Origin of the sequence: Azospirillum fermentarium, from assembly GCF_025961205.1 — a bacterium.
GTDB classification, from domain to species: domain Bacteria; phylum Pseudomonadota; class Alphaproteobacteria; order Azospirillales; family Azospirillaceae; genus Azospirillum; species Azospirillum fermentarium.
In genome coordinates, this window is record NZ_JAOQNH010000001.1 from 690,776 (window position 1) to 747,213 (window position 56,438).

The 56,438-nt window shown below is 69.1% G+C and carries 50 protein-coding genes and 1 CRISPR repeat array (1 of these 51 cut by a window edge); of the genes, 27 read left to right on the forward strand and 23 right to left on the reverse strand.

What is annotated here, in order from left to right; translation table 11 throughout:
• On the forward strand, window positions 1-6 hold the end of the coding sequence (locus M2352_RS03335; RefSeq protein ID WP_264663088.1) for a GGDEF domain-containing protein. The gene continues 1,122 nt to the left of window position 1, outside the view; 6 of the gene's 1,128 nt are visible here — the last part of the coding sequence; the start codon falls outside the window, past its left edge; the stop codon is at window positions 4-6.
• A gap of 91 nt (window positions 7-97) precedes the next feature.
• Here M2352_RS03335 and rho read toward each other — a convergent pair whose 3' ends face one another.
• Window positions 98-1,354, reverse strand: coding sequence for a transcription termination factor Rho (rho, locus tag M2352_RS03340; RefSeq protein ID WP_264663089.1), 1,257 nt, complete (start codon window positions 1,352-1,354; stop codon window positions 98-100).
• A gap of 370 nt (window positions 1,355-1,724) precedes the next feature.
• On the opposite strand from rho, the gene M2352_RS03345 reads away from it, so the two are divergent.
• Entirely contained in the window at window positions 1,725-4,382 is a 2,658-nt protein-coding gene (locus M2352_RS03345; protein WP_264663090.1) for a cation-translocating P-type ATPase, read from the forward strand.
• Here the strand turns inward: M2352_RS03345 and hemJ are convergent.
• The 3 genes from hemJ to hemE all read right to left on the reverse strand — a co-directional run bounded on the left by hemJ (window position 4,369) and on the right by hemE (window position 6,997).
• Window positions 4,369-4,797: a protoporphyrinogen oxidase HemJ gene (gene hemJ / locus M2352_RS03350; RefSeq protein ID WP_264663091.1), complete on the reverse strand. Its 429-nt coding sequence runs from the start codon at window positions 4,795-4,797 to the stop codon at window positions 4,369-4,371. The genes M2352_RS03345 and hemJ overlap by 14 nt on opposite strands.
• 26 nt (window positions 4,798-4,823) lie before the next feature.
• Window positions 4,824-5,852 (reverse strand): ferrochelatase, encoded by a 1,029-nt coding sequence (gene hemH / locus M2352_RS03355; protein WP_264663092.1) that lies wholly within the window; start codon window positions 5,850-5,852, stop codon window positions 4,824-4,826.
• Between the two features lie 92 nt (window positions 5,853-5,944).
• Window positions 5,945-6,997 carry a uroporphyrinogen decarboxylase gene (gene hemE, locus M2352_RS03360; protein WP_264665295.1) on the reverse strand — a complete coding sequence of 351 codons (1,053 nt, stop codon included), beginning with the start codon at window positions 6,995-6,997 and terminating at the stop codon, window positions 5,945-5,947.
• 417 nt (window positions 6,998-7,414) lie between these two features.
• On the opposite strand from hemE, the gene M2352_RS03365 reads away from it, so the two are divergent.
• The 5 genes from M2352_RS03365 to dnaQ are packed head-to-tail and all read left to right on the forward strand — an operon-like array spanning window position 7,415 to window position 11,056.
• Entirely contained in the window at window positions 7,415-8,290 is an 876-nt protein-coding gene (locus tag M2352_RS03365) for a pyruvate, water dikinase regulatory protein (protein WP_264663093.1), read from the forward strand.
• Window positions 8,287-8,883, forward strand: a complete 597-nt coding sequence (locus tag M2352_RS03370) for a Maf family protein (protein ID WP_264663094.1) — start codon at window positions 8,287-8,289, stop codon at window positions 8,881-8,883. The genes M2352_RS03365 and M2352_RS03370 overlap by 4 nt, the downstream gene beginning before the upstream one ends.
• Complete coding sequence (locus M2352_RS03375) at window positions 8,880-9,719, forward strand: shikimate dehydrogenase (RefSeq protein ID WP_264663095.1); 840 nt, start codon at window positions 8,880-8,882, stop codon at window positions 9,717-9,719. Before M2352_RS03370 ends, M2352_RS03375 begins: the two co-directional genes overlap by 4 nt.
• Window positions 9,720-9,727: 8 nt before the next feature.
• Complete coding sequence (gene coaE / locus M2352_RS03380; RefSeq protein ID WP_264663096.1) at window positions 9,728-10,348, forward strand: dephospho-CoA kinase; 621 nt, start codon at window positions 9,728-9,730, stop codon at window positions 10,346-10,348.
• 27 nt (window positions 10,349-10,375) lie between these two features.
• Window positions 10,376-11,056, forward strand: a complete 681-nt coding sequence (gene dnaQ, locus M2352_RS03385) for a DNA polymerase III subunit epsilon (protein ID WP_264663097.1) — start codon at window positions 10,376-10,378, stop codon at window positions 11,054-11,056.
• A gap of 101 nt (window positions 11,057-11,157) precedes the next feature.
• Here the strand turns inward: dnaQ and M2352_RS03390 are convergent, their stop codons facing one another.
• Genes M2352_RS03390 through M2352_RS03400 form a run of 3 tightly spaced genes read right to left on the reverse strand, consistent with a single transcriptional unit; the run spans window position 11,158 to window position 14,680 of the window.
• Window positions 11,158-12,129: a quinone oxidoreductase family protein gene (locus tag M2352_RS03390; protein ID WP_264663098.1), complete on the reverse strand. Its 972-nt coding sequence runs from the start codon at window positions 12,127-12,129 to the stop codon at window positions 11,158-11,160.
• Between the two features lie 29 nt (window positions 12,130-12,158).
• Window positions 12,159-12,632: a methylated-DNA--[protein]-cysteine S-methyltransferase gene (locus M2352_RS03395; protein WP_264663099.1), complete on the reverse strand. Its 474-nt coding sequence runs from the start codon at window positions 12,630-12,632 to the stop codon at window positions 12,159-12,161.
• The gene (locus M2352_RS03400) at window positions 12,629-14,680 is read right to left on the reverse strand and encodes a thioredoxin domain-containing protein (RefSeq protein WP_406567226.1); all 2,052 of its coding nucleotides are present in this window, start codon (window positions 14,678-14,680) and stop codon (window positions 12,629-12,631) included. Before M2352_RS03400 ends, M2352_RS03395 begins: the two co-directional genes overlap by 4 nt.
• Window positions 14,681-14,860: 180 nt before the next feature.
• Between M2352_RS03400 and M2352_RS03405 the strand changes: the two genes are divergently transcribed.
• The 7 genes from M2352_RS03405 (at window position 14,861) to M2352_RS03435 (ending at window position 21,224) form a co-directional block, all read left to right on the forward strand.
• A complete protein-coding gene (locus tag M2352_RS03405) occupies window positions 14,861-15,121 on the forward strand; it encodes a DUF6489 family protein (protein WP_264663101.1) in 261 nt (86 codons plus the stop codon).
• Window positions 15,118-15,477: a (2Fe-2S) ferredoxin domain-containing protein gene (locus tag M2352_RS03410; protein WP_264663102.1), complete on the forward strand. Its 360-nt coding sequence runs from the start codon at window positions 15,118-15,120 to the stop codon at window positions 15,475-15,477. The genes M2352_RS03405 and M2352_RS03410 overlap by 4 nt, the downstream gene beginning before the upstream one ends.
• Window positions 15,478-15,512: 35 nt before the next feature.
• Entirely contained in the window at window positions 15,513-16,862 is a 1,350-nt protein-coding gene (gene mnmE, locus M2352_RS03415; RefSeq protein ID WP_264663103.1) for a tRNA uridine-5-carboxymethylaminomethyl(34) synthesis GTPase MnmE, read from the forward strand.
• A gap of 121 nt (window positions 16,863-16,983) precedes the next feature.
• On the forward strand, window positions 16,984-18,861 hold the full coding sequence (mnmG, locus tag M2352_RS03420) for a tRNA uridine-5-carboxymethylaminomethyl(34) synthesis enzyme MnmG (RefSeq protein WP_264663104.1): 1,878 nt from the start codon (window positions 16,984-16,986) through the stop codon (window positions 18,859-18,861).
• A complete protein-coding gene (gene rsmG / locus M2352_RS03425; RefSeq protein ID WP_264663105.1) occupies window positions 18,842-19,465 on the forward strand; it encodes a 16S rRNA (guanine(527)-N(7))-methyltransferase RsmG in 624 nt (207 codons plus the stop codon). Before mnmG ends, rsmG begins: the two co-directional genes overlap by 20 nt.
• Window positions 19,466-19,506: 41 nt before the next feature.
• Window positions 19,507-20,331, forward strand: coding sequence for a ParA family protein (locus M2352_RS03430; protein ID WP_264665296.1), 825 nt, complete (start codon window positions 19,507-19,509; stop codon window positions 20,329-20,331).
• Entirely contained in the window at window positions 20,328-21,224 is an 897-nt protein-coding gene (locus tag M2352_RS03435; RefSeq protein ID WP_264663106.1) for a ParB/RepB/Spo0J family partition protein, read from the forward strand. Before M2352_RS03430 ends, M2352_RS03435 begins: the two co-directional genes overlap by 4 nt.
• A gap of 49 nt (window positions 21,225-21,273) precedes the next feature.
• Here the strand turns inward: M2352_RS03435 and M2352_RS03440 are convergent, their stop codons facing one another.
• Entirely contained in the window at window positions 21,274-22,035 is a 762-nt protein-coding gene (locus M2352_RS03440) for an SDR family NAD(P)-dependent oxidoreductase (RefSeq protein ID WP_264663107.1), read from the reverse strand.
• A gap of 97 nt (window positions 22,036-22,132) precedes the next feature.
• Here M2352_RS03440 and M2352_RS03445 point away from each other — a divergent pair, with 97 nt between their 5' ends.
• On the forward strand, window positions 22,133-22,540 hold the full coding sequence (locus M2352_RS03445; RefSeq protein WP_264663108.1) for a YkvA family protein: 408 nt from the start codon (window positions 22,133-22,135) through the stop codon (window positions 22,538-22,540).
• On the opposite strand, the gene M2352_RS03450 is transcribed toward M2352_RS03445, so the two are convergent.
• Window positions 22,525-23,412 carry a bifunctional transcriptional activator/DNA repair enzyme AdaA gene (locus tag M2352_RS03450; RefSeq protein ID WP_264663109.1) on the reverse strand — a complete coding sequence of 296 codons (888 nt, stop codon included), beginning with the start codon at window positions 23,410-23,412 and terminating at the stop codon, window positions 22,525-22,527. The genes M2352_RS03445 and M2352_RS03450 overlap by 16 nt on opposite strands.
• A gap of 250 nt (window positions 23,413-23,662) precedes the next feature.
• On the opposite strand from M2352_RS03450, the gene M2352_RS03455 reads away from it, so the two are divergent.
• The gene (locus M2352_RS03455; protein WP_264663110.1) at window positions 23,663-24,229 is read left to right on the forward strand and encodes a hypothetical protein; all 567 of its coding nucleotides are present in this window, start codon (window positions 23,663-23,665) and stop codon (window positions 24,227-24,229) included.
• A 364-nt stretch (window positions 24,230-24,593) separates the two neighbouring features.
• On the opposite strand, the gene M2352_RS03460 is transcribed toward M2352_RS03455, so the two are convergent.
• Window positions 24,594-25,712 (reverse strand): CaiB/BaiF CoA transferase family protein, encoded by a 1,119-nt coding sequence (locus M2352_RS03460; protein ID WP_264663111.1) that lies wholly within the window; start codon window positions 25,710-25,712, stop codon window positions 24,594-24,596.
• Window positions 25,713-26,102: 390 nt separating this feature from the next.
• Between M2352_RS03460 and M2352_RS03465 the strand changes: the two genes are divergently transcribed.
• The 9 genes from M2352_RS03465 to M2352_RS03505 all read left to right on the forward strand — a co-directional run bounded on the left by M2352_RS03465 (window position 26,103) and on the right by M2352_RS03505 (window position 36,653).
• Window positions 26,103-26,597: a MarR family winged helix-turn-helix transcriptional regulator gene (locus M2352_RS03465; protein WP_264663112.1), complete on the forward strand. Its 495-nt coding sequence runs from the start codon at window positions 26,103-26,105 to the stop codon at window positions 26,595-26,597.
• A gap of 116 nt (window positions 26,598-26,713) precedes the next feature.
• A complete protein-coding gene (locus M2352_RS03470) occupies window positions 26,714-27,478 on the forward strand; it encodes a polysaccharide deacetylase family protein (RefSeq protein WP_264663113.1) in 765 nt (254 codons plus the stop codon).
• Window positions 27,475-28,032: a PH domain-containing protein gene (locus tag M2352_RS03475; protein ID WP_264663114.1), complete on the forward strand. Its 558-nt coding sequence runs from the start codon at window positions 27,475-27,477 to the stop codon at window positions 28,030-28,032. Before M2352_RS03470 ends, M2352_RS03475 begins: the two co-directional genes overlap by 4 nt.
• The gene (locus M2352_RS03480; RefSeq protein ID WP_264663115.1) at window positions 28,029-29,918 is read left to right on the forward strand and encodes an ABC transporter ATP-binding protein; all 1,890 of its coding nucleotides are present in this window, start codon (window positions 28,029-28,031) and stop codon (window positions 29,916-29,918) included. Before M2352_RS03475 ends, M2352_RS03480 begins: the two co-directional genes overlap by 4 nt.
• Window positions 29,918-31,837 carry an ABC transporter substrate-binding protein gene (locus M2352_RS03485; protein ID WP_264663116.1) on the forward strand — a complete coding sequence of 640 codons (1,920 nt, stop codon included), beginning with the start codon at window positions 29,918-29,920 and terminating at the stop codon, window positions 31,835-31,837. Before M2352_RS03480 ends, M2352_RS03485 begins: the two co-directional genes overlap by 1 nt.
• A 176-nt stretch (window positions 31,838-32,013) precedes the next feature.
• Window positions 32,014-33,441, forward strand: coding sequence for a hypothetical protein (locus M2352_RS03490; RefSeq protein WP_264663117.1), 1,428 nt, complete (start codon window positions 32,014-32,016; stop codon window positions 33,439-33,441).
• 134 nt (window positions 33,442-33,575) lie between these two features.
• The gene (locus tag M2352_RS03495; protein ID WP_264663118.1) at window positions 33,576-34,538 is read left to right on the forward strand and encodes a diguanylate cyclase; all 963 of its coding nucleotides are present in this window, start codon (window positions 33,576-33,578) and stop codon (window positions 34,536-34,538) included.
• Window positions 34,539-34,647: 109 nt separating this feature from the next.
• Entirely contained in the window at window positions 34,648-35,493 is an 846-nt protein-coding gene (locus M2352_RS03500; protein WP_264663119.1) for a hypothetical protein, read from the forward strand.
• 269 nt (window positions 35,494-35,762) lie between these two features.
• Window positions 35,763-36,653 carry an RNA polymerase factor sigma-32 gene (locus M2352_RS03505; protein ID WP_264663120.1) on the forward strand — a complete coding sequence of 297 codons (891 nt, stop codon included), beginning with the start codon at window positions 35,763-35,765 and terminating at the stop codon, window positions 36,651-36,653.
• Window positions 36,654-36,731: 78 nt separating this feature from the next.
• Here the strand turns inward: M2352_RS03505 and M2352_RS03510 are convergent, their stop codons facing one another.
• From M2352_RS03510 to M2352_RS03555, 10 genes are all read right to left on the reverse strand, one after another.
• Entirely contained in the window at window positions 36,732-37,094 is a 363-nt protein-coding gene (locus tag M2352_RS03510; RefSeq protein WP_264663121.1) for a hypothetical protein, read from the reverse strand.
• Window positions 37,095-37,212: 118 nt separating this feature from the next.
• Complete coding sequence (locus tag M2352_RS03515) at window positions 37,213-38,904, reverse strand: methyl-accepting chemotaxis protein (RefSeq protein ID WP_264663122.1); 1,692 nt, start codon at window positions 38,902-38,904, stop codon at window positions 37,213-37,215.
• A gap of 296 nt (window positions 38,905-39,200) precedes the next feature.
• Window positions 39,201-40,514, reverse strand: coding sequence for an ATP-dependent protease ATPase subunit HslU (gene hslU, locus M2352_RS03520; protein WP_264665297.1), 1,314 nt, complete (start codon window positions 40,512-40,514; stop codon window positions 39,201-39,203).
• Between the two features lie 5 nt (window positions 40,515-40,519).
• Complete coding sequence (gene hslV / locus M2352_RS03525; protein ID WP_264663123.1) at window positions 40,520-41,080, reverse strand: ATP-dependent protease subunit HslV; 561 nt, start codon at window positions 41,078-41,080, stop codon at window positions 40,520-40,522.
• A 182-nt stretch (window positions 41,081-41,262) separates the two neighbouring features.
• Window positions 41,263-42,438: a hypothetical protein gene (locus tag M2352_RS03530; RefSeq protein ID WP_264663124.1), complete on the reverse strand. Its 1,176-nt coding sequence runs from the start codon at window positions 42,436-42,438 to the stop codon at window positions 41,263-41,265.
• 3 nt (window positions 42,439-42,441) lie between these two features.
• Window positions 42,442-43,083 carry a phosphoribosylanthranilate isomerase gene (locus M2352_RS03535; RefSeq protein ID WP_264663125.1) on the reverse strand — a complete coding sequence of 214 codons (642 nt, stop codon included), beginning with the start codon at window positions 43,081-43,083 and terminating at the stop codon, window positions 42,442-42,444.
• A complete protein-coding gene (gene pyrF / locus M2352_RS03540; RefSeq protein ID WP_264663126.1) occupies window positions 43,080-43,787 on the reverse strand; it encodes an orotidine-5'-phosphate decarboxylase in 708 nt (235 codons plus the stop codon). Before pyrF ends, M2352_RS03535 begins: the two co-directional genes overlap by 4 nt.
• Before the next feature lie 65 nt (window positions 43,788-43,852).
• Window positions 43,853-44,524: an endonuclease III domain-containing protein gene (locus M2352_RS03545; protein WP_264663127.1), complete on the reverse strand. Its 672-nt coding sequence runs from the start codon at window positions 44,522-44,524 to the stop codon at window positions 43,853-43,855.
• A 102-nt stretch (window positions 44,525-44,626) separates the two neighbouring features.
• Window positions 44,627-45,400: a ferredoxin--NADP reductase gene (locus M2352_RS03550; RefSeq protein WP_264663128.1), complete on the reverse strand. Its 774-nt coding sequence runs from the start codon at window positions 45,398-45,400 to the stop codon at window positions 44,627-44,629.
• A gap of 339 nt (window positions 45,401-45,739) precedes the next feature.
• A CRISPR array of direct repeats spans window positions 45,740-46,742; the repeat unit is 37 nt; unit sequence GCTTCAATGAGGCCCAGGCGTTTCCGCCTGGGAAGGC.
• Window positions 46,743-47,017: 275 nt separating this feature from the next.
• Window positions 47,018-48,472: a helix-turn-helix domain-containing protein gene (locus tag M2352_RS03555; RefSeq protein ID WP_264663129.1), complete on the reverse strand. Its 1,455-nt coding sequence runs from the start codon at window positions 48,470-48,472 to the stop codon at window positions 47,018-47,020.
• 220 nt (window positions 48,473-48,692) lie between these two features.
• Between M2352_RS03555 and aceA the strand changes: the two genes are divergently transcribed.
• Both aceA and M2352_RS03565 read left to right on the forward strand, forming a co-directional pair.
• Window positions 48,693-49,970 carry an isocitrate lyase gene (gene aceA, locus M2352_RS03560; RefSeq protein ID WP_264663130.1) on the forward strand — a complete coding sequence of 426 codons (1,278 nt, stop codon included), beginning with the start codon at window positions 48,693-48,695 and terminating at the stop codon, window positions 49,968-49,970.
• A gap of 689 nt (window positions 49,971-50,659) precedes the next feature.
• Complete coding sequence (locus M2352_RS03565; RefSeq protein ID WP_264663131.1) at window positions 50,660-51,223, forward strand: DJ-1/PfpI family protein; 564 nt, start codon at window positions 50,660-50,662, stop codon at window positions 51,221-51,223.
• Between the two features lie 94 nt (window positions 51,224-51,317).
• Here M2352_RS03565 and M2352_RS03570 read toward each other — a convergent pair whose 3' ends face one another.
• The 3 genes from M2352_RS03570 to M2352_RS03580 form a co-directional block, all read right to left on the reverse strand.
• Window positions 51,318-53,060: a ShlB/FhaC/HecB family hemolysin secretion/activation protein gene (locus M2352_RS03570; RefSeq protein WP_264663132.1), complete on the reverse strand. Its 1,743-nt coding sequence runs from the start codon at window positions 53,058-53,060 to the stop codon at window positions 51,318-51,320.
• A 38-nt stretch (window positions 53,061-53,098) separates the two neighbouring features.
• Window positions 53,099-54,622 carry a tetratricopeptide repeat protein gene (locus M2352_RS03575; protein WP_264663133.1) on the reverse strand — a complete coding sequence of 508 codons (1,524 nt, stop codon included), beginning with the start codon at window positions 54,620-54,622 and terminating at the stop codon, window positions 53,099-53,101.
• A 78-nt stretch (window positions 54,623-54,700) separates the two neighbouring features.
• The gene (locus tag M2352_RS03580; RefSeq protein WP_264663134.1) at window positions 54,701-56,209 is read right to left on the reverse strand and encodes a methyl-accepting chemotaxis protein; all 1,509 of its coding nucleotides are present in this window, start codon (window positions 56,207-56,209) and stop codon (window positions 54,701-54,703) included.
• Window positions 56,210-56,438: the final 229 nt, after the last annotated feature.

Consider the following 56,438-nt stretch of genomic DNA (forward strand, 5'->3'; position numbering starts at 1 on the left):
GCCTGATCGGCCTGTTTGTCCCCGGAAAATCCCTCTCCCCGGTGGGGAGAGGGAGGATGGAGCCTTTCTGTTTCCCGTGAAACAGTTTCCCGGCGGGTTACTGGTTCATCGAGTCGAAGAAGTCGTTGTTGGTCTTGGTGTACTTCAGCTTGTCCACCAGGAAGTCCACGGCGTCGGTCACACCCATGGGCATCAGGATGCGGCGCAGGATCCACATCTTGGACATGGTGGCCTTGTCCACCAGCATCTCTTCCTTGCGCGTACCCGACTTGGACACGTCGATGGCCGGGAAGGTGCGCTTGTCGGACAGCTTGCGGTCCAGCACGATTTCCGAGTTGCCGGTGCCCTTGAACTCTTCGAAGATCACTTCGTCCATGCGGCTGCCGGTGTCGATCAGCGCGGTGGCGATGATGGTCAGCGACCCGCCCTCTTCCACGTTGCGCGCCGCACCGAAGAAGCGCTTGGGCCGCTGGAGCGCGTTGGCGTCCACACCACCCGTCAGCACCTTGCCCGAGCTGGGAACCACCGTGTTGTACGCGCGGGCCAGACGGGTGATGGAGTCCAGCAGGATCACCACGTCACGCTTGTGCTCCACCAGCCGCTTGGCCTTTTCGATGACCATCTCGGCCACCTGCACGTGGCGCACCGCCGGTTCGTCGAAGGTGGACGAGATCACCTCGCCCTTCACCGAGCGGGCCATGTCGGTCACTTCTTCCGGCCGCTCGTCGATGAGCAGCACGATCAGATAGACCTCGGGGTGGTTGGTGGCGATGGAGTGGGCGATGTTCTGCAGCATCACGGTCTTGCCGGTGCGCGGCGGGGCGACGATCAGCCCGCGCTGCCCCTTGCCCAGGGGGGCCACCAGATCGACGATGCGTCCGGTGAAGTTCTTCTTGGTGGGGTCTTCCACCTCCATCCGCAGGCGTTCGTCGGGATAGAGGGGGGTCAGGTTGTCGAAGTTGATGCGGTGGCGGACCTTTTCCGGCGCATCGTAGTTGATGGTGTTGACCTTGAGGAGGGCGAAGTACCGTTCCCCATCCTTTGGTGCCCGGATCTGCCCCTCCACCGTGTCGCCGGTCCGCAGGCCGAAGCGGCGAACCTGATTGGGGCTGACGTAGATGTCGTCGGGACCGGGGAGATAATTGGCCTCCGGTGAACGGAGGAAACCGAAACCATCCTGGAGGACTTCAAGAACACCGTCGCCGTAGATCGGAATATCGTTTTCGGCGAGCTGTTTCAGGATGGCGAACATCATATCCTGCTTGCGCAGGGTCGAGGCGTTTTCGATCTGCAGCTCCTCCGCGAACGCCAGAAGTTCGGCGGGGCTTTTGCATTTCAACTCTTGCAGATGCATCGGTGGCCTATGGGGGTGGATCGGTGCGGAGGATGCGGCGGGGAACGGCTGGTCCAGCCTCGGGGAGAGGCCGAACGGGGGCGCGCCAGCGGCGGAAACCGCCGTGCGCCGAGCCTGCCGGGCATAATGCGACCGGAACGCCGGATATAGAGGTGAGGCCCGCCAGGACCGGACGGCCCTGCAGGTAGGGAGATGGTTATCCCAACATCCCTGACAAGTCAAACAAAAGACGGATCATTCGTTCTTCCACGTCATACACATTTGGCACAGGGCGGGGATGCGGGCAGCGCAAAGAGCCGCACCCCCTGTTTCCCCCGCGTCCTTTTGCCTACGTACACCAGGCATCCCGCAACCACCGGAAGGCACGGCCATGGACGATGCCCGCCCCCATTCTGCCCCCCACCCCCACCCATGGCACGCCCGCGATCCCGACGAGACCGCCGGTCATCTGGACAGCCCCCGCCACGGGCTGGACAGTGCCGAGGCCGCGGCCCGGCTGGACCGCCACGGCCCCAACCGGCTGACCCCGCCGCCCAAGCGCCCCGGGTGGAAGCGGCTGCTGAGCCAGTTCGACAACGCGCTGATCTATGTGCTGCTGGCCGCCGGGGCGGTGGCCCTGGCCCTGGGCGAAACGGCGGACGCGGCGGTGATCGCCGGGGTGGTCGTCATCAACGCCGTCATCGGGTACGTGCAGGAGGGCAAGGCGGAACAGGCGCTCGACGCCATCCGCGCCATGCTGTCGCCCCAGGCGGCGGTGCTGCGCGGCGGGCGGCCCTGCACCATCCCGGCGGAAGAGCTGGTGCCCGGCGACCGGGTGCTGCTGGCCTCGGGCGACCGGGTGCCCGCCGACCTGCGGCTGGTCCATGCCAAGGGCCTGCGCGTGCAGGAGGCGGCTTTGACCGGGGAATCCGTGCCGGTGTCCAAGACGGTGGCGCCGGTGGCGCCCGATGCCCCCCTGGGCGACCGCACCAGCATGGCCTTTTCCGGCACGCTGGTGACCGAGGGGCAGGGACAGGGCATCGTGGTGGCCACCGGCGACCACACCGAACTGGGCCGGGTCGGGCGCATGCTGGCCAAGGTGGAAAGCCTGACCACGCCGCTTCTGGCCCAGATGGACCGCTTCGGGCGGCTGCTGACGGTGGCGATCCTCGGCGTGACGGTGGCGGTCTTCGCCTTCGGCGCCCTCGTCCAGGGGGAGCCGTGGGTGGATATGGTGATGGCGGCGGTGGCGCTCGCCGTGGCGGCGATCCCGGAGGGGCTGCCGGCGGTGATGACCATCACGCTGGCCATCGGCGTCACCCGCATGGCCCGGCGCAACGCCATCATCCGCCGCCTGCCGGCGGTGGAAACGCTGGGGTCGGTGGGGGTGATCTGTTCCGACAAGACCGGCACGCTGACCCGCAACGAACTGACGGTGCAGGCCGCCGTGACGCCCGCGGTGTCCTATGAGGTCGAGGGCATCGGCTATGCGCCCGAGGGGCGGGTCTGCAGCGCCGGCCAGCCGGCGGAAAACGACGGCGCCCTGACCGAACTGGCCCGCGCCGCCCTGCTGTGCAACGACGCCGGTCTGAGCCGGGGGGAGGACGGGGCGTGGTGCGTCACCGGCGACCCCACCGACGGGGCGCTGCTGGTCTTCGCCCGCAAGGCGGGGCTGGACCCCGCCCGCGAAACCGCCGCCCTGCCCCGTCACGACACCATCCCGTTCGAGTCCGAACGGGGGTGGATGGCGGTTCTGCAGCGGGTGGTGGCGGACGGCGGCGGCATCCTCTACGTCAAAGGCGCCCCGGAACGCATCCTGCCCCACTGCAGCGGCATCGACCCTGCCGCTTGGGCCGGACGGGTGGAGACCATGGCCGCCCAGGGGCTGCGGGTGCTGGCGCTTGCCCGCCGCACCCACCCCACCTGCCCCGCGGAGGCGGACGGCATCGGCGACGGGCTGGAGTTCCTCGGCCTCTGCGGCCTGATCGACCCGCCGCGGGAGGAGGCCCGGGCCGCGGTGGCCGAGTGCCGCCGGGCCGGCATCGCGGTCAAGATGATCACCGGCGATCACGCCGCCACCGCCGTCGCCATCGCCCGCCGCTTCGGACTGGCCGAGGATGGCCGGGTGCTGACCGGGGCCGATCTCGACCGGCTGGACGACGCGGGTCTGCAGGATGCTGCCCTGGATACCGACGTGTTCGCCCGCACCGCCCCCGAACACAAGCTGCGGCTGGTCACCGCCCTGCAGGCCGGCGGCCTGACGGTGGCGATGACCGGCGACGGGGTGAACGACGCCCCGGCCCTCAAACGCGCCGACGTCGGCGTGTCCATGGGCATCATGGGCACCGAGGCGGCGAAGGAGGCCGCCGACATGGTGCTGGCCGACGACAATTTCGCCAGCATCGCCCACGCGGTGGAAGAGGGGCGCACCGTCTACGCCAACCTGCGCAAGACCATCCTGTTCCTGCTGCCCACCAACGGCGGGCAGGCGCTGGTGATCCTGGCGGCGGTGCTGGCGGGCGGCACCCTGCCCATCACCCCGGTGCAGATCCTGTGGATCAACATGGTGACCGCGGTGACGCTGGGTCTGGCCCTGGCGTTCGAACCGGCGGAGCCGGGCATCATGGCCCAGCCGCCCCGCCCGCCGCGGGAACCGATCCTGCCCCTGCCCTGGGCCGGGTACATGGCGGTGGTGGCCGGGCTGCTGGTCGCAGCCAGCTACGGGCTGTTCCTGTACCACCAGGGCGAAGGGGCCGAGGTCGCCCGCACGGTGGCGGTGAACGCCCTGGTGGCGGGGGAGATCGGGTTTCTGTTCAACGCCCGCACCGGGCTGGGTCCGGTGTGGCGGGGCACCCGCCCCGGACGGGCGGCGTGGATCAGCGCCGGCCTGATCGTCGGGCTGCAGGCGGCCTTCACCCACGCCCCACCGCTGCAGGCCCTGTTCGGCACCACCGGCCTGAGGGCCGATGACTGGCTGACCACCGCCGCCGCGGGGGTGGCGGTGTTCCTGCTGGCCGAAGCCGCCAAGCCCCTGTTCAGAAGGGCTTGACGATGACGAAGATGACGATGGCGATCATCAGGACCGTCGGCACCTCGTTCACCACGCGGTAATAGCGCGGGCTGCGGGTGTTGCGGTCCTCGGCGAACTCCCGGCGGGAGCGGGCCAGCAGCCCGTGCACCGCCAGCAGGCCCAGCACGCAGGTCAGCTTGGCGTGCAGCCACCCCTGCTTCAGCCATTCCGGCGTCATCACCAGCATGGCGATGCCGAAGATCAGGCTGGCGATCATGGCCGGGGTGGTGATGGCCTTCAGCAGCCGCCGTTCCATCACCTTGAACGTCTCCGACGCCTCCGACCCCGGTGCGGCGCTGGCGTGATAGACGTAGAGCCGCGGCAGGTACAGCATCCCCGCCATCCAGGCGATGACGCTGATGACGTGCAGCGCCTTGATCCACAGATAAAGCATCGCGTTTCCCCTGATTGATACCGCCCTTACCGCTGCGGACAGCCCGTGAACCCTGCAGGGCACAGCCGCCCGCCGTTCTGGGAGCACAGACCGGGGCGCTGCAGGCTGGCGTGCACCAGCCCGGCCAGACCGTTGATGAAGGCGGGATCGTCCCCCACCGTCGGCACGACGGCAAAGTACGGCACGCCGCATTCCTGCGCCAGATGGCGGTATTCAATGCCCAGCTCCACCAGCGTTTCCGAATGCTCGGAGACGAAGGCGATGGGGACCACCACCACCGGCACGCCGTCGCGGCCCGCCCGCTCGATCTCGGCATCGGTGGCCGGGCCGATCCATTCCAGCGGCCCCACACGGCTCTGGTAGCTGTTCAGCCAGTCCAGGCCGGGGATCTGCAGCGCCGCGGCCAGCGCCGCCGCGGTGCGCTCGCACTGATGCTGATACGGGTCGCCACGCTCCACCACCTTTTTGGGCAGCCCATGGGCGGAGAACAGCACCCGCGGCGTGCCGTGGGCCGCTGCCGCGTCATAGGCCGGGCGCACCAGCCCCGCCATGGCGGCGATGAACCCCGCCTCGCTGGGGTAGCAGCAAACGGTGTGGGTGGGAACCTGCAGCCCCGCCTGGGCCGCCGCCGCCGTCCACGCCGTGACCGACGAGCCGGTGGTGGTGGTGGAGAACTGCGGGTAGAGCGGCAGCAGCACGATGCGGTCGGGCGCGAACGCCGTCACCTCCGCCACCGCCTGCTCGGTGAAGGGGTGCCAGTAGCGCATGGCGATGAAGCAGCGCACTTCTTCCCCCGGTGCCTGCAGCGCCGCCTGCAGCGCCGCGGCCTGCGCCTGGGTGTTGGGCAGCAGGGGTGAGCGGCCGCCCAGATGGGCGTAGATGGCCTGGGCCGCCTTGTCCCGCCGGCGGGAGATCAGCCGGGCCAGAACCCACCGCACCGGCCCCGGCACCTGCAGGATGGCCGGATCGCTGAACAGGTTCCGGAGAAACGGGCGGACGGCCTGGGGGCTGTCGGGGCCACCCAGGTTGAACAGGACGACGGCGGTGCGGGACATGATGGGCAGGCTTCACGGGGTCAGGCTGTGGCAGGGCCGTTTCCGGCCCGCCTAAGCTGGGGTGGAAGCGCCCGCTTGTCCAGCCCCTTCCCTTACCGCCACTCCGGCCAGGTGCGCAGCAGGCGGGTCAGTTCGGCCACGTTGTCGGGCGGGGTCACCTGGGTGATGCCGTGGCCGAGGTTGAAGACGAACGGCCCGTCGTTCAGCGCCGACAGGATCCCGTGCACCGCGTCCTGCAGCGCTTGCCCGCCGGTCACCAGCAGGATCGGGTCCAGGTTGCCCTGCACCGGCAGACGGGGCTGCAGGGTCTTCGCCGCCCACGACACCGGGATCATGGTGTCCAGCCCCACCGCGTCCACGCCCGTCTCGGCGGCGTAGGCCTCGTACATCAGCCCGGCGGCGCGGGGGAAGCCGATCACCGGCACTGCAGGGTGGCGCGCCTTCAGCCCGGCGACGATGCGGCGGGTCGGCTCGATCACCCAGCGGCGGAAGGCGGTTTCCGGCAGCACGCCGGCCCAGGAGTCGAAAAGCTGGACCACCTCCGCCCCCGCCTGGATCTGGCGGGACAGGTATTCGGTCGTCGATTCCACCAGCAGGTCCATGAGCTTGGCGAAGCCTGCAGGGTCGCCGTAGGCCCACGACTTGATGTGGCTGTATTCCTTGGACCCGCCGCCCTCGACCATGTAGCTCGCCACGGTCCACGGCGCGCCGGCAAAGCCGATCAGCGTCGTCTCCTTCGGCAGTTCACGGGACAGCCGGCCGACCGTCTCGTAGACCGGCGCCAGCGTCTCGTGGAAGCGCTCCATGGACAGGCGCTGCAGCCCCGCCACCGTGCGCACGGGATCGAGCTTCGGCCCCTCGCCCTCCAGATAGGCCAGCGGCTGGCCAAGCGCGTGGGGAACCACCAGAATATCGGAGAACAGGATGGCCGCGTCCATGCCGTACCGGCGGATCGGCTGCAGGGTCACCTCCACCGCCAGATCCGGGTTGTAGCACAGGTCGAGGAAGCCGCCGGCCTTGGCCCGCACCGCCCGGTATTCCGCCAGATAGCGGCCCGCCTGACGCATGAGCCAGAACGGAGGCCGGGTCTGGGTCTGACCGGCAAGGGCGGCGAGCATCGGCTTGGACGTATCAGGCACCGGCAGGCATCCTTCGTTTCAGAAAACGCGACGGGTTTCTACACACCCCTACTCACTATTCTTTTTATAGATAGAAAGGAAGAGGATGAGATGGATGCCTGTGGGAATCGTGAATCCCCTCTAACCCCGGATTCATCCACACTGCGTCTGCAGCTTACGGCCCGATCCGGCCTACCTGTGGATGACTCCGGGCATTTATGCCACAGATGGCGGAAACACAGGGGCTTCAACGGTGGGTGAATCGGGGATAAGCTGCAGCCGCAGCCACCCGGAAACCAGAATCCCCCAGCTTCCGAACAGGCCGGGGATTCTGTCCCACTGGGTGTGGTCCGGGGTGTGGGGAGTCCCGCCGATGGGGATTATTCCACCCCATACCGCTTTTCCACACCTTTGGCCGGTTTTCTCCACAAGATTTGGCGGACCATGAAAGAGTTCCATCTGCATCTGGTTTCGGATGCCACCGGCGAAACCATCAACAGCGTGGCGCGGGCCTGCGTGATCCAGTTCGATCAGGTCCGGCCCACCGAGCATTTCTGGAATCTGGTCCGCACCGACCGCCAGCTCGATCTGGTGCTGGAGGGCATCCGCGAGCACCGCGGGCTGGTGATGTTCACGCTGGTGGATGAGAAGCTGCGCCGCCGGCTGCAGGACTTCTGCCGTGCCGAACAGGTGCCGTGCATCCCGGTGCTGGACCCGCTGATCAACGCGCTGGCTGCCTTCCTGGGCGAGGAATCCCAGCGGCAGCCGGGCCGCCAGCACGCGCTCGACGCCGAATATTTCGGGCGCATGGACGCCATGGACTTCGCCCTGACCCACGACGACGGCCAGTCCTCGTGGGATCTGCACGAGGCCGACGTGGTGCTGCTGGGCGTGTCGCGCACGTCCAAGACCCCCACCTGCATCTACCTTGCCAACCGCGGGGTGAAGGCGGCCAACATCCCGGTGGTGCCCGGCTGCCCCCTGCCGCCGGAGCTGTTCCAGCTCACCCGGCCCCTGATCGTCGGCCTGACCAAGGATCCCGACCGGCTGGTGCAGATCCGCCGCAACCGGCTGAAGCTGTTGAACCAGAGCGAGCAGTCCACCTATGTGGACCCCGAGGATGTGCGGCAGGAGGTGATCGACGCCCGCCGGCTCTACACCCGCAACGGCTGGGCGGTGATCGACGTCAGCCGCCGGTCCATCGAAGAGACGGCGGCGGAAATCATGATGCTGTTGGCCAAACGCCAGAGCGGCGCCTTTGCCGGAGTCAACCCCGGCGGGGTGCTGCCGGGCGGCGGCGGTGGGAGCAAACCGTCGTGACGCCTCTGATCCTCGCCTCGGCCTCGCGGACGCGGGCCGGGATGCTGGAGCGGGCCGGGGTCACCGTCATTTGCGATCCCGCGGACGTGGACGAGGATGCGGTCAAGGCCGCGGGCCGGGCCGGCGGCTGCAGTGTCGAACAGGTGGCCGAACGGCTGGCCGAGGCCAAGGCCAGCACCGTGGCCGTGCGCCATCCCGGCGCCCTGGTGCTGGGCGCCGACCAGATGCTGGATTGTGAAGGACGGTGGTTCGACAAGCCTGCGGGGCGGGCCGGGGCGGCGGACCAGCTCCGCCGCTTGCGCGGCCGCACCCACCGGCTGGTCAGCGCCGCGGCGGTGGTGCAGGACGGCGCGGTGGTGTGGCGGGGCATCGACGACGCCCGCCTGACCATGCGGGCCTTTACCGACGGCTTTCTCGACGGCTATCTGCAGGGCTGCGGCGACGGCGTGCTGTCGTCGGTGGGCGCCTATCATCTGGAAGGGTTGGGGGCGCAGCTTTTCGAGCGGGTGGAGGGGGACTTCTTCACCATCCTCGGCCTGCCGCTGCTGCCGCTCTTGGGTTTCTTGCGCGAACGGGGGATCGTGACACCATGATGTTGAGTGGCAAGGCCAAGGTGGCCGGGGTGATGGGCTGGCCGGTGGGGCATTCACGCTCGCCCCGGCTGCACGGCCATTGGCTGGAGCGTTACCGCATCGACGGCGCCTATGTGCCCCTGTCGGTTTCACCGGACCGGGCGGATGTTGCCATCCGCGCCCTGCCCGCCCTGGGCTTCCGCGGCTGCAACGTCACGGTTCCTCATAAAGAGGTGGCGGCGGCCACCGTGGATGTGATGGACGCCACCGCCCGGCGGGCCGGGGCGGTCAACACCATCGTCGTCGGCGCCGACGGCATGCTGACCGGCAGCAACACCGACGGCTTCGGCTTTCTGGAAAACCTGCGCGACGGGGCTGCAGGGTGGCAGGCGGAAACCGGCCCGGCGGTGGTGATCGGGGCCGGCGGTGCCTCGCGGGCCATCGTCGCCGCCCTGCTGGACGCCGGCGCGCCCGAGGTGCGCCTGACCAACCGCACCCGCGAACGGGCGGAGGTGCTGGCGGCGGAGATCGGCGGTGCCGTCACTGTGGTCGATTGGGTTTCACGTGAAACGGCGCTGGACAGTGCCGCCCTGGTGGTCAACACCACCACGCAAGGCATGCATGGGGAGCCGTCGCTGGACCTGCGTCTCGACGCCCTGCCCCGCACTGCGGTAGTGACCGACATCGTGTACACGCCGCTGATGACGCCGCTGCTGCACGACGCCCACGCCCGCGGCAACCGCATCGTGGACGGTCTGGGGATGCTGCTGCATCAGGCCCGCCCCGGCTTCGCCGCCTGGTTCGGCACCGAGCCGGTGGTGGACGAGGATCTGCGCCGCGCGGTTCTGGCCGGGTAACCCGTACGATGATCGTCCTCGGCCTTACCGGGTCCATCGGCATGGGCAAGAGCACCGCCGCCCGGATGCTGCGGCGGATGGGGGTGCCGGTGTGCGATTCCGACGCCATCGTCCATGGGCTGCTGGCCCGTGGCGGGGATGCCGTGGCCCCCATCGCCGCCGCCTTCCCCGGCGTGGTGCGGGATGGGGTCGTGGACCGGCAGGCGCTGGGGGCGGCGGTGTTCGGCAACCCTGCCGCCCTGGCGCGGCTGGAGGCGATCATCCACCCGCGGGTGCGGGCGGCGCAGCGCCGGTTCCTGCGTATCCAGGCGCGGCGGCGGGTGCCGGTGGCGGTGCTCGACATCCCGCTGCTTTATGAGACGGGGGCGGACAAGCGGGTGGACGCGGTGATGGTGGTCAGCGCCCCCGCCGCCATCCAGCGCGCCCGCGTGCTGGCCCGCCCCGGCATGACGCCGGAGAAGCTGGCCGGCATCCTGGCCCGCCAGATGCCCGATGCCAAGAAACGGCGGCGGGCGGACTTCATCATTCCCAGCGGGCTGGGAAAGGCTTACACCGCAAGGGCTCTGCGGGAAATAATAACGCGGGCGAAACGTCTTTCGCCGCGGGTTTTCCGTAGAACGGGTGCGTAACGATTTTCTCAGATGGGGTTGGCGGCGATGCGTGAGATCGTGCTGGACACGGAAACCACCGGCTTCAAGCCGGAGGAAGGGCACCGGCTGGTGGAAATCGGCTGTCTGGAGCTGGTGAACCATGTGCAGACGGGCAACCGCTTCCACGTCTACATCAACCCCGAACGCCCGGTGCCGCCGGAAGCGGCGGCGGTCCACGGCCTGACCGACGAGTTCCTGGCCGACAAGCCGGTGTTCGAGACGGTGGCGGCGGAGTTCGTGGCCTTCATCGGCGACTCCCCGCTGGTGATCCACAACGCATCCTTCGACATGAAGTTCCTGCGCTGGGAACTGAAGCTGCTGGGCTATCCCGAGCTGAAGAACAACGCCATCGACACGCTGATGATGGCCCGGCAGAAGTTCCCCGGCGCGCCGGCCACCCTGGACGCCCTGTGCAAACGCTTCGGGGTGGACAATTCCGGCCGTACGTTTCACGGGGCGCTGCTCGATGCCCAGCTTCTGGCCGAAGTCTATCTGGAACTGCTGGGCGGGCGTCAGGCCGGCCTGTCCCTGACCGGCGCCCCCGTGGCCCGGCGGTCACAGGAGGCCGGTGGTACGGGCACCCGCACCCGCCGCGAGCCGCGCCCCCACGCCCCGACGGCGGAGGAGCTTGAGGCGCACAAGACCATGCTCGGCCAGTTGAAGAACGCGCTCTGGCTGGCGGAGTAACCGGGGCTACCGCCCCGGCCCCGTTTGGAGGCTGACGCCTCCAAACCTCCCCCTCTTTTTATCGATAAAGACAAAGGGGGTTCGGGCGGTAGCCCAGCCGATCAGGGGACCAGCACCGTCGATCCCGTCGTCCCGCGGGCCTGCAGCACCCGGTGCGCCTCGGCCGCATCCTTCAGCGCGAACCGCTGCCCCACAGTGATGGTCACCCCGCCGGAGTGGACCACCTCGAACAGTTCGGCGGCGGACGCCATCATGTCGTCGCGCTTGGCGATGTAGGTGAACAGGGTGGGCCGGGTGACGTAGAGCGATCCCTTGGCCGCCAGCACCTGCAGGTCCAGCGGATCGGGCGCCCCCGACGCGGCGCCGAACAGCACCATCAGCCCGCGGGGCTGCAGGCAGTCGAAGCCGGGCAGGAAGGTGGTGCGCCCCACCCCGTCATAGACCACCGGCACGCCGGCCCCGCCGGTCAGCCGCTTCACCTCGGCCACGAAGTCGGTCCTGGTGTAGAGGATGGGATGGTCGCAGCCGTGGGCGCGGGCCAGCTCGGCCTTTTCCTCGGTGCTGACGGTGCCGATGACGGTGGCGCCCAGGTGCTTGGCCCATTGGCACAGCAGCAGCCCGACCCCCCCGGCGGCGGCCTGGACCAGGATGGTGTCGCCCGGCTTGACCACATAGGTGGAGCGCAGGAGGAACTGGGCGGTCATGCCCTGCAGCATCATGGCCGCGGCCTGCTCGTCGCCGATCCAGCTCGGCAGCGGGATCATGCGGTCGGCGGGGGCGATGCGGGCTTCGGCATAGGCACCCATGGGACCGGCGTAGGCCACGCGGTCGCCGGGCTTCAGCGACACGCCCTCGCCCACCGCCTCCACCACCCCGGCGGCCTCGACGCCGATGATGCAGGGCAACTGCGGCAGCGTGTAGGCGCCGGAGCGGTGATAGGTGTCGATGTAGTTCAGCCCGACGGCGGTGTGGCGCAGGCGGACCTCGCCGGGGCCGGGGTCGCCGACCGTGACCTCTTCCCACCGCAGGGCTTCGGGGCCGCCGTACTCGTGGATGCGGACCGCATGAACCATGTCTCTCGTCCCTTCTTTTTGAGCGCGTGTCAGGTTGCCGGCTGCAGCGCGTGGCGCCGCTCCAGATCGAGAAGATGGGCCTTGGTGATCAGGCCGCCCTGGCCGGAATAGCCGCCGGGGCTGGTGCCGCCGCCGACCACCCGGTGACAGGGAATGATGATGGGAATGGGGTTGCGCCCGCAGGCACCCCCCACCGCCCGCGCCGCACTGCCCAGATGCCGGGCCATGGTGCCGTAGGTCCAGGTCTGGCCATAGGGGATGGTCAGCATCAGATCCCACACCCGCCGCTGAAAGGCGGTGCCGGCGGGCTGCAGCGGCAGGTCGAAGCGCTGCAGGCGTCCCGTGAAATAGGCGTCCAGTTGCGCCGCCGCCTCGTCCAGCAGCGGGTCGCCGGACACGGTGCCGTCCCCCCCGCCCCAGTCCAGCACGGTCACCGCCCCGTCCCGGGCGGTGATGGTCAGGGGGCCGAGCGGGCTGTCGATGGTGATGCGGCGGGCGGTCATGCCTGCGCCTCCGCGATGGCATCCAGGCTGGAGGCCAGGGCTGCAGGGGTGGTGACCGGCGCGGCGCAGGTCATGCCGCGGCAGACATAGGCGGTGGCCGCGCCGCCGGTCATGGTCTTGCCCGCCGCCGGGTGGCCGGGCGGCAGGGCCTGCCCCGGTGCGGCGATGGTCAGGATGCGGCCCGGCAGCGCCCGGTCCAGCACCGTGCGGGCAAGCGCCCGGGTGTCCGCCCCGTCGGGATCGCCAGCGATGACGATCTGCAGCGGGTCGGTGACCAGTTCCAGCCCGTTGAGGAAGGTGGCCAGGGGGAAGAAGTTCCGCCCCAGCTCCCCGGCGAAGGCGGCGACGAGGGCGTCGGCGCGGGTGCGGTAACGCTCCTCCCCGGTCAGGGCGTACAGGCGGGCCAGCACCTCCACCATGGTGCCGTTGCCGTTGGGGGTGGCGGCGTCGTGGACCGACTTGATGCGGACGATCAGCCCCTCGGCGTCGTCGGCGGTGAAGAAATAGCCGCCGCGCTCCCCGTCCCAGTAATGGCGGTCGAGCACCCCGGTCCAGGCCGCGGCCTGGGCCACATACGCCTGATCCCCGGTGGCCTCGGCCAGGGCCAGGGCGGCGCGGGCCATGGCGGCGTAATCGTCCAGCGTGGCGCTGCCCCGCCCCTGGCCCGCCCGCCAGGCATGGACCAGCCGCCCGCCGGTGCTCATGGTCGTGGTGACGAAGGCGAAGGCATCACGGGCGGCGGCGATCCAGGCGGGCTGGGCGAACACCTGTCCGGCACCGGCCAGGGCGGCGATCATCAGCCCGTTCCAGTCGGCCAGCACCTTGTCGTCCCAGCCGGGGCGCACCCGCGTGGACCGCTCGGCCAGCAGGACGGCGCGGCAGCGGGCCAGCGTGTCCTCCTCCGCCGCGCTCAGCGGGTCGGGGTGGCCGATGCGGTTGGGGATGCTGGCCCCTTCGAAATTGCCCGCGGGCGTGATGTCGTAGACGCGCTTGAACAGGGCCGCGTCCCCGCCCAGCAGGCGGTCGATCTCGTCCACGTTCCAGATGTAGAAGAGGCCCTCCTCCCCCTCGCTGTCGGCATCCAGCGTGCTGGCGAAGCCGCCGCCCTCGGCCACCATCTCCCGCAGCACCCAATCGGCGATCCCGTGGACACGCTCGGCGAACAGCGGCGTGCGGCTGTCCTGCCAGACGAGGGTCAGCAGCTCCATCAGTTGGGCGTTGTCGTAGAGCATCTTTTCGAAGTGCGGCACCAGCCAGCGGTCGTCCACCGAATAGCGGGCGAAGCCGCCGCCCAGATGGTCGTAAATCCCGCCCTGGCTCATGGCGGTCAGGGTGCGGGTCACGGCGTCGTACAGGTCGGGCCGTCCGGTGCGCAGGGCCGCCCGCCACAGCAGGCCGAAGATGGGAACCTGGGGGAACTTCGGCGCCTGTCCGATGCCGCCGTGAACCGGGTCCACCTCCTGCACCAGCCGGGCGGCGATGCGGTTGAGGATGGTGGGGTCGATCCCCGGATCACCGCTGCGGTTCTCCGCCATCTGGGTCAGGGCGTCCTTCAGCGCCTCCACATTGCGGGTCACCTTGGCCGGTTCCCGGTGGTAGGTGTCGGCCACCCCCTGCAGCACCTCCACGAAACCGGGGCGGCCATAGCGGGGGGCCGGCGGGAAATAGGTGCCGCCCCAGAACGGCTCGGCGTCGGGCGTCAGGAACATGGTCAGCGGCCATCCCCCCGGCTGGCCCAGCAGGCCGAGCGCGTTCTGGTAGATGTGGTCCACGTCGGGCCGTTCCTCCCGGTCCACCTTGATGCAGACGAACAGGTCGTTCATCACCGCGGCGATGGCCGGGTTCTCGAAGGATTCGTGCGCCATCACGTGGCACCAGTGGCAGGCGGCATAGCCCACCGACAGCAGCACCGGCTTGTTCTCCGCACGGGCGCGGGCAAAGGCCGCCTCCCCCCATGGCACCCAGTGGACCGGGTTGTCCCGGTGCTGGAGCAGATAGGGGCTGGTCTCAAACCCCAGGAGGTTCCGGCCCTGAGAGGTGTCGGTCATCGGCATAACCCATCCGGTGGTAACGGTGTCGCGCCCGGCGTGGTGGCGCGGGACGTGGATCGCACATATACTGATACGGCAAGGGCGGCGTGGCGCCCCGCCCGTCAGAGATCCGAACCCCTTGAGTATGGGGTTCTTTCCCCCCGCTGGAAACATCCGCGCGCTGAGGAAATTGCCCAGATGAAAATTTCCGTCGATATCGACTGCACCCCGGCGGAGGCTCGGGCCTTCTTCGGCCTCCCCGACGTGAAGCCCATGCAGGACGCGCTGATGCGTGAAATGCAGGACCGGATGATGGCGAACATGAACGCCATGGACCCGGAGACCATGTTCAAGACCTGGCTGCCCGCCGGCATCCAGGGGGTGGAGCAGATTCAGAAAGCCTTCTGGTCCCAGATGGCCTCGGCGCTCGGCAGCAGCAGCAAGGAACCGCGTAAGTGACCGATCCCACACTCTACTTCGACGCCCACGTCTTCATCTGCACCAACCGCCGCCCCGACGGGCACAAGCGGGGAAGCTGTGCGGCCCGCGGGTCGGAGAAGCTGCGCGACTATATGAAGGCCCGCTCCAAGGAGCTGGGGCTGGAGGGGCGCATCCGCGTGAACGCTGCCGGTTGCCTGGACCGCTGCGAGCTGGGGCCGGCCATGGTCATTTACCCCGAGGGGGTGTGGTACACCTTCCACTCGGTGGCGGATGTGGAAGAGATCCTGACCGTTCACCTGACCGAAGGCCGGCGGGTGGACCGGCTGATGCTCCAGCCCGATCAGAAGACCCTGCGCCCCGATCAGATGGGCTGACCTTTCCCTCTCTTCCAAGACGGTCAATCGAGTTCATGGACGCGACCATCTTCGCGCTCGCCACCGCCCCCGGCCGATCCGGTGTGGCGGTGGTTCGCGTTTCGGGCCCCGGCGCCGGTGCGGCGCTGGCGGCCCTGACCACCCGCCCCCCGACCACTCGCCCGCTGCCCGCCCCCCGCATGGCCACCCTGGCCCGCCTGCGCAGCCCCGACGACGGGGCCGTTCTGGACGACGCGCTGGTGCTGTGGTTCCCCGCCCCCCGCAGCTTCACCGGCGAGGATGTGGTGGAACTTCATCTCCACGGCGGCCGCGCCGTGGTGGCGGCGGTGACCCAGGCGCTGGGCGCCCTGCCCGGCCTGCGCGTCGCCGAACCCGGTGAGTTCACCCGCCGCGGGTTCGAGAACGGCAAGTTCGACCTGACCGCGGCGGAAGCCGTCGCCGACCTGATCGACGCCGAAACCGCCGCCCAACGGCGCCAGGCCCTGCGCCAGATGGAGGGGGAACTTGGCCGTCTCTACGACCGCTGGCGGGAGCGGCTGACCCGCGCGCTCGCCCATCTGGAGGCCGACATCGACTTCCCCGACGAGGATCTGCCCGGCGGCGTGTCCGACGCCGTGCGCCCGGTGCTGACCGCGCTGGCCGCCGAGATCGCCGCCCACCTGAACGACGGGGGCCGCGGCGAGCGGCTGCGCGAGGGGTTGCACATCGCCATCATCGGCGCCCCCAACGCCGGCAAGTCCAGCCTGCTGAACGCGCTGGCCCGGCGGGACGCCGCCATCGTCTCCGCCCACGCCGGCACCACCCGCGACGTGGTGGAAGTCCACCTCGACCTCGGCGGCTACCCGGTGATCCTGGCCGACACCGCCGGCCTGCGCGACACCGCCGACGAGGTGGAGGCAGAGGGGGTGCGCCGTGCCCGCCGCCGCGCCGAACAGGCCGACGTCAAGGTGGCGGTGTTCGATGGCACCCTGTGGCCGGACCTGGACGCCGACACCCGCGCGCTGCTGGACGCCGACACGGTGGTGGTTCTGAACAAGGCCGACGTCGCCGCCGCCCTGCCCGCCGGGGCCGCGGTGGACGGTCACCCGGCCCTGCCCCTGTCGGCCCGCTCGGGTGACGGCATCGCAGCACTGGAGGCGCGTTTGACGGCGTTGAGCGCCGACCGTCTAGCGGCCGGCGGCGCCCCGGCCCTGACGCGGGCACGGCACCGCGGGGCGCTGGAGGAATGCACCGCCGCCCTGCAGCGGGCGCTGTCCGCCCCGCTGCCGGAACTGGCGGCGGAGGATGTGCGTCTGGCCAGCCGGGCGCTGGGCCGCATCACCGGGCGGGTGGATGTGGAGGATCTGCTGGACGTGATCTTCCGGGATTTCTGCATCGGCAAATGAGCGGTGCACCCCATGTTTCACGTGAAACATGGGGTGGCACGGCGTTTCCCAAGGGGGCACATGCGCAAACGCAGCATGTGCCCCCTTGGCGTTTTGGGCGATTCCGCCTAGAGTACCGCCTATGCGCACATTCGATATCATCGTGGTTGGCGGCGGTCACGCCGGATGCGAAGCGGCTGCCGCGGCGGCCCGCATGGGTGCCGCCACCCTGCTCCTGACTCACAAGGTTGAGACCATCGGCGAGATGTCCTGCAACCCCGCCATCGGTGGGTTGGGCAAGGGCCATCTGGTCCGTGAGATCGACGCCCTCGACGGGTTGATGGGCCGGGTGATCGACCGCGGCGGCATCCAGTTCCGCATCCTGAACCGCAGCAAGGGACCGGCAGTCCGCGGCCCCCGCGCCCAGGCCGACCGCCGCCTGTACCGCGAAGCCATGCAGGCCGCCCTGGCGGAACAGCCCAACCTGACCATCGACGGCCAGGCGGTGGAAGACCTGCTCACCCACGATGGCCGTATCACCGGCGTGGTCACCGCCGGCGGTGAGGCGATCCGCGCCGCTGCGGTGGTGCTGACCACCGGCACCTTTCTGCGCGGGCTGATCCATCTGGGCGAGGAAAAGACACCGGCGGGCCGCATCGGCGAGCCGCCGTCGCTGGGCCTGTCGGCGGCGCTGTCCCGTCTGGGCTTCCCGCTCGGGCGGCTGAAGACCGGCACCCCGCCGCGGCTGGACGGGCGCACCATCGACTGGGCAGCCCTGGAATCCCAGCCGGGCGACGAGCCGCCGCCGCCCTTCTCCACTCTGACGGAGAAAATCACCACGCCGCAGGTGGCGTGCGCCGTGACCTGGACGACGCCGGAAGCCCACGCGCTGATCCGCGCCAACCTGCACCGGGCGCCCATGTACTCCGGCCAGATCCAGGGCACCGGCCCGCGCTACTGCCCCTCCATCGAGGACAAGGTGGTGCGCTTCGCCGACAAGGACCGGCATCAGATCTTCCTGGAGCCGGAGGGGTTGGACGATCCCACCGTCTACCCCAACGGCATTTCCACCTCCCTGCCGCGCGATGTGCAGTTGGGCATCCTGGCGTCCATGCCGGGTCTGGAAAAGGTGGTGATGCTGCGCCCTGGCTACGCCATCGAATACGACTTCGTGGACCCGCGCGAGCTGAAGGCGACGCTGGAAACCAAGCGGGTGCCGGGCCTGTTCCTCGCCGGGCAGATCAACGGCACCACGGGGTATGAGGAAGCGGCGGCCCAGGGGTTGATGGCCGGCATCAACGCCGCCCTTGCAACCGGTGGGGCGGTGGGTGGCAACGCGGAAGGCTTCGTGCTCGACCGCGCCGACGCCTACATCGGCGTGATGATCGACGACCTCATCACCCGCGGCACCAACGAGCCGTACCGCATGTTCACCTCGCGGGCGGAATACCGGCTGCTGCTGCGCGCCGACAACGCCGACCAGCGGCTGACGCCCAAGGGCATCTCGGTCGGCTGCGTCGGCAGCGTCCGCGCCGATGCCTTCGAGTGTAAGGCGGTGGCGCTGGAGGCCGGGCGCGCCCTGGTCCGGTCGCTCTCGGCCACCCCGTCGGACCTGCAGCGCCAGGGGCTGAACGTCAATCAGGACGGCGTGCGCCGCACCGCCGCCGACCTGCTGCGCTATCCCGATCTCGACGTGGCGGCCCTGTCCCGCGTGTGGCCGGAACTGGCCGTCATCGACGGCGCCGTGGTCGAGCAGTTGGAAATCGACGGCAAGTACGCCGGCTATCTCGAACGCCAGGACGCCGACATCCGCGCCTTCCGCAAGGACGAGGCGCTGGCCCTGCCCGCCGATCTCGACGTGGCCGGCATCGGCAGCCTGTCGGCGGAAATCCGGCAGAAGCTGATCCAGGTCCGCCCGGAAACCCTGGGGGCTGCCGCCCGCATTCCGGGGATGACCCCCGCCGCCCTCGTCGCCCTCCTCCGTCATGTGAAGCGCCGTGATGTCCGTGCTGCCGGTTGATGCCGCCACTTTCCAGGAACGCACCGGTGTTTCACGTGAAACACTGGAGCGTCTGACGGTTTACGAGGGGCTGCTGCGCAAATGGCAGCCGTCCATCAACCTCGTCGGGCCGAAAACCCTGAACGACGCCTGGAACCGCCACCTGTTCGATTCGGCCCAGCTCTGGCCGCACCTGCCTTCCGGCGTCCGCACGCTGGTGGATCTGGGCAGCGGCGCCGGCTTCCCCGGTCTGGTGCTGGCGGTGATGGGCGTGCCCGAGGTTCACCTGATCGAAGCGGATGCCCGCAAATGCGCCTTCCTGCGGGAAGTGGCGCGGGCCACCGGCACCACGGTCACCATCCACACCCGCCGGATTGAGGCGGTGACACCCTTTGCCGCCGACGTGGTGACGGCGCGGGCGCTGGCCCCGCTGCCGCTGCTGCTGTCGTGGGCCGCCCCGTTCCTGAGCCACGGCGGCACCGCCCTGTTCCTCAAGGGACAGACGGCGGACGATGAATTGACCGAGGCCGGCAAAAGCTGGACAATGACCGCCGAGCGGTTCCCCAGCCTGACCGAGCCGTCCGCGGCCATCCTGCGCCTGAGCGCCATCACCTCTATTCAGTGAGCGAAGCCGAGATGAGCGGGACCAACATGACAGGGGCTGAGATGAACGGGTCGCCGAACACAGCGTCCGCCGCACCGCCTGCCACACCACCGGCCCGGGTGATCGCCATCGCCAACCAGAAGGGCGGCGTCGGCAAGACCACCACCACCATCAATCTGGCAACCGCACTGGCCGCCATCGGCAAGCGGGTTCTGGTCATCGATCTGGACCCCCAGGGCAACGCCTCCACGGGTCTGGGCATTCCGCGGACCAAGCGCGCGCTCGGCAGTTACAACGTGCTGTTCGACGGCATGCCGCTGGAAAAGGCCGCGGTGGTCACCGGGGTTCCCAATCTGTCGCTCATCACCGCGTCGGTGGATCTGTCGGGGGCGGAAATCGAGCTGGTCGCCCAGCAGCGCCGCGAATACCGGCTGCGCGAGTCGGTGGCCCGCAGCGCGCTGGAATACGACTATGTGCTGATCGACTGCCCCCCCGCCCTGGGCCTGCTGACGCTGAACGCGCTGGTGGCGGCCCACGCGGTGATGGTGCCGCTGCAGTGCGAGTTCTATGCGCTGGAAGGTCTGAGCCATCTGGTCCGCACCATCGAGCGGGTCAAGCGCACCTTCAACCCCGAACTGGACATCCACGGGGTGGTGTTGACCATGTTCGACAAGCGCAACAACCTGTCCGACATGGTGGCCGCCGACGTCCGCGGCTTCTTCGGCGAAAAGGTCTATGAGACGGTGATCCCCCGCAATGTGAAGGTGTCGGAAGCGCCGTCCCATGGGAAGCCGGTGCTGATCTACGACATGCGCAGCACCGGGGCGCAGGCCTACATCAATCTGGCGGGCGAAGTTCTGCGACGTGAAAAGAGGCTGGTGGCGTGATCGACGAACCAAAGCGCGGGGAAACCGCCCGCCGCACCAACCTGGGCCGGGGCCTGTCGGCGTTGTTCGGGGAGGACACCGACGACTATTCCTCCGCACTCGACCGGGTGCGGCAATCGAAACAGGTGCCCATCGAGTATCTGCAGCCGGGCCGCTTCCAGCCCCGCCGGGTGTTCGACGAGGACGCGCTGAAGGGGCTGGTCGAGTCGATCCGGGAAAACGGCGTGCTCCAGCCGCTGCTGGTCCGCCGCCTGCCCGACTCCCCCAACACCTACGAGATCATCGCCGGCGAACGCCGCTGGCGGGCGTCGCAGCTTGCCGGGCTGTACGAGGTTCCGGTCGTCATCCGCGACCTGACCGACCGGGAAGCGCTGGAAATCGCCCTGGTCGAAAACATCCAGCGCGAAGACCTCACGCCGCTGGAAGAGGCCGAGGGCTACCGCCGCCTGATGGAAGAGTTCAGCCACACCCAGGAAGACCTGTCCCGTGTGGTGGGCAAGAGCCGCAGCCACGTGGCCAACATGATGCGCCTGCTGGCCCTGCCCGATCCGGTCAAGACCATGGTGCAGGACGGCGCCCTGTCCGCCGGCCACGCCCGCGCGCTGCTGTCCATGGACGACCCGGTGTCGGCGGCGCAGGAGGTGGTGAAGCGCGGGCTGAACGTGCGCCAGACCGAAGACCTTGTGCGCAACAGCGACAACGTGCGCACCGCCCGGCGCCGCGACCCGGCGCTGAAGGACGTGGACCTGATGAATCTGGAGGCGGAGATCTCCGCCCGCATCGGGCTGAAGGTGTCGATCACGCCCCAGGGCAAGCGGGGCACCGTGTCGATCCAGTACCAGAACCTGGACCAGCTCGACGATCTGCTGCGCCGTCTGGGCGGCAGCGACTGAACCGGGGCCGGGACGCGTTTCCCTTGGAACGCGTCCCGGCTTTTTCCCCTTACTGCGGTGCCATGCGGATGGCGCCGTCCAGGCGGATGACGTCGCCGTTCAGCATCTCGTTCTCGACGATGTGCTGGACCAGACGGGCGTATTCCTCGGGCTGGCCGAAGCGCTTGGGGAACGGCACCGTGGCGGCCAGGCTGTCCTGAACCTCCTGCGGCATGTTCAGCAGCATGGGCGTGCCGATCAGCCCCGGCGCGATGGTCATCACCCGCACCCCGTGGCGGGCAAGGTCGCGCGCGGCGCAGATGGTCAGGGCCACCACCCCGCCCTTGGACGCGGCATAGGCCGCCTGCCCCACCTGCCCCTCGTAGGCGGCGACGGAGGCGGTGTTGACGATCACCCCGCGCTCGCCGCTGTCCAGCGGGTCGAGCTTCGCCATGCCGTCGGCGGCCAGCCGCAGCAGGTTGAAGGTGCCGATCAGGTTGATGTCGATCACCCGGCGGAAATCGTCCAGCGCCATCGGCCCGTCGCGCCCGACGATGCGCTTGGCCGGGGCCACGCCGGCGCAATTGACCAGGATGCGGGCTGGCCCGTGAGCCGCCGCCGCCGTGGCCACCGCCTCTTCCGCCGACGCCGCACTGGACACGTCGCAGGTCAGGCCCAGCCCGCCGATCTCCGCCGCCACCGCCGCCACCGCGTCCTTGTTGACGTCGAGCACGGTGACCTTGGCGCCCAGCCTGGCCAGATGGCGGGCGGTCGCCGCCCCCATGCCCGACCCGCCGCCGGTCACCAGCGCGCTCAACCCTGTGATGTTCATGAGACTGTCCTCCCGGATGATCTGTTATGGGTGCCGAAACACCCCATCTGTTTACCAGAGCGGGAGGATGCTGAAAATGGTCAGGATACGGTGGGGTATGGAGACGAAGGGGGAGGAGCCTGACGAGGCGGCGGTGCGCCGCCGCTTCTGGCCCACCCTGCGGGCCAATCTGCACCGCGTTCCCTTTGCACGGGATGCGGTGGCCGCTTATTACAGCCTGACGGACCCGGCCACGCCGGTCAGCACCCGGGCGATCCTGGCCGGGGCGCTGGCCTATTTCGTCATGCCGGTGGACGTGATCCCCGACGCGCTGGTGGCCTTGGGCTTCACCGACGACGCGGCGGTGCTGATGATGGCGCTGAACGCCGTGCGCGGCAGCCTGACGCCCGGCCATTACGAGCGCGCCGGCGCCGCCCTGCAGACCCCGGCGGACGCACAGGCGGAAGAAGGACCGGCGCCCGATCCAGCACCCGATCCGGGGGCGGAGCCTCAGCCCTCGCCATAGGCCAGCCCGCTTTCCCACGCCAGCAGCGCCCGCTTGCGCGGCACGCGGTAGCGGTAATTGTGGATGACGCCGGATTTCTGGATCACCCGGTGGCAGGGGATCAGCACGCACACCGGGTTGCGCCCCACCGCCGATCCCACGGCGCGGAGCGCTGTGGGCTGGCCGATGGACACGGCGATGTCCTCGTAGCTGACCACCGCGCCCATGGGGATGCGCATCAGCGCCTCCCACACCTTGATCTGGAAATTGGTGCCCTTCAGCAGCAGGCGCAGCGGCTCCTCGTCGGCCACCGAGCCCCCCGCCAATTCATTGAAGCGGAAGGCGCGGGCGGCGATGGGGGCGGTGGCGGCCGCGTCTTCCACCAGCCGGGCGGCGGGCCACGCCCCGGCAAATTCGTCCAGGGCATCGCGCCCGTCGGCGGTGTCGGCAAAGGTCAGCCAGCACACCCCCCGCTCGGTCGTGCCCACCAGCGCCCCGCCGAACGGCGTGTCGTGCAGCCCCCAGCGGATGGTCAGCCCGCCGCCGAGCGCCTTGAACTCACCCGGCGTCATCGCCTCGCACGCCACGAACAGATCATGCAGCCGCGACGGCCCCGACAGCCCGACGTCGAGGGCGGTGTCCAGCACGCTCTGGTTCTCGGCCAGCAGCCGCTTGGCGTGATCGAGGGTGAGGAACTGCAGGAACCGCTTGGGGCTGATGCCGGTCCAGCGGGTGAACAGCCGCTGAAAATGAAACGGGCTGATCCCCGCCACCCCGGCCAACTCGTCCAGGCCCGGCTGGTCCTGCCAGTTCTCGACCATATGGGCGATGGCGGCGGCAATGGCGCGGTAATGGCGGGCGTCGCTGGCGGTGTCGGTGATGGTGTCGGTCATGGTGCTGGGCCGGGCTTGCGGGTGATGCGTCCGGCAAGGATGGCGCAGCGCCCCCGCCCCGCCAACCCGGTTCTTGCGCGTCGGTTCTTGCCGCGTGGGGCCGGGGAAAATCCTGCCGGCTCCTTTCTGCCCACCGGCCCGTGTTTCCCGTGAAACATGCCAGGAAAGGCTGTTTTTATGTTGGGATATGCGCGCAAAAAAGGCATGGCCTTTGCTTGTCCCCTGCCGGATCGGGAACAGGGGAAACATCATGGTCAGCATCAGCGCATCACCGTTTGCCGCATCGGCATCCGCCAGCCGTGGCCGTTCCACCGCGGCGCAGGCGGTGGCCGACGGCCCGCCGCCGTCGGACCGCACGGAGGAGGAAGACACCCCGTCCCGTCCGTCCGCCGTGCATCAGGCGCCGGCCTTCTCCAGCAGTTCCTACGCGGCTCTGTTTCAAGAGCAGGCCAGCCGGCTGAGTGCCGCGGCCCAGGGAGCCGACGGGCCGAAGGATTTTCCCACCACGGCCCCGGCGGGCGAAACCCCGGTGGCGGGCATGGGCTATTTCCTGTCCAGCCGTGACCGGGCGATGATCGAATCCATCACCGGCCATCACTTTGACGAGCGGAACGCGCTGGTGGACGATAAGGGCCAGCCGGTGTCGGGGAACATCAACCTGATCATCGGCCAGATGTCCGTTGACCGGCAATCCGGGGCGGATCTGCGCGGGGCCATGACCCCCGCCTATATGGAAAAGCTGGCGGGCCGGCTGGCCGCCCATGGCGAACCCCTGGACCGCAGCTTCATCGACAAGGCCATCCAATACCTGAGCTGATCCGATGGGAGGTTACAGCACAAGCTTGGCATCGAATTCGGCGTAGGGGGCATGGACGCCGTTGGCGGAGCGTGACAGAAGCCCGAGCCGTCCAGATGCCGATGGTCTCCCCAGGGCAATCGGGTGAAGGACTTCAGAGATATATTAGGATTTCGTCATTCCCGCGAAGGCGGGAATCCAGCAAGAGCCGCGATAGCGGCGACATGAGTCACGCTGACTCATATGGCGCGCAGACGCGCGCACTGGATTCCCGCCTTCGCGGGAATGACGAAAATCCTAGATTTGGAAAAAAGACCTTTCACCCAATTGCCCTGCCGGGGAGTGCCGAGGGGCGGTGCCCCTCGGCCAAGGCGACGCCTTGCGGCTACGCCCCCCACCGCGCCAGAATCTCCCCGGCGTCGGCATCGGCCACCGGCGTGCGGGCCGGCGGCGGACCGCCGTCCACGCGCAAGCCCAGCAGGGTTTCCACCAGCGGCTCCGGCCCCGGATGGTGGACCACCTGCCCGCGGGCCTTGACGTGGGGATGTTCGGGCACTTCGGCGAACTCCGGCACCGCCTCGAAACAGCAGTCGGCAGGGTCGAGCAGCGCCTGCCATTCGGCCAGCGTGCGGGTGGCGAACAGGGCGGCGATCTCGTCCATCAGGGCTGTCTGGGGCAGCGGTTCGGCCTGCCGGGCCAGCCAGTCGGGGCGCTCCACCGCGGCGCAGAAGGCGGACCAGAACTTTGGCTCGATGGCCGACAGGGTGACGAAGCGCCCGTCGCGGGTGGTGTAAAGGGCGTAGAAGGCGGCACCCCCCGTCAGCAGCCCCTGCCCCCGCACCGGCGTGTCGCCGCGGGCGGCGGCGGTCAGGTTCAACCCCTGCCAGCCCAGCACGCTTTCCATGATCGACAGGTCGAGGAAGGCGCCCTGCCCCGTGCGCTCGCGCCCGAACAGGGCACCCACCACCGCCAGTGCCGTCTGCTGGGCCGAGGCGTAATCGGCCACGGGGGGAAAGGCGAAGACGGGCCGTGCCGCCGTGCCCGACCCGATCAGCCCGCCGCCGATGGCCATGTAGTTCATGTCGTGCCCGGCCCGCGGGGCATAGGGGCCGGTGTAGCCCCACCCCGACAGGCTGGCGTGGACCAGACGGGGGTTGAGGCCGCGCAGCGTCTCGGGCGCCAGGCCCAGCTTGGCCAGCGCGCCGGGGCGGAAGCTTTCCACCAGCGCGTCGGCCCGCGCGATCAGGCGGGTGAAGGTTGCCCGCCCCTCCGCGCTCTTCAGGTCCAGGCGGATGACGGTCTTGCCGGCGTTCAGCAGCTTGTACGCCGCGGTGCTGCCGTCGGAATCCACCGGCCCGATCAGGCGGCGCAGGGGATCGCCCTCCTTCGGTTCGACCTTCACCACCTCCGCCCCCAGATCGGCCAGGATCTGGGCGGCGTGGGGACCGGGCAGGTACTGCCCCAGGTCGATGACGCGGATGCCGGACAGGAAGGACAGGGCCATGGCGATTCGCTCCCGTATGGAAATCTTCCCGACAGTAGCAAACCGCACCCCATAAAAAAACGGACCCTGAAAAAACAAGGCGCCCGGTCTGGGGGGGACCGGGCGCCGGAAGCTTTCCCCAGCGGGGGAAAGCCCGGATGCGGCAGGGGAAACCGCACCGCGGGCGGGCAATGCCTGAAGAACGATTGGCCCGCTTCTTGGTTGACTCACATGGTTGGTGATTGGGGCCGGGACCAATGCGGCAAAGGAATATGTGATATGCGAACCGCTGGGCAGACGTTCTTTTTGCTGACAGATTCGGCAAGTGCCTGCATTTTATACGCGCAATTGCCCAAGCATGAGCCGTTCGCTCATCCGATCATTCACCCCACGAGCCAAGGCCTATCTCCCTTGACCGACCAAGAGTCCACCCTCCCCACCGAACGCCGGGCCCGCCCGCGTTCCGCCAAGACCGCCGCCCTGGCCCTGGGCCCGCTGCCCGGCCTGATCGGCTATAACCTGCGCAAGGCGCAGGTGGCCCTGTTCCAGAGCTTCCAGAACGCGGTGTCGCCGCACGACGTCACGCCGGGCCAGTTCGGCGTTCTGATCATGATCCGCGAGAACGAAGGGCTGAGCCAGTCCGACCTGGGGGCCGCGGTCGGCATCGACCGTTCCACCATGGTGGCGGTGATCGACCGCCTGGAATCCCGCGGGCTGGTGGTGCGCGCGCCGTCGCCGCACGACCGCCGCTCCTATGCCCTGCGCCTGAGTGCGGAGGGCGAAAAGCTGCTGGAAGAGCTGGTTCCGCGCATCCAGGCCCACGACCAGGGCATGGTCAAGGATCTGACCCCGGAAGAGCAGGAACAGTTCATCACCCTGCTGCGCAAGGTCGCCGCCAGCCGCTGACGCGGCGGGGCGCCCAACAATACCCTTGGCCTTGGGCGGATGCCTGGGCCATGCTGGCGGACCCAACGATGGTCCGCCGGCTTTCGGCGGGCCGGAGCCGACGGCCCGCTCTTCCCATGACTTCTTCTCCCTGGACCGCGCTTTCCGACGAACTGGGCCGCTGGCACGCCGAAGGCCGGGTGGCGGACCTGTGGTGGCGCGACGACGACGCGGTGGACGCCACGCCGGCCCTGGACCGGCTGCTGTCCCTGACCGGGGCGCACGGCGTCTTTCCGGTGCTGGCGGTGATCCCGGCGCCTGCCCGGACCTCCCTGTTTCACTCCCTGGCGCATCACCCGCGGGTGATGGTGGCTCAGCACGGCTGGGCCCACGTCAACCATGCCGCCCCGCCGGCCAAGAAATGCGAATTGGGCACCGAGCGCCCCGCCGCCGCGGTGCTGGCCGAGCTTTGCCGCGGGCGGGAACGGCTGGCGGCGCTGGCCGGCGCCCGTTTCCTGCCGGTGCTGGTGCCGCCGTGGAACCGCATCGCCGATGACGTGGCGGCGGCGCTGGGCGGGGTGGGTTTCACCGGCCTGTCCACCTTCACCCCCCGCGGGGCCGCTCCGCCGGGGGTGGTGCAGGTCAACACCCACGCCGATCCCATCGCGTGGCGCGGCGGCGGCGGGCTGGATGCCGAGGCCGCCCTGACCGCCGCCACGGCCCATCTGACCGCCAAGCGGGAGGGGCACGCCGATGGCGGTGAGGCCACCGGCCTGTTGACCCACCATCTGGTGCAGGATGACGCCACCTGGGACTTTCTCGTCCGCTTCCTGGACGTCACGGCCAGCCATCCGGCGGTGCGCTGGCGGGACGGTGCCGCCCTGTTCGGGGGGGCGCCGTGAGCGTGGATGAGGCCCGCGACCTGAGGTATCCCGCCACGGCGGTGTGGGGGGATTACGCCCGCGCCGGGGTGGGGCTGGTGCTGACCGCCGGGCCGCTGCTGGCGTTGCCGGTGGCGGTGTGGGCGGCGGTGCCGCTGGCGGCGGCGGCGCTGCTGTTCGCGGTGTTCGCGGTGCGCACGGTGGGGCTTCACCGGCTGCGGCTGCGCAGGACGGGGGACGGGGTGACGGTCCGCGGGCTGGCCGGCACGGTGGCGCTGCGCTGGGCGGATCTGACGGGCGTGCGGCTGCGTTTCTACAGCACCCGGCGCGACCGCCGCGACGGGTGGTTCCAGGCGGTGCTGGCCGGGCCGGGGGGCCGCATCCGCATCGACTCCCGCCTGGACGGCTTCGACGGCCTGATGGAGGACGCGGTGTGGGCGGCCCGGCGCAACGGCGTGGCGCTGGACCGGACGACGTGCGGCAATCTGGACGCGCTGGGCATCTTCGTGGACGATGACGGTGCGGCGGCCGAGGGGGCAGCGGCCCGGGATGCGGCCGAGGGGGAGAGGCGATGACGCGCGACCTGCTGCGGGTTGAGGATCTCAAGGTCGATTTCCATGGTCCCGAGGGCGTGGTCCCGGCGGTGCGCGGCGTGTCCTTCCGCGTGCGGCCCGGATCGGTGGTGGCGCTGGTGGGGGAATCCGGGTCGGGCAAGTCGGTGGTGGCGCAATCCATCCTGCGCATCCTCCCCGATACGGCGCGCATTTCCGGCGGGCGCATCCTGTTCGACGACCCCAGTTGCGGCCAGCCGCTGGACATCGCCGCCCAGAGCGCCGACGGACGCCTGATGCAGTCGCTGCGGGGCGGGTGCATCTCCATCATCTTTCAGGAGCCGATGACCTCCCTCTCGCCGCTGCACACCATCGGCAACCAGATCGAGGAGGCGGTGCGGCTCCACCGGCAGGCCGACCGGAAGGAGGCGCGCGCCATCGCCCGCGACATGCTGGCCCGCGTCCACTTCCCCGACCCCGTCCGGGCGCTGGACACCTATCCGTTCGAGCTGTCGGGGGGGCTGCGCCAGCGGGCGATGATCGCCATGGCGCTGGTGTGCCGCCCGTCGCTGCTGATCGCCGACGAACCCACCACGGCGCTGGACGTGACCATCCAGGCCCAGATCCTGAAGCTGATCAAGGAGCTTCAGGCCGATCTCGGCATGGCGGTGCTGCTGATCACCCACGACCTGGGCGTGGTCGCCAATCTGGCGGATGAGGTGGTGGTGATGCACCGCGGGGCGGTGATGGAATCCGGCACCCGCGACGACCTGTTCGCCGACCCGCGGCACCCGTACCTGCGCGCCCTGCTGCGGGCGGTGCCGCGGTTCCACATGGCGCCGGGGGAGCGGCTCCAGCCCATCCGCCCGGTGCAGGCGGGGGAGGCGCGGCTGTTGGAGCGCGACGCCCGGCCCTGGCCCGCCGATGCCGACGCCGCCGGCCCGCTGCTGGCGGTGGCGGGGGTGACCAAGCGTTACGGCGCGCGCAAGGGCGGGTGGTTCGGGGCCCGGCCCGGCGGCGGCACGCTGGCGGTGGACGACGTGGGCTTCACCATCGCCCGCGGCGAATGCCTGGGTCTGGTGGGGGAGTCGGGGTGCGGCAAGACCACCCTGTCCAAGATCCTGATGCGGGCGCTCACGCCCGATGCGGGCACCATCCGGTTCAACGACCGCGGGCGCATCATGGACGTGGGCTCGCTGGACGGGGACGGGCTGACCCGCTACCGCCGGGCGGTGCAGTTCATGTTCCAGGATCCCTTCGGATCGCTGAACCCGCGCATGACCGTGTTCGACATCGTGGCCGAACCGCTGGTGATCCACGGCATCGGCACGCCGCCGGAGCGGGCCCGGCGGGTGAAGGAGCTGATGGGGCTGGTGGGGCTGGACGTGCGGCACCTGCGCCGCTACCCCCACAGCTTTTCCGGCGGCCAGCGCCAGCGCATCGGCATCGCCCGCGCGCTGGCCCTGCGCCCCGGCCTGCTGCTGCTGGACGAGCCGGTGTCGGCGCTGGACGTGTCGATCCAGGCGCAGGTGCTGAACCTGCTGAAGGATCTGAAGGAACGGCTGGGCCTGACGTACCTGTTCATCAGCCACAATCTGGCGGTGGTGGATTACATGGCCGACCGCATCATGGTGATGTGCCGGGGCCGCATCGTGGAACAGGCGCCGCGCGCCGCCCTGTTCCGCAACCCCATCCACCCCTACACCCGCGCCCTGCTGGCGGCGGTGCCGGAGCCGGATCCCAGCCGGCCCCTGTGCCTGGACAGCCTGGAGGAAGGGCGGGCGTCGGACCCGGCGGCGTGGCCGGCGCCCTTCACCATCGGCGCCGGGCTGCACCCGCCGCTGGTGGAGGTGGCGCCCGGCCATTGCGTGCGCATGGCCCCGGACTGGTCCGCACAAGAGGTGGCGTGATGCCGTTTTCTTTCAGGCGTTTAGCCGCGTTTGGCCTGGCGCTCGCCCTGCTGTCCCCCCTGCCCTGCGCCGCGCTGGAGCTGTCGGAGGTGCCGATGCTGGCCGAGGCGGTGGCCGCCGGCACCCTGCCTCCGGTGGCCGGGCGGCTGCCGGAACACCCCTATGTGGATCCCATGAACCGCCCGTGGCAGACGGTGGGGCGGCACGGCGGGACCATCACCACCACCATGGCGCGGGTCAAGGACACGCGCCTGATGTACGTCTACGGCTATGCCCGGCTGGTGGGCTACGACCCGGACCGCAACCTGGCCCCCGACATCCTGGAGTCCTACGAGGTGGCGGAGGAGCGGAGCTTTACGCTCCACCTGCGGCGCGGCCACCGCTGGTCCGACGGCGCCCCCTTCACGGCGGAGGATTTCCGCTACTGGTGGGAGGACATGGCCACCAACCCCAAGCGCTACCCGCTGGGGCCGCCGGCGGAGCTGCTGGTGGACGGCAGGCCCCCGGTGGTGGAGTTTCCCGACGCGCTGACGGTCCGCTACACCTGGGACCGGCCCAACCCCTTCTTCCTGCCGCTGCTGGCCGGGGCCAAGCCGGTGGAGATCTACGCCCCCGCCCATTACCTGAAGCAGTTCCATCCCCGCTACACCGATCACGACACGCTGAAGAAACGGGTGGAGGAGGCCAAGCAGAAGGGCTGGGCCCAGCTTCACAACAAGAAGGACGATCTGACGGAGTTCAACAACGTCGATCTGCCCACCCTCCAGCCGTGGCGGCTGGTGACGCCGCCGCCTGCCGACCGCTTCGTGTTCGAACGCAACCCCTATTTCCACCGGGTGGACCCCGACGGGCGTCCCCTGCCCTACATCGACCGGCTGGTGATGAACATCGCCGACGCCAAGATCATCCCGGCCAAGGTGGGATCGGGGGAAAGCGATCTGCAGGCCCGCTATCTGCGCTTCGACAACTATACGTTTCTGAAGAGCGGGGAAAAGCGGAACCATTATCAGGTCCGCCTGTGGCGCAACGGCATGGGCGCGCAGATGGCGCTGTACCCCAACCTGAACTGTTCCGATCCGGTGTGGCGGTCGGTGAACCGCGATGCCCGCTACCGCCGGGCGCTGTCGCTGGCCATCAACCGGGACGAGATCAATCAGGTGATCTATTACGGGCTGGCCGACCCGTCGCACAACGGGGTGCTGCCGGAATCGCCCCTGTGGGTCTTCGCCCGCCAGCACGATCAGCGCGACTGGATCCGCTTCGACATCAAGGAGGCCAACCGGCTCCTGGATTCCATGGGCCTGACCGGCCGCGACCTGAACGGCACCCGCCTGCTCCCCGACGGGCGCCCCATGGAGGTGGTGGTGGAAACCGCCGGCGAAAGCACCGAGGAGCTGGACGCGCTGGAACTGATCGCCGACAGCTGGCGGCGGCTGGGCATCCGGCTGTTCCCGCGCACCTCGCAGTTGGACGTGTTCCGCAACCGCATCTTCGCCGGGGAAACGGTGATGTCCATCGCCCGCGGGCTGGACAACGGGGTTCCCAGCGCCTCCATGTCGCCCGCGGAATTCGTGCCGCTGGCCCAGGTGCAGTACCAGTGGCCGCGCTGGGGCCAGTTCCATGAAACCCGCGGCAAGGAGGGGGAGGCCCCCGACCTGGACGAGGCCAAGGAGCTGCTGGACGCCTTCCGGGCGTGGCGGGACGCCATCGGCAACGACGGCCGGCGCGAGGCGTGGCACCGCATCCTGGCCATCAGCGCCGATCAGATGTTCAGCATCGGCGTGGTGGCCGGCGTGCCGCAGCCGGTGGTGGTGCGCGACACCCTGCGCAACGTGCCGGACAAGGCGCTGTTCAACTACGACCCCGGCGCCCATTTCGGGCTGTTCCACCCCGACAGCTTCTGGCTGGACCGGCCGTAGGGCCGTCTTCCGACCGGAGCGGCAAAGTCCGCCGGCATAAGCACCCCGGATAGGGGTGGGGGCGAATGAGGTTAGCCCCTTTGGGAAACCGCACGCCGGCATGGATTGAATTATTCTAATTCCAAAACCGTGCCGTGCCGATCTCCCTTCGACCCATCGGTATCCCGAGGTGGACGATGATCACACGATCCAGACACACGAGCACCCACCGTCCGGTCCGGCGCCTGTTCCTGGCGGCGGCGGCGGCGGTGGCGGGCGGGGTTCCCGCCGCCCTGGCCGACCCGGTACCGCCCGACGTCACCTACCGCGCGCTGCCCGCCAAGCCCTTTGCCGCGGTGAAGGCGGCGGACGAGGCGGACAAGGCCGCGGTGATGCAGCGGCAATCCGGCGTGCTGAGCCAGCGCTACGACCTGTCCGACAAGCCGATCCCCAACACCATGATGTCCGGCGGGCGCAAGGCGGTGCAGGGGGGCGTGCGCGTCACGCTGCCCCAGGGGGTGACGTGGGATTCCCTGGCGGCCATGACGCCGGAGCAGATCCGCGACCGCGGCCTGCTGCCCCAGGGCTTTCTGCCCCTGCCCCATGTGAAGCAGGCCACCGGCGGGCAGGTGTTCCCCAAGCAGCAGATCGACCTGATGGACAGCCGGGAAAAGCGGGATCTGCGCCGTTTCGACGTGGATTTCGACCTGCCCGAGGTCATGACGCCGGAATTTCCCCCGCCCCTTTTCCTGACCACCCACCCCGGCCTGGGCGATGTGTCCAAGGGCCAGCTCCTCAGCACCCGCAATTACTACGAGCTGATGTCGGGCATCCTGACGCCGGTGCAGATGGAAGGGCTGCGGCTGCTGCTGACCCCCTTCCCGCAGGAGGAGTTCAACCAGACCGAGGACCGCAAGGCCGCCGACCCCAGCCTGGGCGTCACCTGTCTGGACTGTCACGCCAATTTCCACACCAACGGCGCCTTTCACCTGACACCCGACGTGCGGCCGCAGGCGCAGCGTTTCCGGCTGGACACCACCAGCCTGCGCGGGCTGTTCAACCAGCAGATCCACGGGTCCAAGCGCTCGCTGCGCTCCATCGAGGATTTCACCGAATTCGAGCAGCGCACCGCCTATTTCAACGGCGACCACGTCAGCGCCGCGCGCAAGGGCGTCAACCTGCCCGACCGCGCCAGCCAGGTGGCGATGATGGCGCAGATGCAGGCCATCGTCGATTTCCCGCCGGCCCCCAAGCTGGACCCCATGGGCCGGCTGGACCCGGCCAAGGCCACGCCGCAGGAGATGGAGGGCGAAAAACTGTTCCTGGGCAAGGCGCGCTGCGGCGAGTGCCACACGCCCCAGACCGGCTTCATGGACAACGCCATGCACGACCTGAAGCTGGAGCGCTTCTTCACGCCGGGCATGGAGATCAACGGCCATGTGATCCAGCCCGACGGCCCGATGAAGACCTTCACCTTGCGCGGGATCAAGGATTCGCCCCCCTACCTGCACGACGGGCGGCTGGTGACGCTGGCCGACACGGTGGAATTCTTCAACCTCGTGCTGGGCACCAGGCTGAACCAGACGGAAAAGGAAGCGCTGGTCGCCTATATGCTGGCGCTGTGACCCACCGGGATGCCGGGCGGACAGGCGGCTTACCGGGGATTGTGGGCCGTTCGCCCGCCGCTCTCTGGTCCTGGGCGGGCGGGCGGTGTAGGATTCACAGGCTTGCACAAAGGTTGACGCGTCCGCCCCCCATCATGAGCGATCCCAAACGCCCGCCCCCCAGCCCGCTTCTGTCCCCCGCCGAGGGGCTGGGCATCGTGCTCGACGAGCATCTGCGATGGATCGGGCAGTGGCACCGCGCCGCCTTCTACCGCGAGGGCCGGGGGGGCGAGAGCATGTCGGCCCCCGCCTCGTTCGCCGCGTGGTGCGCGGCCGCCCGCCGCGACGATCTGGCGCACCAACCGGCGGTGGAAAAGCTCGCCACCGTCCACGAACAGATGCACCGGCAGGCCAAGCTGCTGCTGCTCAAGGCCGCCGGCGGCGAGCCGCCCGACGAGGGCGAGTATGAATCGGTCATCGGCCGGTTCGAGGAGTTCGTGGCCCTGCTGCGCCGGGTGGAACGGGCGTTCGGGGCCGCCGCTTCCGCCCTCGACCCCCTGACCGGCCTGCGGTCCCGCCGCGGGATGCAGGAGGCGCTGGAGCGGGAGATGAACCGCTTCCAGCGGTCCGGCCATCCCTTCTGTCTGGTGTTGAGCGACATCGACAAATTCAAGTCGGTCAACGACACCTATGGTCACGACATCGGCGACCGGGTTCTGTCGCTGTTCGCCGCCGTCATCAGCCGCAGCATCCGCAGCTTCGACGAAGCCTTCCGCATGGGGGGCGAGGAATTCATCGTCTGCCTGAAGGAAACCACCCTGGACGAAGGATTCCGCGTGATCGACCGGCTGCGCGAAGACCTGATGCACACCCCCATTCCGCTGCCCGACGGGCGGGTCATCTCGATCACCTCGTCGTTCGGGATCGTGGAGACCGAACCGGGGGTCGGCGTGGACGAGATGATCATCCGCGCGGACAAGGCGCTCTATCACGCCAAGCATTCGGGCCGGAACCGGGTGGTCCGCTACGGCACGGACATGGCGGCGGCGGACGGCGGCGCCCCGCCCGCGCCGCCTCCCTCCCCTTCCCCTCCCCGCCGGCCCAAGACGGCACGGTGAGCGCCATGGGTTTTGCGCCGATGGTGGTGGACCACGATTCGTCTTTCGCTGTGTGGCTGTCCTCTTTACACTCCCGCCGCGCCCTGCCCGCTTTCTCCGTCCAGGCCCGATGACCGCATCCCCATCCCACGACGCCCGGAAATTCGCCGACCTCGGCCCCGCCCGCCATATCTGGGCGGTGGCGGCGGTCCACGCCGACCTCGACCGGCTGACCGCGGTGCACCAGACCGTCTGGCGTTATTTCCGGCCCGGCGACCGTCTGGTCTATCTGGGCAACCTGATCGGCCACGGCCCCCGCGCGGTGGACACGCTCAACGCCGTCCTGGCTTTCCGCCGGGCGCTCATCAGCCTGCCGGGGATGAAGGCCGAGGACGTGATCTATCTGCGCGGCGCGCAGGAAGAGATGTGGCAGAAGCTGTTGCAGCTTCAGTTCGCCCCCAACCCCCGCGACGTTCTGGAATGGATGCTGAACCAGGGGGTGGGCGGCACCCTGGCCTCCTATGGCGGGTCGGCGGACCAGGGGATGGCGGCGGCCCGCGGCGGCACCATGACGCTGGGCCGCTGGACCCAGGGGCTGCGCACCGCCATGCAGTCGTGCCCCGGCCATTCGGAACTGTTCTCGGCCCTGCGCCGTGCCGCCTATACCCAGCCGCCCGACGATCCGGCGGCGGGGGCCGAGGGGGCCGGGCTGCTGATGGTCAGCGCCGGGCTGGACCCGGCGCGCCCCTTCGCCCAGCAGGGCGACCGTTTCTGGTGGGGCGGCGGCGGCTTCGCCCGCCTGGGCGGCCCATACGCCGGCTTCCACCGGGTGGTGCGCGGGTGGGATCCCGGCGGCGCCGGGGTGGTGACCGAGGGGACGGCCCTGACCCTGGACGCCGGCTGCGGCCGCGGCGGGCCGCTGGTCTGCGGCATCTTCGCCCGCGACGGTTCGGTCCTCGAGACGTTCCAGGCCTGACCCGCACCGGGTCCGATCATATCTTTGGGGGTAATCGGCCGGCCCCTCCTTTCCGCACGACTGTTGCGCCCTATCTGACATGCTGTTGCCCAAGCCGACGCTCCCGCCGCCGGAACGCGTTCGGCGGCTCCCTTTCCTGACTTTTTTTGTCGGTTACGTGAACCGCACGCCCTTCGCCTTCGTATGAAGGAGTAACAGGGCGTGCGGACGCTGTTGTTTCTGGCGGAACACCGCACGGGCCGTTGGGACGGAAGGAAAGGGTGACGGGCATGGCCTACATCGACGATCCGGAAACGCAGAAAGCCAACCTGAGCTTCATCAAGGCATCCATGCGCGAACCCTTGCTGTCGCGCGACCATGAATTCGATCTGGCCCGCAAATGGCGGGAGGACGGCAACGAGCGTGCCTTGCACGAGCTGGTCCGGGCCTATACCCGGCTGGTGGTGGCGACCGCCGCCCGTTTCCGCAATTACGGCCTGCCCATGGGCGATCTGGTGCAGGAAGGCAACGTCGGCCTGATGCAGGCGGCCAGCCGGTTCGAACCCGACCGGGAGGTGCGCTTCTCCACCTACGCCGCGTGGTGGATCCGGTCGGCCATGCAGGATTACATCCTGCGCAACTGGTCCATCGTGCGCACCGGCACCACCGCCGCGCAGAAATCGCTGTTCTTCAACCTGCGCCGCCTGCGGGCCCGCATCGAAGGCTCCGGCCAGGGCGGCAACGGCCTGACCACCGAGGGGCGCGCCTGGATCGCGGAAGAGCTTCAGGTGGACGTGGCCGAGGTGGAAGCCATGGAAATGCGTCTGGCCGCCGCCGACCAGTCGCTGAACGCGCCGGTGGCCGACGGCTCCGACGACGACTGGCAGGATTTCCTGGCCGATCAGCGCCCCAGCCCCGAGGATGTGGTCATCGGCATGCGCGATGCCGACACCCGGTCCCAGTGGCTGGCCGCGGCGCTGGGCGAACTCAGCCCCCGCGAACGCACCATCATCCAGGAACGCCGCCTGCGCGAAGAGGGGGCGACCCTGGAAGAGCTGGGCCGCGAACTGGGGGTGAGCAAGGAGCGCGTGCGCCAGTTGGAGCATCGCGCCATGATGAAGCTGCGCCAGTCGATGCTGAAACGGGTGGAAGGGCACGAAGACCTGCTGGTTGACGCCTGACCGGGCTGCCCTGCCCGTTCCGTCCTTTCCAAGGCGGGCGCCGTCCACCCCCGGCGTCCGCCCGTCCCGCTGGTTCCGTCAGAGGGTCTCCAGCTTTCCGAAATCCACCGCGACCGCCTTGCCGCAGTGGGGGCAATCGACTTCAAACCGCGCTTTTTCGTGTTCGTTGATGCGGCTGTAGAACTCGCGCAGGTAGGCCAGATCGGCGGTATACAGGCTTTCGATGATCTTGGGCGACAACAGGGGCAGGGTTCCCAGCCTCGTGATCACCCGTGAAAGTAGAAGAATAATCAAGTATCCGGGGTTGCTCTGGACCCGTGGATCCTTCATCGGAAAGATTTCATCCGCAGCCGTGGCCAAGCGCATAACGCCGTCCCGATGGACCGTTCCGTCTTCGTCCACATATCCTTTGGGCAGGGTGAAGCTGAATTCCGTTTCCATAGCGCGCCTTCTCCAAAACATTGCGGATGGGGCCAGCGGGTGCTTCCGTCACCAAGCCGGTATCATGATCGTTTTCTGCCGCTGAGAAGGCGCCGTCAAGCAGGACCGGTTGATTTTTTTAAGCCGCCCGCACGTCCTCCAGAAAACGGCTGACCTCTGCGCGCAGGGATTCGGCCTGCCCCGTCAATTGCTGGGCCGCCGACAGCACGTTGCCCGCCGCGTGGCTGGTGGTTTCCGCCCCGCCGTGGATGCTGGTGACGTTGCGCGCCACCTCTTCCGTGCCGGCCACCGCCTCCACCGTGTTGCGCCCGATTTCCTGGGTGGCGATGGACTGCTGTTCCACCGCGCCGGCGACGCTGGTCGAAAGCTGTTCCAGACGGCGGATGATGTCCGACACCTCGTGGATGGCGTTGCCGGTCTCCGTCGCCACGCGCTGCACCTCACCGATCTGCACCTCGATCTGTTCGGTGGCCTGGGCGGTCTGGTTGGCCAGGGTCTTGACCTCCGACGCCACGACGGCGAAGCCCTTCCCGGCCTCTCCCGCGCGGGCCGCTTCGATGGTGGCGTTCAGTGCCAAAAGGTTGGTCTGCTGGGCGATGGAGGAGATCAGCTTCACCACGTCGCCGATGGACTGGCTGACCCCTTCCAGCCCCTTGACCAGTTCGGTGGTGCGGGTGGCGCGGCCGATGGCCTCCGCCCCGATGTCGCGGGAGACGGCGGCGGTGGAGCTGACCTCGCGCAGGGAGGCGCTCAGCTCCTCGGCGGCGGACGCCACCGACTGCACGTTGGCCGACGCCTGTTCGGTCGCCGCCGCCACGGTGGAGGCGCGGACCGAAGTGTCCTCGGCCATGCCGGTCAGGGATTCGGCGGTGTCGCGCAGGTGGACGGCGGCCTGGACCTGCTCTTCCAGCAGGGCGCGGACCTGGGATTCGAACCGGGCGGTGGTCTGTTCGATGCGCTGGGCGCGCTGTTCACGGGCGCGGGCCGCGTGCAGTTGTTCCTCTTCCAGCCGCAGCCGTTCTTGTGCGTTCTCGCGGAAAGTTTCCAGGGCGGCGGCCATGGCGCCGATCTCGTCGCGGCGGTCGCGGTCGGGCACGGTGGCCGACAGGTTGCCGCCGGCCAGCTCCTTCATGGACGCCACCAGATGGGCCAGCGGCACGGTGATGCTGCGCCCGATCACGGTGGCGGCCAGCAGCAGCAGCGCGCCGATGACGATGATGCCGCCCCCGGCGGTCCAGCCGGTGGCCCACAGCGCCGCCTTCACGTCGGTGAAGTAGAGGCCGGAGCCGATCACCCACCCCCACGGCGCGAACTGGCGCACGTAGGAGATCTTTTCCAGCCGCTCCTCGCTGTTGGGCAGCTTCTGGGAATAGGAGAGGAACCCCGCCTTGTCCGGGCCGGACGCCGCCTGCACGAACATGCGGTAAACGGGGTCGCCGTCGGGGGTCTTGAAGTCCCACATGCTCTTGCCCACGTCGCCGGGCCGCTTGGGGTGGGCGACCAGGGTGGCGTTGTCGGCGGTGTTGATCCAGAAATACTCGTCGCCTTCGTACCGCAGGCCGGTGATGAGGTCGCGGGCGGTCTTCTGCGCCTGCTCGCGGGTCATCTCGCCCGCGCGCTCCTTGGCCTCCAGCCCCGCGGCGATGCCGGCGGCCACCTCCACCACGTTGCGCAGCTTGGTCCGGCGGTCCTCCATCATGCGGGTGTGGATCGACAGCAGGACCACCAGCAGGATCAGCCCCAGCCCGATCAGGGCCAGCACGGTGGGCAGGTGAACCCGCAGGCTGACTTGAATGTCACGAAAGCGCATGTCTGTCCCAGTCCTGTGTCGATGCTGCCGTTTCGTGACGGTCTTATGACGCAGGCGGGGCCATATCAAGAAGTTACATAAAATGCGACGAAATGACATATCGTCTAAACGGTATTGCCCTTCAGCAATAAAACCTAAAAATTGCCGAAATTCGGCGCTTCTGAAAACAAAATTACTCTAATATAAAATTTATCTGATTGACGGGTTCCAAGGGCCGGACGGCCCTTGGCCGGGGATGGCGAAGGGGCGGGACAGTCCCTTCGCGGGCGCCCGCCGGGCACCCTCCTTCCCTTTTCTTACAGAATGAACTTCGACAGATCGGTGTTCTTCGCCAGCCCGCCCACGTGCTGGCGGACATAGTCGGCGTCGATGGTGACGGTGCTGCCCGACTGGTCCGACGCGGTGAAGCTCACCTCTTCCAGCAGCCGCTCCAGCACGGTGTGCAGGCGCCGCGCGCCGATGTTCTCCACGGTGGTGTTGATCTCCACCGCCAGCCGGGCCAACTCGTCGATGGCGTCGCCGGTGAAGGAGAGCGTCACGTCCTCGGTGCCCAGCAGCGCCACGTACTGCTTGATCAGGCTGGCTTCCGGTTCGGTCAGGATGCGCTTGAAGTCGTCCTGGCTCAGCGGCTTCAGCTCCACCCGGATGGGCAGGCGGCCCTGAAGCTCGGGCAGCAGGTCCGACGGCTTGGCGACGTGGAAGGCGCCGGACGCGATGAACAGGATGTGGTCGGTCTTCACGGCCCCGTGCTTGGTGCTGACGGTGGTGCCCTCGATCAGCGGCAGCAGGTCGCGCTGCACGCCCTCGCGGCTGACGTCGGCCCCGCCCTTGTACTCCGACCGGGCGGTGATCTTGTCGATCTCGTCCAGGAAGACGATGCCGTTCTGCTCCACCGCGCGGATGGCCTCGGCCACCACCTTTTCCTGGTCCAGCAGCTTGTCGGATTCCTCGGCCATCAGCACGGCGTAGCTTTCCGACACCGTCATGCGGCGGGACTTGGTGCGCCCGCCGAAGGCCTTGCCGAAGATGTCGTTCAGGTTGACCATGCCCATCTGGCCCCCCGGCATGCCGGGAATGTCGAAGGCGGGCATGGCCCCCATCCCGGTGTCGGCCACCTGGATCTCGATCTCGGCGTCGTTGAGCGAGCCTTCGCGCAGCTTCTTTCGGAACTTCTGGCGGGTGTCGGCGCTGGCGTTGTCGCCGCACAGGGCGTCGATGACGCGCTCCTCGGCGCGGCCCTCGGCCTTGGCCGCCACCTCCTTGCGCAGCCGCTCGCGGGTCATGGAAATGGCGATTTCCACAAGATCACGCACGATCTGTTCCACGTCGCGGCCGACATAGCCGACTTCGGTGAACTTGGTCGCCTCCACCTTCAGGAACGGGGCCTGGGCCAGCCGGGCCAGCCGGCGGGCGATCTCGGTCTTGCCCACACCGGTGGGGCCGATCATCAGGATGTTCTTGGGCTGCACCTCTTCGCGCAGGCCCTCGGGCAGTTGCTGGCGGCGCCAGCGGTTGCGCAGCGCGATGGCGACGGCGCGCTTGGCCTCGCCCTGGCCGACGATGAAGCGGTCGAGTTCGGAGACGATCTCACGGGGGCTGAAGGAGGTCATGGCGCTCACAGGGATTCCAGGGTGACGTTCTCGTTGGTGTAGACGCAGATGCCGGCGGCGATCTTCATCGCCTTGCGGGCGATGGCCTCGGCGTCCAGCCCGTCCACGTCGATCAGCGCGCGGGCGGCGGACAGGGCGTAGGAGCCGCCCGAGCCGATGCCGATGATGCCGTCCTCCGGCTCCAGCACGTCGCCGTTGCCGGTCAGCACCAGGCTGACGCTGGTGTCGGCCACCGCCATCATGGCTTCCAGCCGGCGCAGATAGCGGTCGGTGCGCCAGTCCTTGGCCAGTTCAACGCAGGCGCGGGTCAGCTGGCCGGGGTGCTGCTCCAGCTTGGCTTCCAGCCGTTCGAACAGGGTGAAGGCGTCCGCCGTGGCCCCGGCGAAGCCGGCCAGCACCGAGCCGCCGGCCAGCGGGCGCACCTTGCGCGCGTTGGATTTCATCACTGTCTGGCCGAACGACACCTGCCCGTCGCCGGCCACCACCACGCGGCCCCCCTTGCGGACGCACAGGATGGTCGTGCCGTGCCACTGGATGGGGTCGTGGGGGGAGGAATGTGTGGTCATCTGATCCGCCTGTTGTGGCCGGACCTCCGCGGGCGCCACCGTGGCCGCCCGCCGGTCCGCCGGAAGAAGAGCAACATCTACCTTATGACAAGGATGCCGGTCTATGTGGGGGGCGGGGCTGCAGGATCAAGGCAGCCGGACCAGGGCAGCCGGACCAGGGCAGCCAGATCACCGGGGCCGGATCACGGGTCCACGCCCACGCCCAGCGCCGCCAGCGCCGCGCGGACGGGCACGGCCGGCACCAGACCCGCGGCGGTGGCCGGGCCGGTGACGATGGCCAGCGCCGCCCCGTCCGCGTCCATCAGCGGCGTTCCCGGCGGCGCGTCCTGCCCCGCGCCGGGCAGGTCGGCCAGCAGCCGGGCGCCCCCGTCCGCCGTGCGCCATTCGGCCAGAAGCCCCGCGTTCCGCGGCCCGTCCGCCGCCCACAACGGCGCCCCCACCGCCGGGCGGCGCTGGGCGGACAGGGCGAAGGCGGGCAGCGGGCCGGGCACCGCCTCCATCACCCGAACCAGCATCAGGCCCAGCGACGGGGCGGTGCGCTCCACCATGCCCGGCACGGAACGCCCGCCGAGGGCGACGGCCACCGCGGCCTCGTCCCCCCGCCCGGCGGCCACCAGCACCGGATACCCGCCGATGCGCCCCACCACCGTGCCGGACCCGCCGCCCACCGCCACCGCCGTTCCGCGGGCGCCGGGGGCGGCGGGCTCCAGCACCGCCGCCCCCAAGGGCGGGGGCAGGCCGGCGGCCGAGGCGGCCAGGGCCCGGCGGAAGCCGTCGTCGGCGGCCAGAAGCCCCGCCGCGTCGGCCACCGCCGTTTCCAGGAGCACGGCATCGCCGTCGGGGGTGGGGGGAATCTCGGCCCGTCCGGTGGTGGCGGTGCGGTGGAGCGGCCCGTGGGGCCCGGCCAGGGTCCACGCCACCTGAACCACCGCCACCCCGCTCTCTCCAAGGGGGGAGCCGGTCAGCCAGCCTTTGCGCCGGCACAGTTCCATCGTCAGCCCCGTCACCTCCGCCGTCAGCGACAGCGGGGCGGCAACCGGGCCGCCGGGCCGGGGTAAAATCATTCCGGATTCGGTCAGGGTATCGTTGATGGGACGGAACAAACCCATTCCGTCACCGAAACGGGTTTTCGTCCACAGAATCCGGCTGTAAGGCGGGGCGCAGTCCACCCCGAACACCGCATTCCCCACCACCGCCCCCCGGCGGATGCCGGTGACGGAGACGGGCGCCAGCCGCACCGGCACCGCCGCCAGGGGAACGCCCGGAGCCGGCGGCCGGGGATCGCCGCCGGGTGGCAGCGTGGGGCCGCAGGCGGCGAGCAGAACCAGCAGCCCCGCCGCCCTGCCCCGCCCCGTCATGGCTTACAGCGCCGCCACGGTGTCGAGGAAGGCACGGATCCGCGCCGGGTTCTTGTGCCCCGGCGCATCCTCCACGCCCGAGGACACATCGACCGCGGTGGCGCCGGTGGTGCGCACCGCCTCGGCCACGTTGGCGGGGGTGAGGCCGCCCGACAGCATCCACGGCAGCGGCCAGGACCGGCCCCGCAGCAGCGTCCAGTCGAACGCCACCCCGTTGCCGCCGGGCAGCGCGGAATGGGCCGGCGGCGGCGCGTCGAACAGCAGCCGGTCGGCGGCCCCGGCAAAGGTCAGGGCGTAGTCCAGATCCTCCGGCGCCCCCACCTTGAACGCCTTCATCACCGGGATGGCGAAGCGCGCCTTGATGGCGGCCACCCGCTCGGGCGTTTCCTTGCCGTGGACCTGGATCAGGTCCAGCGGCACCACGCCGGTCACCGCGTCCAGCACGTCGTCGGTGGGGTTGACGAACAGGCCGACGGTGCGCACGCCGGTGGGCACCAGCCGGGCCATTTCGCCGGCCATGGCCGGGGCGACGTTGCGCGGCGACGGGGGGAAGAAGACGAAGCCCACCCAGCGGGCCCCGCCCTCCACCGCGGCCTTCAGCGACACCGGTTCGCTGATGCCGCAGATCTTGGCCTGGACGCTCACAGCCCCAGCTCCGCGTTGATGCGGCGGGCGGCGTCCGCCGGGTCGGGTTCGGCGGTGATGGGGCGCCCGATCACCAGATGGCTGGCCCCGGCGGCCATGGCCTGGGCCGGGGTCATGATGCGCTTCTGGTCGTTGACGGCGGCCCAGGCGGGACGGATGCCCGGCACCATCAGGATGAAATCGGGGCCGCAGGCCGCGCGCAGGGCCGCCACCTCGTTGGGCGAGCACACCACCCCGTCCAGCCCGCAGTCCCTGGCCAGCCGCGCCAGCCGCTCCACCTGCCCCGCCACCGGCGTGGACTGGCCCACCGCGCCCAGATCGCCGTCGTCCAGGCTGGTCAGCACGGTGACGCCCAGGATGCGCGGGCGCTTGGCGCCACCGGCCGCCGCGGCTTCCGCCGCCGCGCGCATCATCGCCGGCCCGCCGGAGGTGTGGATGGTCATGAAGGCGGGGGTGAGCGGCAGGGCCGCGCGCACGCCGCCGGCCACCGTGTTGGGGATGTCGTGCAGCTTGAGGTCGAGGAAGAACGGAACCTCCGAGTCGCCGCCCAGCACGGCGCGCACGCCCGCCGGCCCCTGGGCCACGAAGAATTCCAGCCCCAGCTTGACCCCGCCGACCAGCCCGGCCAGCCCCTGGGCCAGCGTGCGGGCGGTGTCCACCGCGGTGGTGTCGATGGAAACGAAGACGGGATTGGCGGCGGTCATGGCGGGTCCGTGGCGAGAGGTAAGGTGCGATACCCTATCAGTGCTGCCGCGGGATGCAAACGGCATCAGCGATGGTCCGTCACCCCCACCTGGGCGCACATGTCCAGCAGCGGGCAGGTGGAACAGCGGGGCCGCTCCCCGGTGCAGACCCATTTGCCGAAGGGCACCAGCCGCTCGTTGATTTCAATCCAATAGGCGGGCGGCAGGCGTTCGTGCAGCGCCGCCATGGTCTTCTCGGGCGTGCGGGCCGTGACGTAGCCCCAGCGGTTGACGATGCGGTGGACGTGCACATCGACCGCCACCGCCGCCGGCAGGCCGAAGCCCACCCCCAGCGTCAGCGCGGCGATCTTCGGCCCCACCCCGTGGAAGGCGGTGAGCGCCTCCAGGCTGTCCGGCACCCGCCCGCCGTGCTCGCCGAGGATGCGGCGGGACAGGGCCAGGATGTCGCGGGCCTTGGGCTCGGGAAAGGTGGCGCCGTCCAGCAGGGCCACGAGGCGGGGGAAATCCAGTTCGGCCATGGCCTGGGGCGTGCGGGCCACGGCGAACAGGCGGCGGCAGACGGCCTCGGTCGTCTCGTCGCGGGTGCGGGCGGAAATCAGGCTGCCCACAAGCTGTTCGAAGGGGGAATTATGGCCCGCGTCGCGCAGGGCGAACATGGCGGCCTTGGGCAGCCCCGCCACCGCCGGGCGCAGGCGCTGGAACGCCGTGTCGATGTCGAAGGGGTGCTTGCCGTCCATGCCCGTCCTCCCCACCGGGGAGAACCGGGGCGGAGGCAGGGGCGTTCCCACGGAGCGGGAGGAACCGGCGGGGGATCGGCCGCCCGCCGGTTCAGCGGTTGCTCAGCGCTCCACGAACGCCTTTTCGATCACATAGTCGCCGGGTTCGCCATGGTTGCCCATGACGTAGCCGCGCTCGTCCAGAATGCTGCAGGTCTCGTCCAGCATGGCGGGGCTGCCGCAGATCATCACGCGGTCGGTCTCGCGGTTCAGGTTGGGCAGGCCGGTCAGCCGGGCCAGCTCGCCCGACCGGATCAGGTCGGTGATGCGGCCCTGGGTGTGGTACGCCTCGCGCGTCACGCTGGGGACGTAGATCAGCTTCTGCCGCACGATCTCGCCGAAGAACTCGTTCTCCGGCAGGTGGCTGGTGATCATTTCCTGATAGGCCAGCTCGTTGACGAACCGGCAGGTGTGGGTCAGGATCACCTTGTCGAAGCGCTCATAGACCTCGGGGTCCTTGATGATGCTGAGGAAGGGGGCCAGGCCGGTGCCGGTGCTGAACAGGTAGAGATGCTTGCCCGGCAGCAGGTTGTCGGCCACCAGCGTGCCCGTGGGCTTGCGGTTGACCAGGACGGTGTCGCCCTCCTTCAGGTGCTGCAGGCGCGAGGTCAGGGGGCCGTTGGGCACCTTGATGCTGAAGAATTCCAGATGTTCTTCGTAATTGGCGCTGGCGATGCTGTAGGCGCGCAGCAGCGGGCGCCCGTCCACTTCCAGCCCGATCATGGTGAAATGGCCGTTGTGGAAGCGGAAAGAGGGGTCACGGGTGGTCTGGAACGTGAACAGAGTATCGTTCCAGTGGTGAACCCGCAGCACGCGTTCCTTGATCAGATTGCTCATGATGCCCTTCGCCAGTCGCTCCTGAACCTCAACCGATGCGGCAACAGCCGTCACGGCACCTTCCGCTTACCCTGTCCGTCGGTCATAGGCCAATGAAAATCGACAATGCCAGATATGTGAATTGAAGGTAATTACATTATTAGTTCGTTGAACTATATGGTAATTGATAATCATTCTCATATTGGTGGACCTATGGCAACGCCTGTTTTTTGCCCTCTTCCGGGAACAAGGGTGATCGTCTGATGGGCGTGCGAGGCCCTTTCTCCGATTGCCCTGAGGCCTTTACGCCTGGGAAGGGCCTATTTCTTCCGCTACGCGTATGCGCATCAGCAAGGCGTTGCTTCAATGAGGCCCAGGCGTTTCCGCCTGGGAAGGCACTGGACGGGTTCGGGCGCCCCCTCTGCACCGCCGTCTTTCGCTTCAATGAGGCCCAGGCGTTTCCGCCTGGGAAGGCTCGACGTCGTGGCGCGGGTCATCGACCCCGAGCCGTTGCTTCAATGAGGCCCAGGCGTTTCCGCCTGGGAAGGCCAGGGCGTGAAGCAGACCATCCTGACCAACGGCGACGTGCTTCAATGAGGCCCAGGCGTTTCCGCCTGGGAAGGCCGATTCTCGTGATTTTACAGGGTTAACCGTAACTTCTGCTTCAATGAGGCCCAGGCGTTTCCGCCTGGGAAGGCCCGGCCTTCCGCCGGCAGCGCGCGGACACAGGCCAGCATGCTTCAATGAGGCCCAGGCGTTTCCGCCTGGGAAGGCCATGGCCACCAGAGTATCCATGACGTGGTGGTGCAAAAGGCTTCAATGAGGCCCAGGCGTTTCCGCCTGGGAAGGCGGGTGCCCCCCCAGATCCTGGGCATCATCCCCAAGCTTCAATGAGGCCCAGGCGTTTCCGCCTGGGAAGGCTTTCACCAAGGGATTATGAGAGGAGGCGAGATCCGATGGGCTTCAATGAGGCCCAGGCGTTTCCGCCTGGGAAGGCGCCGAGACCACCGACTGCGACGCCGCCCGCACCCTGCTTCAATGAGGCCCAGGCGTTTCCGCCTGGGAAGGCGATGTTCCCGAGAACCAATCAATCGTTTACTGCCGAGCTTCAATGAGGCCCAGGCGTTTCCGCCTGGGAAGGCCAAGGCCGAGATCGCACGTGTTCACACGGCCGTCTTGCTTCAATGAGGCCCAGGCGTTTCCGCCTGGGAAGGCCAAGGCGGCGGAACTGTTCGCCCATCGGTGGCTGGAAAGGCTTCAATGAGGCCCAGGCGTTTCCGCCTGGGAAGGTTGGGACAGGGAGGTGTTTCCCGCGATGCCTTCCCTGCTTCAATGAGGCCCAGGCGTTTCCGCCTGGGAAGGCGGGTATGGTTTACCCGTCTGTTTTGTCACCGAAAATCGGGCTGGATTCGAGAGGGCTTTGATTCCGGGCACCGGTGCGCCGGACATTGATCTGCATTCGTTCTCAACGATGTCAAAAAACCGTGTGGTATCAACTATTTGAAAAATTCGAGCGCTGACGGCCTTTTTGCGTGCACTGGACCCCTCGCATCTTGGCCGGCAGACTGAAACCATAGCACACGCCGCAACACCCAAACCATGGCCGCCGTGCGCTGGTGGTGCCGGACGGGCGCTTCCTCACTCCCCCGGCGCCGGGGCGAACAGATAGGGGGACAGGCCGCGCAGGTTCTCGTCCACGATCAACCGGTGGTTCAGCGGCGGGAACGCCCGTTGGGAACAGTCGTGGCGCGGGCACAGGCGGCAGTTGACGCCGATGGGGGTCGCGGCCTCGGTGTGTTCCAGGTCGATGCCGTCGGCATAGGTCAACAGCCCGGCGTGGGCGATGTCACACCCCAGAGCGATGGCGAAATGCTGGGGCGGGCTGCGGTGGCTGCCGCCCGCCTTCACCGCCGTGCGGGCCAGCGAGAAATATGTCGTGCCGTCGGGCATCTGCGCCACCTGGGTGTGGATCTTGCCCGGCGTGCGGAACGCCTCGTACACGATCCAGCGCGGGCAGCCGCCGCCGAAGCGGGCGAAATGGAACCCCGCCCCGGAAAAGCGCTTGGACACGTTGCCCGCACTGTCCACCCGGATCAGGAAGAACGGCACGCCCTTGGCACCGGGCCGCTGCAAGGTGGTCAGCCGGTGGCACACCTGCTCGAAGGACGCGTCGAACCGCCGCCGCAGCACGTCGATGTCGTAGCGCACCTGCCGCGCCCCTTCCAGGAAGCGGTCGTAGGGCATCAGCACCGCCCCGGCGAAATAGTTGGTCAGGCCGATGCGGGCCAGCCGCCGGGATTCATCCCCCGACAAAGCCGCCCCGTCCACGATGGCGTTCAGCACGTCGCGGTGGCGCAGCAGCGCCAGTTGCCCGGCAAGCTGGAAGATGCGCCCCGACGGTGCCAGCATCTCCGACAACAGGATGCGGCGCCCGTGACGGTCGAAGCGGCGGACGGCATAGCCCATCACCTCCTGCGGCATCAGGCGCACGCGCACCCCATGCTCGGCGTGCAGCCACGCCACCAGACCGCTGTACAGGTCGCCGCGCTCCAGCTTGGCGTCCTTCCACAAGGCGTCCGCCGCGTCTTCCAGGTCGGGGAAATGGTTGTGGTGGGCGTGGAAGAAATCCCGCGCCTCGTCCACCGGAAAGGCCGCCGATCCGGTCAGCGCCGGCTTGTCGCGGTCGGCCATGCGCTCGGTCAGGGCCTGGAAATCGTCGCGCTGGCCGCGGAACGCGCGGTAGAGCGTGACCACCGCCTGCCCCAGCGTCGGGGCCACCGCCGCCAGTTCCTTGAAATCCTGGTTCTTGATGTCGGAGCCGTCGAACAGCGGGTCGGCGAACACCTCGCGCAGGCCCGCCACCAGCCGGCTTTCCTCGTCCTCGGCGAACGCCTGGAGATCGACGCCGAAGCTCTGCCCCAGCTTCAGCAGCAGCGTCACCGTCACCGGGCGCTGGTTGTGTTCGATCAGGTTGAGATAGCTGGGGGAGATGCCCAACTGTTCGGCCATCTGCGCCTGGGTCAGCCCGTGGTCGCGGCGCAGCCGCCGCACCTTGGGCCCCAGCATCGCCTTCTTCTCCACGGCACCGGCCATGTTGCCCGCCGGGGGATTGGCCCGGCCCTTTTCCCAAGTGTGAAAACTTTACATGATTTACGGATTTACAAAAACCACGCACAGGTACTTTACAAACAGACCACTTTACAAACAAGCACTTATTGCGCCTGCGCCGGGCTGTCTCTACCTTGTCAATCAAGCGCTGCGACGCAAAACGCAGCCCCCCGTCAAAGACAGCTTCAAGCACAAGGACATTGCCATGTCGCTCGACGAAAAGACCAAGGCCGCCCTGCGCGCCGCCCGCTTCGAAGGCATCAAGCGCGATTACACCGAAGCCGACGTGAAGCGTCTGAGCGGCTCGGTCAAGATCGAGTACACGCTGGCCGAACTGGGCGCGCAGCGCCTGTGGGAGCTGCTGAACACCGAACCCTACATCAACACCCTGGGTGCTCTGACCGGCAACCAGGCGATGCAGGCGGTGAAGGCCGGTCTGAAGGCGATCTATCTGTCCGGCTGGCAGGTGGCGGGCGACGCCAACCTCGCCGGGCAGATGTACCCCGACCAGTCGCTGTACCCGGCCAACTCGGTGCCGGCGGTGGTCGAGCGCATCAACAACACCTTCAAGCGCGCCGACGAGATCCAGACGGCGGAAGGCAAGGGCGACACCTATTGGTTCGCGCCGATCATCGCCGACGCCGAAGCCGGCTTCGGTGGCCCGCTGAACGCGTTCGAACTGATGAAGGCGATGATCAAGGCCGGTGCCGCCGGCGTGCACTGGGAAGACCAGCTGGCGTCTGAAAAGAAGTGCGGCCATCTGGGCGGCAAGGTGCTGATCCCCACCCAGCAGCACATCCGCACCCTGAACGCCGCCCGTCTGGCCGCCGACACCTGCGGCACCTCGACCCTGGTGATCGCCCGTACCGACGCCGAGAGCGCCCAGCTCATCACCTCGGACATCGATGAGCGCGATCATCCCTTCATCGACTTCGACAGCGGCCGCACCTCGGAAGGCTTCTACCGCCTGAAGACCGGCGTCGGCGTCGATCATTGCATCGCCCGCGGCCTGTCGTACGCTCCGTACTCGGATCTGCTGTGGTGGGAAACCTCCAAGCCGAACCTGGACGACGCCCGCAAGTTCGCGGAAGCCATCAAGAAGGAATTCCCGAACAAGCTGCTGGCCTACAACTGCTCGCCGTCCTTCAACTGGAAGGCGAACCTGGACGATGCCACCATCGCCAAGTACCAGCAGGAACTGGGCGCCATGGGCTACAAGTTCCAGTTCGTCACCCTGGCGGGCTTCCACTCGCTGAACTACTCGGCCTTCAAGCTGGCCAAGGGCTACGCCGCCCGCGGCATGGCCGCCTACTCCGAACTCCAGCAGGCGGAATTCGCGGCGGAAGCCGAAGGCTACACCGCGACCAAGCACCAGCGCGAAGTGGGCACCGGCTACTTCGACGCCGTTGCCACCGCGATCTCGGCCGGCCAGTCCTCGACCACCGCGTACAAGGACTCCACCGAAGCCGACCAGTTCCACTAAGCACCTCTTATCCCGGCCGGTCCCGCCTCAAGGACCGGCCGGTGTCTCCATCCCGAGATGATGGCAAAGGCCGGACCCGATGGGCGCGTCGGGTCCGGTTCCTTATGCCCGACGGTCTCATGCCAGTGGGCGCTCCAGTGGCGTGAGAGGCGGAAACTTGAGGCTGACGCTTTTGACTTCACGGCCAGGGGGATCACCCCCTGGCCGTTTTTTCGTGCGGGGCGCGGGCGGTGCGGTTCCGGCCTTTTTGCTGCATGTCTCGCAAATGCCCTGCGTCTGGGACATGGCAACCTTGCGCTGCTACCGAAAACCCGTCGCTGTCAAGTCTATTCTTTTGTTTAAAATCAATGAGTTATAGCGCGTGATCACGCACGGGGCAGTGCAGAAGATCCGTTGCGTTGCACCAATCGGGTGTTGACAGCGAACCGGGATAAAGCCACTTCTGTGCCATGCATAAAACACGTCATCCGGGGCGCGTCCGCCCCTTCACCGAAAGCGCCTGACGGCGGCGGTGAAGGACTTGCGCGTTCGCCCGCGTACTCCTCTGTCCGGTACCCGCATTGTGCGGTGCGGACGCCGGGTGCGCGCCGGGTGAGCTTCCAACCTTGACGGGCTGGTATGGGCCGCCGCGGTTTTCCCCGCGCGGTCCCGTGTCTGCCCACCGGGACAACCATTAAGGACAGACACGCATGGATCAGTACCTCACCGGAAAGACGATTGCCATCCTCGTTGCCAACGGCTTCGAGGAAACCGAGATGACCGAACCGCAGCGCGCCCTGCTGAAGGCCGGCGCCACCCTGCGGACCATCTCGACCGAATCGGCTCTGGTGAACGGTTGGATGGGCAAGGGCTGGGGCCATTACTTCCCGGTCGATAAGGTGCTGAGCGAGGCGCTGGGCTCCGACTTCGACATGCTGCTGCTGCCGGGCGGGGAACGCTCCATCGCCAAGCTCCAGCAGTCGGCGCACACCCGCCGCATCGTCGGCCACTTCCTCGATGCCGGCAAGCCGATCGCCGCCATCAACCACGGCATCCAGTTGATGGCCGTGCCGGGCAAGATGCGCGGGCGCCAGGTGACGGCCATGGACCTTTCCAAGGACGCGGTGGAAGCCGCCGGCGGCATGACCGTCGATGAATCCGTGGTGGTCGATGCCAACACCGTCACCGCCCGTTCGGTGGAGGATCTGCCGGTGTTCATCGAACAGATGCTGAAGCTGTTCGCCGACGCCGCACAGGTGAGCAAGGCAGCCTGACCGTTCCATCCGACGGTTTCCAGGTTGACGAGAAAAGGGGCGGTCCCGCAAGGGCCGCCCCTTTTTGTTGTGCCCGCAACGGCGGGTGTGACGGCTATGACGGGGATGGCGGGGCGATGGTCAGGCGGAAATGCACGCCGCGGTCCTGCATGTCGCGCCGCCCCGGCACCTCCACCCGGCGGAAGCCGTGGCCGTAGTAGAGCGCGGCCTGCGTCCACCCGGTGGGCGCCCACAGCAGGCCGGTGCCGGCGCTGGCGATCCAGCCGGGGCCGGTGGTGTCGCGCCCGCTGTTGAACGAACGCCCGTAATCGGCGAACAGCGCCAGCCGCACCGTTCCCGCCGATTCCGCGTCCAGGGCCAGATGCGTGATGGGCAGCCGCACCTCCACCGACGACACCACGGCGTTGTCGCCGGTCAGCAAATTCTCGCGGTAGCCGCGCACGCTGGCCATGCCGCCCACCGCGTATTGCTCGATGGCGGGCAGGGGGCCGTTGGCGAACTGGGCGTCGGTGCGGAAAATCGCCTCCGCCCCGCCGTCGCCGGTGGCATCGCCGAAGCGGTGGGCCACCTGCGCCTGTCCCAGCCATGCGGAAAAGCGTCCGTCGGGGGTGCCGGGCCGGCGGGTGTTGCCGAACAGCGGCACGCCCAGCGACCAGACCGACCGCGCCGCCCACACGGTGGTGTCGCCGCGCCGTGTCCAGTCCTGGGACAGCCGCAGCACGGTGAAGCGGGTCACCCCGTCGTCGGATTCGGGGGAAAAGGCGAAGCGTTCGCCCAACAGCCAGTTCTCGCTGAACCGCCGGGCCAGCGACAGCCCCACCGCCACGGTTTCCCGCCCGGTGCGGTACAGCGGCTGGGTCACCCCCGCCTCCACCGTGGTGGTGCGGGCGGTGATGTCCAAAGACGAATAGGGGGCTTCGACAATGCGGGAGCGCTGGTGGTCCACCGACAGGCGCAGGCGGGTGTCGGTGGCGGTGACCGGCACCTCCACCCCGGCGGCGGTGTTGGTCAGCCCCTGGGCGCGGGCCAGACGCAGGCTGACCAGCTCGCCCCAGCCGGTGGCGTTGCGGATCACCCCGTCGCCGCGGGCCACCAGCCCCCCCACCGCGGGGGAGCGTTCGTTGGACAGGGTAAGGGTGCCGCCCAGCGGCGGGGCCTCCTCCACCGTCACGTCCAGCGCGCTGCTGCCGGGGCGGGGGCCGGGGCCGAGGCGCGCGTCCAGCCGTTCGACCAGCGGGTCGTCCAGCAGGATCTCGATGCGGTCGCGCAGATGGGCCACGTCCAGCGGCGGGCCGGCGGCGGGTTCCACCCGGCGGGCGATGTAATCCGGGGACAGGCGCGACAGCCCGTTGACCGTCACCGTCTCCAGCCGCCCTTCCACCGCCTGGAAGGTGACGATGCCGTTGGTGATGGTCTGGTCGGGCAGAACGATGCCGCTGTTGACGTGGCCCCGCTGCACATAAAGCGCGGTCAGCGCCCGGCGCAGCTCGTCCAGCTCCCCGGCCCCCACCGCGCGGCCCAGATAGGGGGCGGCGGCGGCGCGCACCTCGTCCTGGGTCAGGACGGTGCTGCCCGACAGGGTGACGCCGGCCAGGGTGAACAGCGGCCCGGCGCCGATGGCCGGCGGGCGGGTGGCCGCGGGCGGCGGCGGCAGGGCCAGGGCGGGCGGCCCGCCGGTGAAACCGGGCAGGGCCGGCCGCTCGTCACCGGGCCGGAGCGTGGCAGCGGGGGCCGCCGTCTGGGCCATCGTCCGGGTGGGGGCGGACGCCATTCCCCCCGCCGCCAGGACGGCAAGGCACAGGGCGGCGGAAAACGGGCGGTGCGGGTGGAACGGCATGGAGAGGAAACATACCGGGGTCAAGATTGTCTGGGAAGCTATTCCACGCTCTTCACACTGGCCCCCACGTGGGTAAAGGCAAAGCGCGGGTCGATGGGCACAGGCGGAAGGGGAACCCCGTGGCGCGGGTGCACGCTATCATGGATCAGGCAGCGGGTGCGGATGGCCGGCCACACCACGTCGCGCAGGAACCGCTGGTCCAGCAGCCGGTCGCCGCCCGCCGCGGTGCCCCCCGCCGTGTAAGACTCGATCAGCGGCGCCAGGGGCGGCAGCACCCCGGCCATCCCGCCCCACAGCCCGGCCAGCATCACCTCGGTGTGCAGCGCGTGGTCGCGCAGCACGTGGAAGGGGTGGGGGGAGGCTTCCCACGCCGCCACCGCCGCCCGCTCGCGGCTGTTCAGGCGGGAATCGGCATCGCGGCACAGGAACCGGTCCACCGTGGGATCGTCGGCCACCAGAAAGCGCCACAGGGTGCCCGTGACGGCGGCGGACCCGGCGGGCATCGCCACCCGTTCGGCCCCCGCGGCGTCCAGGTCCGCCAGCACCGGGGCCGGCACGGTGGCGTCGTGATACAGGCGGCAGGTCCAGCCGGGATAGAATTCCGCCGCCAGCCGCAGGTTCTCGACCGCACCCTGCGTGTATTCCCGCCGGTCCCCCCACAGGCTGAAGGCGATGATCCGCCGGGTGCGGCGGGTGCGGTCCGCGGTTGGTGAGGCGGGGGTTGGTGAGGCGGGCAGGGTGTGACCGGCGGCTGTGGCGAGCGCGTCCTTGATGTCCAGCAGCGCGGCCCCGGCCTCTGCCGCCTCGTCCAGCCGGTGGGCGGCGTGGAGCACGGCCACGCGGTATTCGGCGGCGGCGAGATCCGCGGGCCGCAGGGCGAAGGCATGGGCGAAGGCGCGCTGGGCGGTCTCGGGCCGTCCGGCGGTGAAGGCGGCGACCCCCAGATTGTAGAAGGCGGCGTAGGACGCCGGCACCAGCGCCAGCGTGGCGGCCAGGGCGGCCACCGCCCCCGGCGCCTGCCCCGCATCGAGCCGTGCGTTGCCCAGCGCGAACAGCGTGTCGGGATCGGCGGCCCCCGCCGCCACGGCCCCCGACAGGCAGGCCAGCGCCGCGGCGGCGTCTCCCCGTTGCAGACACTGCCGCCCGGCGGCGGCCAGATCGGCGGCGCGGTGGGGCTGCCCCAGCCGGACCAGCCGGCGCAGGGCGCTGGCCGGGGCGTGGGTTTCCATCAGCTCCCACGCCTCCACGGCGGCGGGGTCGAGGGCCAGCGCCCGCCGCAGCCCGGCGGCGGCCTTAGGGGGCTGCCCGGCGGCGGCGGTCAGCTTGGCGTGGTTGATGTGGAAAACGGCCCGCTCCGGGGCGATGCCGATGGCCTGTGCCACCAGGGCGATGGCCTGTCCGATCTGCCCCTTCTGCCCATGCAGCAGCCCCAGCAGATGGAGCGCGTCGGCCTGCCGCGGCTCCACCTCCAGAATGCGGGCATAGAGGATGGCGGCCTCATCCAGCCGCCCCTGCCCATGCAACTCCACGGCGACGTCCAACGCCTCCCGCACCGTCGCCATGACCATCCCCCCCTTTATCGGGTTCCAAGGGCCACCGGCCCTTGGCGGGGCCGGCGGGGCAGCGCCCCGCCTTTATCCTTACGCTGCGGTGCGTATCCCGCTCAAGAACCGTTCCACCTCGTGCCGCAGGGAGGCGGCCTGCTGCTGCAGGGCCCCCGCCGCGTCCAGCACCTGGGCCGCTTCGGCCCCGCTGCGGGTGGCGGCGCCGGACAGGGTGGTGATGTCGGTGCTGACCTGCTGGGTTCCGGCGGCGGCTTCCTGAACGCTGCGGGCGATTTCGGACGTCGCGGCGCTCTGTTCCTCGACGGCGGAAGCGATGGCGGTGCTGATGCTGTTCACCTGCTCGATGGTGGTGCCGATGTCCTGCATGGCGGTGACGGCGGAGCCGGTGGCGTTCTGGATGGCGGCGACCTGGGCGGCGATGTCCTCGGTGGCCTTGGCGGTCTGGCTGGCGAGGTTCTTCACCTCCGACGCCACGACGGCGAAGCCCTTGCCGGCCTCCCCCGCCCGCGCCGCCTCGATGGTGGCGTTCAGCGCCAGAAGGTTGGTCTGCCCGGCGATGTTCTGGATCAGGGTGACGATCTCGCCGATGCGGCCCGCGGCGTCGGCCAGGCTGCCGACGATGGCGTCGGTGTCGCGGGCCTGCTGGGCGGCGGTGCCGGCGATGCGGGTGGACTGGGCGATCCGGCGCCCGATGTCGGCGACCGATGCGGCCATCTGCTCGGTCGCCGCGGCGACGGTCTGGACGTTGCTGGAGGTCTGGGCCGAAGCGGCGGCCGCACTTTCGGCGCGGCGGCTGGTCTCGTCGGTGTTGCCGGTCAGGCTCTGGGCGCTGGTGCGGAGCTGGGATGCGGAGGCGGCGACGGTTTCCACCACGCCCTGCACCGCGCTTTCCAGCCGGTCGGCCATCTGGGCCATGACGGCGCGGCGCTGTTCCTCGCTGCGGGCCTGGGATGCGGCGGCCTCTTCCTGCAGGCGCAGCATGTCCTCGTTGTTGCGGCGGAAGACGTCGGCGGCGCGGGCCAGCGCGCCGATCTCGTCGGTCTTGTCCAGGCTGGGGATGGTCAGGCCGCGGCGCCCGGCGGCCAGATCCGCGATCACGGCGGTGATGGCGGCCATGGGGCCGGTGATGGTGCGGCGGACCATCACCACGGCGATGGCGATGACCGCCAGAACCACGGCGACGGTGCCGCCGCCGAAAATGGCGTCGAGCCGGTCCTGGAAATGATGCAGGTCGGTGACGGTGGTGTCGATGTCGGCGCGGTTGCTGACCGCGATCTCCTCGATCCGGGCGGTCAGGGCGGTGCGGCTGGTGCGGTTGGCGGGGTTCTCGCCGAATTCACGGGCGGCGTCGGCGCCCCGGGTGCGGGCGATGTCGGCCACCTGGGTGCGGACGGCGATGAAATCCGCCACCGCGGCGCGGATATCGGCGAACGCGCCGCGGCGGCCGGCGGGAACCGCGGTTTCCCACCGCCTGATCAGATCGTCCAGGGCGGCGGTGCTTTTCAGCAGCCCCTGGGCGATGCTTTCGGTTTCGGCGGGGGAGCGGGGCATGAACAGGCTGCGGGACTCCGCGACGATCCCCATGATGAGGCTGTTCGCCTTTTCCCCGTAAAGTGCACGTTCGGCGGCATTCTCAATGGCCAATACCTTATTCTGGTAAACGCCGACGGCGTACCATGCCACCGCGGAGATACCGAGGGCCGAAAAAGCCAGCAGCCCGAGAACAAGATAAATGCGCAACGCCAAACCGTGTTTTGTACGTATCATTGCCGTGACCCTTCGTCATGAGACGTGGCGCCCCTAGGATTCTTTA

Bases quoted from the DNA above. Each gene is read 5' to 3' on its own strand.
- M2352_RS03505 (WP_264663120.1), top strand. From the start codon at position 35,763: ATGGCCTACATCGACGATCCGGAAACGCAGAAAGCCAACCTGAGCTTC.
- M2352_RS03515 (WP_264663122.1), bottom strand. From the start codon at position 38,904: ATGCGCTTTCGTGACATTCAAGTCAGCCTGCGGGTTCACCTGCCCACC.
- M2352_RS03460 (WP_264663111.1), bottom strand. From the start codon at position 25,712: ATGGCCCTGTCCTTCCTGTCCGGCATCCGCGTCATCGACCTGGGGCAG.
- M2352_RS03455 (WP_264663110.1), top strand. From the start codon at position 23,663: ATGGTCAGCATCAGCGCATCACCGTTTGCCGCATCGGCATCCGCCAGC.
- M2352_RS03345 (WP_264663090.1), top strand. From the start codon at position 1,725: ATGGACGATGCCCGCCCCCATTCTGCCCCCCACCCCCACCCATGGCAC.
- M2352_RS03430 (WP_264665296.1), top strand. From the start codon at position 19,507: ATGAACGGGTCGCCGAACACAGCGTCCGCCGCACCGCCTGCCACACCA.
- M2352_RS03530 (WP_264663124.1), bottom strand. From the start codon at position 42,438: ATGACGGGGCGGGGCAGGGCGGCGGGGCTGCTGGTTCTGCTCGCCGCC.
- M2352_RS03545 (WP_264663127.1), bottom strand. From the start codon at position 44,524: ATGGACGGCAAGCACCCCTTCGACATCGACACGGCGTTCCAGCGCCTG.
- M2352_RS03365 (WP_264663093.1), top strand. From the start codon at position 7,415: ATGAAAGAGTTCCATCTGCATCTGGTTTCGGATGCCACCGGCGAAACC.
- M2352_RS03500 (WP_264663119.1), top strand. From the start codon at position 34,648: ATGACCGCATCCCCATCCCACGACGCCCGGAAATTCGCCGACCTCGGC.
- M2352_RS03490 (WP_264663117.1), top strand. From the start codon at position 32,014: ATGATCACACGATCCAGACACACGAGCACCCACCGTCCGGTCCGGCGC.
- M2352_RS03470 (WP_264663113.1), top strand. From the start codon at position 26,714: ATGACTTCTTCTCCCTGGACCGCGCTTTCCGACGAACTGGGCCGCTGG.
- M2352_RS03450 (WP_264663109.1), bottom strand. From the start codon at position 23,412: ATGACCGACACCATCACCGACACCGCCAGCGACGCCCGCCATTACCGC.
- M2352_RS03445 (WP_264663108.1), top strand. From the start codon at position 22,133: ATGGAGACGAAGGGGGAGGAGCCTGACGAGGCGGCGGTGCGCCGCCGC.
- M2352_RS03405 (WP_264663101.1), top strand. From the start codon at position 14,861: ATGAAAATTTCCGTCGATATCGACTGCACCCCGGCGGAGGCTCGGGCC.
- mnmE (WP_264663103.1), top strand. From the start codon at position 15,513: ATGGACGCGACCATCTTCGCGCTCGCCACCGCCCCCGGCCGATCCGGT.
- M2352_RS03580 (WP_264663134.1), bottom strand. From the start codon at position 56,209: ATGGGGATCGTCGCGGAGTCCCGCAGCCTGTTCATGCCCCGCTCCCCC.
- M2352_RS03495 (WP_264663118.1), top strand. From the start codon at position 33,576: ATGAGCGATCCCAAACGCCCGCCCCCCAGCCCGCTTCTGTCCCCCGCC.
- hemH (WP_264663092.1), bottom strand. From the start codon at position 5,852: ATGTCCCGCACCGCCGTCGTCCTGTTCAACCTGGGTGGCCCCGACAGC.
- hslV (WP_264663123.1), bottom strand. From the start codon at position 41,080: ATGACCACACATTCCTCCCCCCACGACCCCATCCAGTGGCACGGCACG.
- hslU (WP_264665297.1), bottom strand. From the start codon at position 40,514: ATGACCTCCTTCAGCCCCCGTGAGATCGTCTCCGAACTCGACCGCTTC.
- rho (WP_264663089.1), bottom strand. From the start codon at position 1,354: ATGCATCTGCAAGAGTTGAAATGCAAAAGCCCCGCCGAACTTCTGGCG.
- M2352_RS03555 (WP_264663129.1), bottom strand. From the start codon at position 48,472: ATGGCCGGTGCCGTGGAGAAGAAGGCGATGCTGGGGCCCAAGGTGCGG.
- M2352_RS03375 (WP_264663095.1), top strand. From the start codon at position 8,880: ATGATGTTGAGTGGCAAGGCCAAGGTGGCCGGGGTGATGGGCTGGCCG.
- M2352_RS03390 (WP_264663098.1), bottom strand. From the start codon at position 12,129: ATGGTTCATGCGGTCCGCATCCACGAGTACGGCGGCCCCGAAGCCCTG.
- M2352_RS03565 (WP_264663131.1), top strand. From the start codon at position 50,660: ATGGATCAGTACCTCACCGGAAAGACGATTGCCATCCTCGTTGCCAAC.
- pyrF (WP_264663126.1), bottom strand. From the start codon at position 43,787: ATGACCGCCGCCAATCCCGTCTTCGTTTCCATCGACACCACCGCGGTG.
- M2352_RS03440 (WP_264663107.1), bottom strand. From the start codon at position 22,035: ATGAACATCACAGGGTTGAGCGCGCTGGTGACCGGCGGCGGGTCGGGC.
- M2352_RS03510 (WP_264663121.1), bottom strand. From the start codon at position 37,094: ATGGAAACGGAATTCAGCTTCACCCTGCCCAAAGGATATGTGGACGAA.
- M2352_RS03485 (WP_264663116.1), top strand. From the start codon at position 29,918: ATGCCGTTTTCTTTCAGGCGTTTAGCCGCGTTTGGCCTGGCGCTCGCC.
- M2352_RS03395 (WP_264663099.1), bottom strand. From the start codon at position 12,632: ATGACCGCCCGCCGCATCACCATCGACAGCCCGCTCGGCCCCCTGACC.
- M2352_RS03570 (WP_264663132.1), bottom strand. From the start codon at position 53,060: ATGCCGTTCCACCCGCACCGCCCGTTTTCCGCCGCCCTGTGCCTTGCC.
- M2352_RS03400 (WP_406567226.1), bottom strand. From the start codon at position 14,680: ATGACCGACACCTCTCAGGGCCGGAACCTCCTGGGGTTTGAGACCAGC.
- M2352_RS03550 (WP_264663128.1), bottom strand. From the start codon at position 45,400: ATGAGCAATCTGATCAAGGAACGCGTGCTGCGGGTTCACCACTGGAAC.
- coaE (WP_264663096.1), top strand. From the start codon at position 9,728: ATGATCGTCCTCGGCCTTACCGGGTCCATCGGCATGGGCAAGAGCACC.
- M2352_RS03480 (WP_264663115.1), top strand. From the start codon at position 28,029: ATGACGCGCGACCTGCTGCGGGTTGAGGATCTCAAGGTCGATTTCCAT.
- aceA (WP_264663130.1), top strand. From the start codon at position 48,693: ATGTCGCTCGACGAAAAGACCAAGGCCGCCCTGCGCGCCGCCCGCTTC.
- rsmG (WP_264663105.1), top strand. From the start codon at position 18,842: ATGTCCGTGCTGCCGGTTGATGCCGCCACTTTCCAGGAACGCACCGGT.
- mnmG (WP_264663104.1), top strand. From the start codon at position 16,984: ATGCGCACATTCGATATCATCGTGGTTGGCGGCGGTCACGCCGGATGC.
- dnaQ (WP_264663097.1), top strand. From the start codon at position 10,376: ATGCGTGAGATCGTGCTGGACACGGAAACCACCGGCTTCAAGCCGGAG.
- M2352_RS03575 (WP_264663133.1), bottom strand. From the start codon at position 54,622: ATGGCGACGGTGCGGGAGGCGTTGGACGTCGCCGTGGAGTTGCATGGG.
- hemJ (WP_264663091.1), bottom strand. From the start codon at position 4,797: ATGCTTTATCTGTGGATCAAGGCGCTGCACGTCATCAGCGTCATCGCC.